Origin of the sequence: Pseudomonas sp. TWR1-1-4 (assembly GCF_049897165.1) — a bacterium.
GTDB lineage: Bacteria > Pseudomonadota > Gammaproteobacteria > Pseudomonadales > Pseudomonadaceae > Aquipseudomonas > Aquipseudomonas canadensis.
In genome coordinates, this window is the sequence record NZ_JAFCVS010000003.1 from 113,939 (window position 1) to 170,911 (window position 56,973).

General features: G+C 60.1%; 50 protein-coding genes and 2 pseudogenes (2 of these 52 only partly in view). 22 read left to right on the top strand and 30 right to left on the bottom strand.

What is annotated here, in order from left to right; genetic code table 11:
* Positions 1–152, bottom strand: partial view of a di-heme oxidoredictase family protein gene (locus ACP7C6_RS08845; protein ID WP_426108632.1) — the 5' end (the start) only. Its footprint begins 1,276 nt before the window's first position; 152 of the gene's 1,428 nt are visible here — the first part of the coding sequence; the start codon lies at positions 150–152; the stop codon falls past the left edge of the window.
* A gap of 139 nt (positions 153–291) precedes the next feature.
* Here ACP7C6_RS08845 and ACP7C6_RS08850 point away from each other — a divergent pair, with 139 nt between their 5' ends.
* Complete coding sequence (locus ACP7C6_RS08850; protein WP_028617786.1) at positions 292–855, top strand: NAD(P)H nitroreductase; 564 nt, start codon at positions 292–294, stop codon at positions 853–855.
* Positions 856–902: 47 nt separating this feature from the next.
* Here the strand turns inward: ACP7C6_RS08850 and ACP7C6_RS08855 are convergent, their stop codons facing one another.
* The 8 genes and pseudogenes from ACP7C6_RS08855 to gap form a co-directional block, all read right to left on the bottom strand.
* Entirely contained in the window at positions 903–1,658 is a 756-nt protein-coding gene (locus tag ACP7C6_RS08855) for a methyl-accepting chemotaxis protein (RefSeq protein ID WP_372514817.1), read from the bottom strand.
* A 102-nt stretch (positions 1,659–1,760) separates the two neighbouring features.
* A pseudogene (locus ACP7C6_RS08860) lies at positions 1,761–3,095 on the bottom strand (HAMP domain-containing protein); the annotation flags it as partial.
* 85 nt (positions 3,096–3,180) lie between these two features.
* Positions 3,181–3,582 carry a YbaN family protein gene (locus ACP7C6_RS08865; RefSeq protein WP_028617784.1) on the bottom strand — a complete coding sequence of 134 codons (402 nt, stop codon included), beginning with the start codon at positions 3,580–3,582 and terminating at the stop codon, positions 3,181–3,183.
* A 191-nt stretch (positions 3,583–3,773) separates the two neighbouring features.
* Positions 3,774–4,382, bottom strand: a complete 609-nt coding sequence (locus ACP7C6_RS08870; protein WP_028617783.1) for a biliverdin-producing heme oxygenase — start codon at positions 4,380–4,382, stop codon at positions 3,774–3,776.
* A 133-nt stretch (positions 4,383–4,515) separates the two neighbouring features.
* Positions 4,516–7,080, bottom strand: coding sequence for a TonB-dependent receptor (locus ACP7C6_RS08875; protein WP_068935936.1), 2,565 nt, complete (start codon positions 7,078–7,080; stop codon positions 4,516–4,518).
* A gap of 115 nt (positions 7,081–7,195) precedes the next feature.
* Positions 7,196–8,164, bottom strand: coding sequence for a FecR family protein (locus tag ACP7C6_RS08880; protein WP_028617781.1), 969 nt, complete (start codon positions 8,162–8,164; stop codon positions 7,196–7,198).
* Positions 8,165–8,238: 74 nt separating this feature from the next.
* A complete protein-coding gene (locus tag ACP7C6_RS08885) occupies positions 8,239–8,757 on the bottom strand; it encodes an RNA polymerase sigma factor (RefSeq protein WP_028617780.1) in 519 nt (172 codons plus the stop codon).
* A gap of 196 nt (positions 8,758–8,953) precedes the next feature.
* The gene (gene gap, locus ACP7C6_RS08890) at positions 8,954–9,955 is read right to left on the bottom strand and encodes a type I glyceraldehyde-3-phosphate dehydrogenase (protein ID WP_016975496.1); all 1,002 of its coding nucleotides are present in this window, start codon (positions 9,953–9,955) and stop codon (positions 8,954–8,956) included.
* Positions 9,956–10,176: 221 nt separating this feature from the next.
* On the opposite strand from gap, the gene edd reads away from it, so the two are divergent.
* From edd to ACP7C6_RS08910, 4 genes are all read left to right on the top strand, one after another.
* Positions 10,177–12,003: a phosphogluconate dehydratase gene (gene edd / locus ACP7C6_RS08895; protein WP_028617778.1), complete on the top strand. Its 1,827-nt coding sequence runs from the start codon at positions 10,177–10,179 to the stop codon at positions 12,001–12,003.
* Positions 12,000–12,959 (top strand): glucokinase, encoded by a 960-nt coding sequence (locus ACP7C6_RS08900; RefSeq protein WP_028617777.1) that lies wholly within the window; start codon positions 12,000–12,002, stop codon positions 12,957–12,959. The genes edd and ACP7C6_RS08900 overlap by 4 nt, the downstream gene beginning before the upstream one ends.
* Before the next feature lie 123 nt (positions 12,960–13,082).
* A complete protein-coding gene (locus ACP7C6_RS08905; RefSeq protein ID WP_025854798.1) occupies positions 13,083–13,817 on the top strand; it encodes a response regulator in 735 nt (244 codons plus the stop codon).
* Between the two features lie 31 nt (positions 13,818–13,848).
* Entirely contained in the window at positions 13,849–15,276 is a 1,428-nt protein-coding gene (locus ACP7C6_RS08910) for an ATP-binding protein (protein WP_201769846.1), read from the top strand.
* 43 nt (positions 15,277–15,319) lie between these two features.
* Here ACP7C6_RS08910 and ACP7C6_RS08915 read toward each other — a convergent pair whose 3' ends face one another.
* Positions 15,320–16,249, bottom strand: coding sequence for an AraC family transcriptional regulator (locus ACP7C6_RS08915; RefSeq protein WP_028617775.1), 930 nt, complete (start codon positions 16,247–16,249; stop codon positions 15,320–15,322).
* A 328-nt stretch (positions 16,250–16,577) separates the two neighbouring features.
* Between ACP7C6_RS08915 and ACP7C6_RS08920 the strand changes: the two genes are divergently transcribed.
* Positions 16,578–16,919: an antibiotic biosynthesis monooxygenase family protein gene (locus tag ACP7C6_RS08920; protein WP_028617774.1), complete on the top strand. Its 342-nt coding sequence runs from the start codon at positions 16,578–16,580 to the stop codon at positions 16,917–16,919.
* Positions 16,920–16,928: 9 nt separating this feature from the next.
* Positions 16,929–17,207 (top strand): hypothetical protein, encoded by a 279-nt coding sequence (locus ACP7C6_RS08925; protein ID WP_311893457.1) that lies wholly within the window; start codon positions 16,929–16,931, stop codon positions 17,205–17,207.
* A 99-nt stretch (positions 17,208–17,306) separates the two neighbouring features.
* Here ACP7C6_RS08925 and ACP7C6_RS08930 read toward each other — a convergent pair whose 3' ends face one another.
* From ACP7C6_RS08930 to ACP7C6_RS08950, 5 genes are all read right to left on the bottom strand, one after another.
* Positions 17,307–17,927 (bottom strand): flavin reductase family protein, encoded by a 621-nt coding sequence (locus tag ACP7C6_RS08930; RefSeq protein ID WP_028617772.1) that lies wholly within the window; start codon positions 17,925–17,927, stop codon positions 17,307–17,309.
* Positions 17,928–18,079: 152 nt separating this feature from the next.
* Positions 18,080–19,399, bottom strand: coding sequence for an MFS transporter (locus tag ACP7C6_RS08935; protein WP_028617771.1), 1,320 nt, complete (start codon positions 19,397–19,399; stop codon positions 18,080–18,082).
* Positions 19,400–19,615: 216 nt separating this feature from the next.
* A complete protein-coding gene (locus ACP7C6_RS08940; protein ID WP_426108633.1) occupies positions 19,616–20,941 on the bottom strand; it encodes a sigma-54-dependent transcriptional regulator in 1,326 nt (441 codons plus the stop codon).
* Positions 20,935–22,701: an ATP-binding protein gene (locus ACP7C6_RS08945; protein ID WP_305385595.1), complete on the bottom strand. Its 1,767-nt coding sequence runs from the start codon at positions 22,699–22,701 to the stop codon at positions 20,935–20,937. Before ACP7C6_RS08945 ends, ACP7C6_RS08940 begins: the two co-directional genes overlap by 7 nt.
* Before the next feature lie 334 nt (positions 22,702–23,035).
* Complete coding sequence (locus tag ACP7C6_RS08950; protein ID WP_016971118.1) at positions 23,036–24,559, bottom strand: fumarate hydratase; 1,524 nt, start codon at positions 24,557–24,559, stop codon at positions 23,036–23,038.
* Positions 24,560–24,857: 298 nt separating this feature from the next.
* Here ACP7C6_RS08950 and ACP7C6_RS08955 point away from each other — a divergent pair, with 298 nt between their 5' ends.
* Entirely contained in the window at positions 24,858–25,790 is a 933-nt protein-coding gene (locus tag ACP7C6_RS08955) for an iron-sulfur-binding ferredoxin reductase (protein WP_426108634.1), read from the top strand.
* A 30-nt stretch (positions 25,791–25,820) separates the two neighbouring features.
* On the top strand, positions 25,821–26,570 hold the full coding sequence (locus ACP7C6_RS08960; protein ID WP_353632212.1) for an enoyl-CoA hydratase-related protein: 750 nt from the start codon (positions 25,821–25,823) through the stop codon (positions 26,568–26,570).
* 56 nt (positions 26,571–26,626) lie between these two features.
* Here ACP7C6_RS08960 and pyk read toward each other — a convergent pair whose 3' ends face one another.
* Entirely contained in the window at positions 26,627–28,078 is a 1,452-nt protein-coding gene (gene pyk, locus ACP7C6_RS08965; protein ID WP_016975479.1) for a pyruvate kinase, read from the bottom strand.
* 173 nt (positions 28,079–28,251) lie between these two features.
* On the opposite strand from pyk, the gene ACP7C6_RS08970 reads away from it, so the two are divergent.
* Both ACP7C6_RS08970 and ACP7C6_RS08975 read left to right on the top strand, forming a co-directional pair.
* Positions 28,252–28,626, top strand: coding sequence for a hypothetical protein (locus ACP7C6_RS08970; RefSeq protein WP_025854787.1), 375 nt, complete (start codon positions 28,252–28,254; stop codon positions 28,624–28,626).
* A 223-nt stretch (positions 28,627–28,849) separates the two neighbouring features.
* Positions 28,850–29,209 carry a PilZ domain-containing protein gene (locus tag ACP7C6_RS08975; protein WP_028617764.1) on the top strand — a complete coding sequence of 120 codons (360 nt, stop codon included), beginning with the start codon at positions 28,850–28,852 and terminating at the stop codon, positions 29,207–29,209.
* A gap of 22 nt (positions 29,210–29,231) precedes the next feature.
* Here ACP7C6_RS08975 and ACP7C6_RS08980 read toward each other — a convergent pair whose 3' ends face one another.
* Genes ACP7C6_RS08980 through ACP7C6_RS09005 form a run of 6 tightly spaced genes read right to left on the bottom strand, consistent with a single transcriptional unit; the run spans position 29,232 to position 35,914 of the window.
* Positions 29,232–30,563 carry a DUF58 domain-containing protein gene (locus ACP7C6_RS08980; RefSeq protein ID WP_236317776.1) on the bottom strand — a complete coding sequence of 444 codons (1,332 nt, stop codon included), beginning with the start codon at positions 30,561–30,563 and terminating at the stop codon, positions 29,232–29,234.
* Between the two features lie 7 nt (positions 30,564–30,570).
* Entirely contained in the window at positions 30,571–31,566 is a 996-nt protein-coding gene (locus ACP7C6_RS08985; RefSeq protein WP_122685529.1) for an AAA family ATPase, read from the bottom strand.
* Positions 31,563–32,732 carry a DUF4350 domain-containing protein gene (locus tag ACP7C6_RS08990; RefSeq protein WP_305382604.1) on the bottom strand — a complete coding sequence of 390 codons (1,170 nt, stop codon included), beginning with the start codon at positions 32,730–32,732 and terminating at the stop codon, positions 31,563–31,565. Before ACP7C6_RS08990 ends, ACP7C6_RS08985 begins: the two co-directional genes overlap by 4 nt.
* Positions 32,729–34,258: a DUF4129 domain-containing protein gene (locus ACP7C6_RS08995; RefSeq protein ID WP_308907962.1), complete on the bottom strand. Its 1,530-nt coding sequence runs from the start codon at positions 34,256–34,258 to the stop codon at positions 32,729–32,731. The genes ACP7C6_RS08990 and ACP7C6_RS08995 overlap by 4 nt, the downstream gene beginning before the upstream one ends.
* Positions 34,245–35,225, bottom strand: a complete 981-nt coding sequence (locus tag ACP7C6_RS09000; protein WP_426108635.1) for a stage II sporulation protein M — start codon at positions 35,223–35,225, stop codon at positions 34,245–34,247. Before ACP7C6_RS09000 ends, ACP7C6_RS08995 begins: the two co-directional genes overlap by 14 nt.
* The gene (locus tag ACP7C6_RS09005; RefSeq protein ID WP_122685525.1) at positions 35,222–35,914 is read right to left on the bottom strand and encodes an RDD family protein; all 693 of its coding nucleotides are present in this window, start codon (positions 35,912–35,914) and stop codon (positions 35,222–35,224) included. Before ACP7C6_RS09005 ends, ACP7C6_RS09000 begins: the two co-directional genes overlap by 4 nt.
* 167 nt (positions 35,915–36,081) lie before the next feature.
* On the opposite strand from ACP7C6_RS09005, the gene sbcB reads away from it, so the two are divergent.
* A complete protein-coding gene (sbcB, locus tag ACP7C6_RS09010; RefSeq protein ID WP_426108636.1) occupies positions 36,082–37,509 on the top strand; it encodes an exodeoxyribonuclease I in 1,428 nt (475 codons plus the stop codon).
* An 89-nt stretch (positions 37,510–37,598) separates the two neighbouring features.
* On the opposite strand, the gene mvaT is transcribed toward sbcB, so the two are convergent.
* Positions 37,599–37,973 carry a histone-like nucleoid-structuring protein MvaT gene (gene mvaT / locus ACP7C6_RS09015; RefSeq protein ID WP_016970296.1) on the bottom strand — a complete coding sequence of 125 codons (375 nt, stop codon included), beginning with the start codon at positions 37,971–37,973 and terminating at the stop codon, positions 37,599–37,601.
* 350 nt (positions 37,974–38,323) lie between these two features.
* Between mvaT and purU the strand changes: the two genes are divergently transcribed.
* Positions 38,324–39,172, top strand: a complete 849-nt coding sequence (purU, locus tag ACP7C6_RS09020; protein ID WP_010208067.1) for a formyltetrahydrofolate deformylase — start codon at positions 38,324–38,326, stop codon at positions 39,170–39,172.
* 84 nt (positions 39,173–39,256) lie between these two features.
* Positions 39,257–39,427: a hypothetical protein gene (locus ACP7C6_RS09025; protein WP_162834925.1), complete on the top strand. Its 171-nt coding sequence runs from the start codon at positions 39,257–39,259 to the stop codon at positions 39,425–39,427.
* Here the strand turns inward: ACP7C6_RS09025 and ACP7C6_RS09030 are convergent, their stop codons facing one another.
* Both ACP7C6_RS09030 and ACP7C6_RS09035 read right to left on the bottom strand, forming a co-directional pair.
* Positions 39,428–40,192 carry a methyl-accepting chemotaxis protein gene (locus tag ACP7C6_RS09030; protein WP_370468594.1) on the bottom strand — a complete coding sequence of 255 codons (765 nt, stop codon included), beginning with the start codon at positions 40,190–40,192 and terminating at the stop codon, positions 39,428–39,430.
* Between the two features lie 93 nt (positions 40,193–40,285).
* Positions 40,286–41,317 (bottom strand): annotated as a pseudogene (locus tag ACP7C6_RS09035) (HAMP domain-containing protein); the annotation flags it as partial.
* Positions 41,318–41,521: 204 nt separating this feature from the next.
* Between ACP7C6_RS09035 and ACP7C6_RS09040 the strand changes: the two are divergent.
* On the top strand, positions 41,522–43,000 hold the full coding sequence (locus tag ACP7C6_RS09040; protein ID WP_426108637.1) for a helicase HerA-like domain-containing protein: 1,479 nt from the start codon (positions 41,522–41,524) through the stop codon (positions 42,998–43,000).
* 4 nt (positions 43,001–43,004) lie between these two features.
* Here ACP7C6_RS09040 and ACP7C6_RS09045 read toward each other — a convergent pair whose 3' ends face one another.
* Positions 43,005–43,460 (bottom strand): DUF721 domain-containing protein, encoded by a 456-nt coding sequence (locus ACP7C6_RS09045; protein ID WP_426108638.1) that lies wholly within the window; start codon positions 43,458–43,460, stop codon positions 43,005–43,007.
* A gap of 305 nt (positions 43,461–43,765) precedes the next feature.
* On the opposite strand from ACP7C6_RS09045, the gene secA reads away from it, so the two are divergent.
* The 3 genes from secA to ACP7C6_RS09060 all read left to right on the top strand — a co-directional run bounded on the left by secA (position 43,766) and on the right by ACP7C6_RS09060 (position 48,801).
* Entirely contained in the window at positions 43,766–46,501 is a 2,736-nt protein-coding gene (secA, locus tag ACP7C6_RS09050) for a preprotein translocase subunit SecA (RefSeq protein WP_028617754.1), read from the top strand.
* A gap of 124 nt (positions 46,502–46,625) precedes the next feature.
* The gene (argJ, locus tag ACP7C6_RS09055) at positions 46,626–47,843 is read left to right on the top strand and encodes a bifunctional glutamate N-acetyltransferase/amino-acid acetyltransferase ArgJ (RefSeq protein WP_122685517.1); all 1,218 of its coding nucleotides are present in this window, start codon (positions 46,626–46,628) and stop codon (positions 47,841–47,843) included.
* Positions 47,844–47,856: 13 nt separating this feature from the next.
* Positions 47,857–48,801, top strand: coding sequence for a Nudix family hydrolase (locus ACP7C6_RS09060; RefSeq protein ID WP_028617752.1), 945 nt, complete (start codon positions 47,857–47,859; stop codon positions 48,799–48,801).
* 161 nt (positions 48,802–48,962) lie between these two features.
* On the opposite strand, the gene ACP7C6_RS09065 is transcribed toward ACP7C6_RS09060, so the two are convergent.
* The 3 genes from ACP7C6_RS09065 to ACP7C6_RS09075 are packed head-to-tail and all read right to left on the bottom strand — an operon-like array spanning position 48,963 to position 52,544.
* On the bottom strand, positions 48,963–49,541 hold the full coding sequence (locus ACP7C6_RS09065; protein WP_426108639.1) for a cob(I)yrinic acid a,c-diamide adenosyltransferase: 579 nt from the start codon (positions 49,539–49,541) through the stop codon (positions 48,963–48,965).
* A gap of 2 nt (positions 49,542–49,543) precedes the next feature.
* Positions 49,544–51,580: a sensor histidine kinase gene (locus tag ACP7C6_RS09070; RefSeq protein WP_308907957.1), complete on the bottom strand. Its 2,037-nt coding sequence runs from the start codon at positions 51,578–51,580 to the stop codon at positions 49,544–49,546.
* A gap of 46 nt (positions 51,581–51,626) precedes the next feature.
* Positions 51,627–52,544, bottom strand: a complete 918-nt coding sequence (locus ACP7C6_RS09075) for a putative 2-dehydropantoate 2-reductase (protein WP_426108640.1) — start codon at positions 52,542–52,544, stop codon at positions 51,627–51,629.
* 123 nt (positions 52,545–52,667) lie between these two features.
* Between ACP7C6_RS09075 and ACP7C6_RS09080 the strand changes: the two genes are divergently transcribed.
* Together ACP7C6_RS09080 and ACP7C6_RS09085 are read left to right on the top strand one after the other, a co-directional pair.
* Complete coding sequence (locus tag ACP7C6_RS09080) at positions 52,668–53,153, top strand: YajQ family cyclic di-GMP-binding protein (RefSeq protein WP_003175814.1); 486 nt, start codon at positions 52,668–52,670, stop codon at positions 53,151–53,153.
* A 135-nt stretch (positions 53,154–53,288) separates the two neighbouring features.
* On the top strand, positions 53,289–54,131 hold the full coding sequence (locus ACP7C6_RS09085; protein ID WP_010208089.1) for a mechanosensitive ion channel family protein: 843 nt from the start codon (positions 53,289–53,291) through the stop codon (positions 54,129–54,131).
* Between the two features lie 191 nt (positions 54,132–54,322).
* On the opposite strand, the gene ACP7C6_RS09090 is transcribed toward ACP7C6_RS09085, so the two are convergent.
* Positions 54,323–55,621, bottom strand: coding sequence for an OprD family porin (locus ACP7C6_RS09090; protein ID WP_068937976.1), 1,299 nt, complete (start codon positions 55,619–55,621; stop codon positions 54,323–54,325).
* Positions 55,622–56,496: 875 nt separating this feature from the next.
* Here ACP7C6_RS09090 and ACP7C6_RS09095 point away from each other — a divergent pair.
* Both ACP7C6_RS09095 and ACP7C6_RS09100 read left to right on the top strand, forming a co-directional pair.
* Positions 56,497–56,922, top strand: coding sequence for an HIT domain-containing protein (locus tag ACP7C6_RS09095; RefSeq protein ID WP_426108641.1), 426 nt, complete (start codon positions 56,497–56,499; stop codon positions 56,920–56,922).
* 3 nt (positions 56,923–56,925) lie between these two features.
* Positions 56,926–56,973, top strand: the beginning of a protein-coding gene (locus tag ACP7C6_RS09100) for a SlyX family protein (protein ID WP_010208093.1). Its footprint extends 159 nt past the window's final position; the window shows 48 of its 207 coding nt (coding positions 1–48); it begins with the start codon at positions 56,926–56,928; its stop codon lies beyond the right edge, outside the window.

Consider the following 56,973-nt stretch of genomic DNA (forward strand, 5'->3'; position numbering starts at 1 on the left):
GAAAATGCATTCTGGTCGCGCTTGTTCACCGTCGCAGCGCCGCCCGCCCGTGATTCACCCGGCTCGGCCTTGGTAAACCTGGGCGCGTCATCGCAGGCGCTCAGGCTCAAGGCCAGCACGGCTGCGGACAGGCGAAAAAGCGAACGGAACATCGAGTTTCCCGGACGAAGACGAAAAATAAGGTCGCAAAGTCTAACAGGGCGGGGCGCAATGAATAAGAGCAATTATCGTTTGGTCGAATCCGATTCATTCCCGCTAGAATGGCCGCACATTTTTCTCTGGAGGTGGCCAATGCAGGCTCTCGACGCTTTGCTCAACCGTGTTTCCGTGCCGCGTCTGCTGGAACCGGCGCCGACCCAGGAGCAGCGCGACGTGCTGTTCGCCGCCGCCATGCGCGCGCCTGACCACGGCCAACTGCGCCCGTGGCGTTTCCTCACGGTTGAAGGGGCTGCCCGTGAGCAGATGGGCACGCTGCTGGCCGAAGCCGCACGCCTGCAGGACGCCGATGCGCCGCAAGCCGCCATCGACAAGGCCCAGAACGGCCCGTTGCGTGCGCCGTTGGTGGTGGTGGTGATTGCCCGTTTGCAGGAACATTTCAAGGTGCCGAAATCCGAACAATTGCTGGCAGCCGCCTGTGCGGCTCACGGCATCCTGCTGGCGGCGTATGCCCAGGGGATTGGCGCCGTGTGGCGCACGGGTGAACTGTCCTACTCGGCCCACGTTGCCAAAGGCCTGGGCCTTGCGGCCGACGAGGAAGTGATTGGCTTCCTCTACCTGGGCACGCCGCAAAACCCGCCGCGTACAGCGGCTAAAGAGGATGTGGCGGCGTTTGTCCAGGCTTGGACTGGTCTCTAATGGTAGGAGCCGGCAAGCCGGCTCCTACAGGGTTTTGTGCAAGCTGTTCAGACCCTGAACTGATCCATCAGCTTCATCTGCTGGCTGGCCAACGCATTGAGTTGGCTGCTGATGGCCGCCGACTCGGTGGCCTGGCCGGTGAGGGTTTCGGTCACTGTACGGATCGCCGAGACGTTGCGGTTGACCTCTTCCGCCACGGCGCTCTGTTGTTCGGCGGCGCTGGCGATTTGCAGGTTCATGTCGCTGATCACGGTCACCGCATCGCTGATCTTGCCCAAGGCCTGCACCGCCTGATGGATCTGTCCGGCATTGCTCTGGGCTTGGCTCTGGCTTGAATGCATAGTGGCCACCACGCCACGGGTGCCGCTCTGGATGCGTTCGATCACCAGGCGGATTTCCTCCACGGAGTCCTGGGTGCGCTTGGCCAGGTTGCGCACTTCGTCGGCCACCACCGCAAAGCCACGGCCGCTTTCCCCGGCGCGTGCCGCTTCGATGGCGGCGTTCAGCGCCAGCAGGTTGGTCTGCTCGGCGATGCTGCGGATCACTTCCAGCACCGAACCGATCTGCTCGCTGTTGACCGCCAAGGCTTCGACTTCGCCCACGGCCTTGCTGACTTCTTCGGCCAGGGTGGTGATGTCGCGAGTGCTCTGCTCGATGATCGACATGCCTTCGCGTGCCGACTGATCAGCCCCGCGTGCCGCGTTGGCGGCGTTGGAGGCGCTGTTGGCGACGTCGTGGGCAGTGGCACTCATCTCGTTGGACGCGGTAGCCACCTGGTCGATTTCGCGGAACTGCACTTGCATGCCTTCGCTGGTCTGGCGCGCGATGGCCGATGACTGATCGGCGGTGCCACGGGCTTCAGTGATACTTTGCTTGATCTGGGCGATGGTCGGTTGCAGCTTGTCGAGGAAGCGGTTGAACCAGTTGACCAGTTCGCCCAACTCGTCCTTCTTGGCGTAAGCCAGGCGCTGGGTGAGGTCGCCGTCGCCACTGGCGATCTCCTTGAGCATGGCGGCCACGCTGTTGATTGGACGGGTTACCCCGGTGGCGGTCAGCCAGATCAGCAGCAGACCCAGCAGCGCGGCGGCAGCGCCGACCAGCAAGGCTTTGAGCGTACCGGTGGCCTGGGCCTTGTCGAGGACGTCCTGCAGTTTCAAGGTGTCGGCCAGCATCACGTTCTTGGGCAGCTTGATCACCACGCCCCAGGATTTTGCGTCGGCAATCGGCTTGACCGGGTAGACGGCGCGGATGGTGTCGTCCTGCTCGCGGATCATGGGTGACTCGCTGGCCAGCAGTTGCACGATCTCCTTGCCTTCGGCGGCGAGCATGTCGATCAGGTTTTTGCCGACCTTGTCCGGCTGACCGCTATACGCCGCGATCAGGCCGGTACTGGACAGGATCTCCAGATGCGCCGCGCCGTCGAAGAGTTCTTTTTGCGCCGCGTCCGTCACTGCTTGCAGGGTGTTGAGGGCGATGTCGATACCGACCACGCCGATGACTTTGCCGTCCACGATCAGCGGCAAGGCAATGGTGGTCATCAGCATCTGCTTGCCGGCCACTTCATCGGCGTAGGGGTCGAGCAGGCACACTCTGCGCGTATCACGTGGGCAGGTGTACCAGATGTTGTAGGGCGTGCCGCTGAGGTTGGGGGTGGTCTTGGTCAGGTCTTCTTCAACCATGATGGTGTTCAGCCCTTCACCGCCGGCGCGGCTCCAGTAGCTGGAAAAACGGCCTTTTTCGTTGGACACGCGGGCCTTGTCGCCGACGAATTCGCTGTCCTTGCCATCCAGTCCATTGGGCTCGAACGACAGCCAGATACCCAGCACTTTGCTGTTGCGCTCGAAGGTGGTCTTGAGGCTCTGGTTGAGTTCTTCCCGCAAGGCAGCGGGTTCCAGGGACCGTTTGGCTGCCAGGGCGCGCAGGTCCTTGACTTGGTCGGCGAGGGCCGTCACCACCAACAGGTTTTCGCCAAAGGTTTTCTGCAATTGCACGGCCTGTTCGGCGGCTTTGGATTGCAGCAGGTTTTGCACACTGTTAGTGAGCATTCGCGAGCTTGAATCGCTGATCAGCTGATCGTTCTGATTGGTTTCGTAGAGGTTGATGCTGATGATCAGTGCGATGACCCCCAAGAGGCAAAGGCCTGATAGCAGCACGATTTTCAAGCGAATGGAGAGGGTGTCGAACATAGGTTCACTCACGAATGGACTTGTTGGAAGGCACGCAGTGCAGGCCAAGTCCATTCAGCGCTATGTCTGAAACATCGGCGTCATGATTCAATTCATGAGAGAGAGGCGATGAGCGGTAGGAAATACCCTACAGGCTACGTTATACGGGCGCTACAAGCCGCTCCGGACGCGACCAGATCCACAGATTGCCCAGGCTCATCCCGGCAATCGCCAGGTAGATCGGCCAGCCGTGGTCGAGCATCACCAGCATCAGGAGGGCGCACAGCAGCATGCTCACTGTGGCGCTGACTTTGGCACGACGGGCGATGATCTTGCCGTTGCGCCAATTGAACAGGATCGGCCCGAACAGCCGGTGGTTTTCCAGCCAGGCGCTGAGGCGCGGTGAGCTTTTGGTGGCGGCCCAGGCGGCGAGCAGGATGAATTCGGTGGTGGGCAAACCCGGTACGACAATCGCTATCAACCCTATGCCCAGGCTGACGTACGCCAGCAGGCCGAAGAGGATCCGGGCGATTTTCGAGGTGGATTGGGTTTTGCCGGTCATAGGTAGAGATATCACAGAGAATCAATATGAAATGAGATCTAAATGTGGGAGCGGGCTTGCTGTGGTGAGTGGGGCTTGTCCCCCGACGGGCTCACCGCCGACCCAAGGGGCTGCTTCGCAGCCCAGCGCAGGGCAAGCCTGCTCACCACAGCAAGCCCCCTCCCACATTTTTATCGCATTCCAGCCAAGAGTCAGGCCAGTTCAGGGGCGCTAGCGTACGCTTGTTCCAGCAAGACGGTGAAGCGTACAAACGCGTCGATTGCGCCTTTTTCCACCGCTGCCTCTTCTTCAGCGTTGAATTCCAGGGCATCGAGCGTACGGGTGAAGCTCTTCCAGCCTTCAGCACGGCCACCGGCCGGCTCACCCAGGTGACGGGCACCGAAGGTTTCGCTCAGGCCCAGGCCCACGGCGCGCTTGATCAGGAACGCAGCGCCCAGTTTGGAGCCTTCGGACACGAACAGCCAGCCCAAGGCTTCGGCCTTGCTCGGGTTCTTCACGGCGCCGGCGACCGGTGCAGGCACTTCGGTGTCGAGGTCGCCCAGGTCCAGCTTGGCGGCTTCGGCGCGGCAACGTGCGGCCAGGTCCGGCACGATCTTGATCAGCTCGGCATCGTTGTACAGCGCCACCAGCTCCGACTGGAACAGGTACTGCGCGACCACGAAACGCGCGAAATTGGCCTGGGTTTCGAACGGCGCGTGGGCTTTGACCAGGGCGTCGAGCTTGGTGTGTGGCTCGTTGGTGATCTGGTTCAGGCGCTGGGAGCGTAGGCTTGGGCGTTCTGCGGTAGGAGAAGCGGTCATGAAAAAGTCCTTGAGAAGGGGAGCGCCTGGGTGCCCTAAAGAGAGCTGTTATCAACTAGACGAACAAGAAGACGCGGCACAGTAAAAAATCCTCACCTCGTCGGTGAAATTTCGACGAGGTGAGAGGGGCGGTTTAAATGTCCCAGATCACGTTGATCGCAAAGTTGCGACCCGGCTGGGTCAGGCGGTCGAGGTTGGCCGGGGAGGTCACGCCGGCTTCGCCGACGCCGTCGTAGCTGCGTACGTCGTCCCAGTTCCAGTATTTCTTGTCGGTGAGGTTGTAGAGGCCGCCATTGATGGTCACGTCGTTGGTGACTTTGTAGAAACCGGTCAGGTCGACGATGCCAAAGCCTGGGGTCTTGAAGGGGCCAGTGGTGCTGCCGTCAGGCGCGTGAAAAGTGGTGCTGTCGACGCGGTTCTGCTTTTTCACCAGGGTCCAGCTCAGCAGGCCACCGTAGTTGTCCTGGTCGTAGCCCAGGCCGAATACGCCCTTGAGCGGGTTGACGCTGTTGAGCGCCTCGCCATTGTCGTCGTTGCGGCCATAGGTGTAGCCGACCGAACCCTGGGTGTACAGGCCTTGCGGTGCGCCGAAGGCATCGAGGTTCAGGCGCCCTTTGGCTTCTATCCCTTTGATGGTGGCGTGCTTGATGTTGTTGGCTTCGAATTGCTGTGAGGTGCCGCCGGCGACGGAGGCGTCCTCGTCGATGAAGTCGCGGTATTTGTTGTAGAACACAGCGATATCAAACGAACCGGAATCGAAGTTGCCGCGAATTCCGGTTTCCACGCCCTTGCTGCTTTCCGGCTTTAGGTCTGGGTTGGGCTCGACGGTGTAGCCCTGCTGCAGGTTTTCAAAGCGGCCGTACAAGGCCTTGGCCGACGGTGTGCGGAAGCCTTCAGCGTATTGGCCGAACCAGGTGTAGTGATCGGTCAGTGCGTAGGTCAGGCCGAATTTGGGCGTCACACGGTGCCAGGTTTTTTCCTTGTCACTGTGGGCGTAGATCCGCGTCGGGTCGACAGTGTTGAGGAACTCTTCAGTCAACTTGGGTTTGAGTTGGGTGTAGTCGTAACGCACGGCGGGCAGGAAGGTCCATTTGTCCCAAGTGATCTGGTCCTGTGCGAACAACGAGTAGGTGTTGATGGTCGGGTCCGGGAAGTCACTGGCCTTCTTTACGCTATCGCTGGCAATCGGACTGGGCGCGCCGATGGCCGTGCAACCGCCGCCAACAGCCAGGCAGCTGGCTGCGCCTTCTCGGGAGCCGGTGACTTTCTGTTGCTTGAGGGTGGTGCCATAGGTCAGTTGGTGATCGGTTTCACCCAGGCTGAAGGCCTTGTCCAACTGGGCGTCGAACACCCACTGTTTTTCTTCGTAAAGGGTTTCGCGGGTGCGCAAGACACGGCGCGACGGCTGGTAGATCTCGGCGGTGGTCTGGTCGGTCTTGGCGATCTGGTAGTTGAGGCTGGTCTTGATCTGATCGGCAATCGGCGAGTCCAGGGCAAAGCGGTTTTCGATACCGAAACGCTCGCGGGTGATGGTGTCGTTGCCCGACCGCGCACGGTAGAAGTTGAAGCCACGCCCGCCGGTGAACGGACCACCCACGGCATTCTTGAGATTGACGTCGCGATCATCCTTGAACTTCTCGTAGGTCAGGCCCAGTCGATTGTCGTCACCGTAGTTCCAGCCCAGCTTGGCCAGCACGTTGGTGGTGCGCGCGTCCTCGGGGTTGGCGCCAGTGCGCGCCAGCCCCGTGGCGTTGTTGCCATCGTAGGATTCCATCTCATGGCCGTTGCGCTGGCTCAGGTGCAGCAAACCGTCGAAGTCCTGCACGCGGCCGGCGACGGTGCCGGAGGTCAGCCAGCTTTCATCGGCGGAGCTGTAGCCGGTCTTGAGGCGGGCGCCGACGTCCTTGCCGGGTTTGATGATGTCGTCCGGGTCGAGGGTGAAATAACTCACCGCACCACCAATGGCGCTGCTGCCGTACAGGGCCGAGGCCGGGCCGCGCAGAATCTCGACGCGCTTGACGATTTCCGGGTCGACGTAGTTGCGACGGGTCTTGGCGTAAGGGCCGTTGAAGAAGTTGTCCGGCACCTCCACACCATCCACTTGGGTGAGGATGCGGTCGCCGTCGATGCCACGAATGTTGTAGCCCGAATTGCTCGAGCGGCCACCGGCACCGCCTACCGAGACGTTGGGCTCATAACGCACCAGTTCACGGATGGTATTCACGTTCTGGCGGTCCAGCTCTTCGCGATCATGCACGCTGACGGTGCTCGGTACGCTGCTCACGCCCTGCTCACTGCGGGTGGCGCTGATGGTCACCTGTTGCAGGTTGAGGGTGCTCCCCGCTGCGCGCTTTTCCAGGATGATGTTGTTGCTGCCCAGTTTGCGATAGCTCAGGTTGGTCCCCACCAACAGCCGGTCCAGGGCTTTTTCCGGCGACAACGGGCCGCGTACGCCTGGGGACGACACACCCTGGCCCAACTCAGCGGGCAGGCCGACTTGCCAACCGGTCACAGCGGTAAAGGCGTTGAGGGCCGAGACCAGCGATTGCTGCTCGATGCTGAAGTTGTAGTTGCCGTGGCTGCGTGCAGTAGGTTCGGCGGCGGTGGCCGTCATCACCGGCGCACCGGCCAGCAGGATGGCCGCGGTCAGCAAGGACAGGACGGGCGAAGAGGACCGGCGGTTGAAACGAGAGGACATCGAGAGCGCTCCGGGGTACGAATCTTATAGTTGCGAACTGAAACAAATAGGAATCAGTTGCATTGGCTAAGACGAGACGTACGATCCTTAGCTATCGAGTAAAAATAATTCTCATTTAGTTCAAGATCACCAGCGCCGGGTATTCCGACAGCTTGGCCGAGGTGATGTGGGCCAGGGAGCGCACCACGTCCAGGGGCTGGTCGAGGCGGTAATTGCCGGTGACGGCGACGCTGGCCAGTTGATCATTGGTGTTGACGATCCAGCCGGGATAATAACGGCGCAGCTCGGCGAGCACTTCGCTCATCGGGCAGTTTTCGAAGATCAGCCGGCCTTGCACCCAGGCCAGATCCTTGTTGGCGTCCAGCTTGGCCGGCTGGCCAAAACCCTTGGGCCCGATGCGGATACTTTCACCGGCGCGCAAGCGCACGCGGGCATCATCGAAGGTGTTGCTCAGGTCGACATCGCCGCGTTGCACTTGCACCTGCGCTTCGCCATTCAGGTAGCGCACGGCGAACGCGGTATCACGCACGCTGGCGCGCACGGGGCCGGCGTCGATTTCCAGGGGCAGGCCATGGTTGGGCACGACTTCGAAAAACGCCTCGCCCTGGTACAGTCGGGCGAGGCGCTGATGGTCCTTGATACTGCTGGAAAATGCCGAGTTGGTGTTCAGCAACACTTTGGAGCCGTCATCCAGTTGCAGGCGCTGGCGTTCGCCCACCACGGTGAGGTGGTCGGCTTGCAGACGCACCGGCAGGTTGCTGAAGCTGAACAGGCCGATCAGCAGCACAGCGGCGGTGGCCAGCGGTTTCCAATGCGGTTTGATGCGGCGCCAAGCGCTGGACTTGCGCGGTACGGCCAGTGCGACGGCGGCACTGTGAACCGGCGCGCGCTCCCATGCGGCTTGGGCCTTGGCGAAGGCGTGGACGTGGGCGGGATCGCTGGCCAGCCAGGCTTCGAATTCGGTCTGTTGCCCGGGTTGCGGGCACTGCAAGGCGATCAGCCAGTCAAGGGCTTGGTCCATGGCCGTGTCTTGCAACACCTCATGAGCCAGCTCGAGAGGGCGCAGTTTATTCGGGTCCGTCACGGTGTTCCTCGGGTCTTCGCCACGTTCTATTCAACTTTCTTGCAGCTGGGATCGACGCTTCTGTTGGGTGAAGCTTAAGGCCGATCCAGCCGTTCGGCCACACCTACGCAGATAGCCATAATCAATTTGAGTTCCTTTTGCACGGTGCTCAAGGACACTTCCAACTGATCGGCGATCTCCTGGTAACTGCAACCATGCAGGCGGCTGAGGATGAAGATCTGTTGTTGGCGGGCGCTCAACTGGCCGAGGCTGACGCTCAGGGCTTCGAGCATTTGCTCGGCCTGGGTGGCATCTTCGGGGGTACTGATGGGGGCGGCGACGCTTTGCAGGACATCCAGCGGAACATCTTCTTGCAGCGTGCGGGCCTGGATCCTGCGCGCACGCAGATGGTCCAGCGCCAGGTTGCGCGCCGTCTGAAACACGAAGGGTTCAAGGTGATCGATCGGCCGCTCGCTCAGGGCCCGAGTGACGCGCAGGTAGGTTTCCTGCAACAGGTCCTCGGCGGTGCTGTGGTTATTCACCATCCGCTGCAAGGTGCGAAGCAGAATCACCCGTTGGGTGAGAAAGACATGGTTGAAGCGAGATTGGCTCACAGTGATACCAGACCGGTTTGCAGTTAATGATAATGCTTATCATCAACGCAAATGGCAAGTGGCACGTTGCCCGGTGTTGCACAGGACAAATGTGGGAGCGGGCTTGCTCGCGAATGCATCACCTCGGTATTCAGATGAACCGAGGCGTCTGTATTCGCGAGCAAGCCCGCTCCCACACAAGCCCACTCCCACTGGATTACTCGGCGTTACACAATGCCAGGCAGTTATCCAACATACGGTTGGAGAAGCCCCACTCGTTGTCATACCAAGCCAGCACTTTCAGCAACTTGCCGCTGACTTTGGTGTGATTGGCATCGAAGATCGACGACAACGGGTTGTGGTTGAAGTCGCTGGAAACCAGCGGCAGGGTGTTGTAACCCAGAATCTTCGAATGCTGGCTGGCATCCTTGAGCAGCGCGTTGACCTGTTCGGCGGTGGCTTCTTTCTTCAACTGCACGGTGAGGTCCACCAGCGACACGTTGATCACCGGTACACGCACCGCCATGCCGGTCAGCTTGCCCGCCAGTTCCGGCAGCACCAGGCCGACGGCTTCAGCGGCGCCGGTTTTGCTCGGGATCATGTTCTGGGTGGCCGAACGCGCACGATACGGGTCGGTGTGGTAGACATCGGTTAGGTTCTGGTCGTTGGTGTAGGCGTGAATCGTGGTCATCAGGCCGCTTTCGATGCCCAGCTCGCGGTGCAGCACTTGAGCCACAGGCGCCAGGCAGTTGGTGGTGCACGAAGCGTTGGAGATGATCTGGTGGGATTGACGCAGAATGTCGTGGTTGACGCCATAGACCACGGTCGCGTCCGCGCCCTTGGCCGGTGCGGAAATGATCACCTTGCGCGCGCCGGCGGTAATATGGGCGGCAGCCTTGTCACGGTCGGTGAACAGGCCGGTGCATTCGAACACCACGTCGATCTTGTGTGCAGCCCACGGCAGGTCGGCTGGGTTGCGAATGGCACTGACGGCAATCCGGTCGCCATTGACGGTCAGGCTTTCCTGATCGTGAGCGACCTCTGCTTCGAAAGTGCCATGCACGGTGTCGTATTTGAGCAGGTGGGCGTTGATCGAACTGTCGCCCAGATCGTTGATGGCGACGATCTGCAAATCCTGGCGGTAGCCTTGGGTATACAGTGCGCGCAGGACATTACGGCCGATACGGCCAAAACCATTGATTGCGATACGAAGAGTCATTGGAGAGTGCCTGTCGTCGATTTGTTGTAAGAATTACAAGATTATTCGCATAAAAATAGAAAACAAGCCTTTTTAGTGGCAATATTTTGTTCAATCTACAACGAGTGACCTGAATCAACTGGTCCGATGATCCAAACGACTCCCTGCCATCCCATGCGCTGCGGGCGTTTGATCAGCATAGACACTCAGGTCGCCACATCCGTTAGCCTGGAGTTCTACACATGCATCCCCGCGTTCTTGAGGTCACCGAACGGCTTATCGCCCGCAGCCGCGCCACCCGCGAGGCCTACCTTGCGCTCATTCGCGGTGCAGCCACCGACGGTCCGATGCGCGGCAAGCTGCAATGCGCCAACTTCGCCCACGGCGTGGCCGGTTGCGGCACTGAAGATAAAAATAGTCTGCGCATGATGAATGCCGCCAACGTGGCAATTGTTTCGTCATATAACGACATGCTCTCGGCGCACCAGCCGTACGAACATTTTCCTGAACAGATCAAGAAAGCCCTGCGCGAAGTCGGCTCGGTCGGCCAGTTCGCCGGCGGCACCCCTGCCATGTGTGACGGCGTGACCCAGGGCGAGCCTGGCATGGAGCTGAGCCTGCTCAGCCGTGAAGTCATTGCCATGTCCACGGCGGTAGCGCTGTCCCACAACATGTTCGATGCCGCGCTGATGTTGGGCATTTGCGACAAGATCGTCCCCGGCCTGATGATGGGCGCGCTGCGCTACGGCCACTTGCCGATGATATTCGTACCGGGCGGCCCGATGCCGTCGGGCATCTCCAACAAGCAGAAAGCCGACGTGCGCCAGCGCTACGCCGAAGGCAAGGCCACCCGCGAAGAGCTGCTGGAATCGGAGATGAAGTCCTACCACAGCCCTGGCACCTGCACCTTCTACGGCACCGCCAACACCAACCAGTTGCTGATGGAAGTGATGGGCTTGCACCTGCCGGGCGCCTCGTTCGTCAACCCGTACACGCCGCTGCGCGATGCGCTGACCCGCGAAGCCGCGCACCAGGTCACCCGCCTGACCAAGGCCAACGGCAGCTTCATGCCGATCGGCGAGATCGTCGATGAGAAATCCATCGTCAACTCCATCATCGCCCTCAACGCCACTGGTGGTTCGACCAACCACACCCTGCACATGCCGGCGATCGCAATGTCGGCGGGCATTATTCTTACCTGGGACGACATGGCTGACCTCTCCGAGGTGGTGCCGACCCTGTCCCACGTGTATCCAAACGGCAAGGCCGACATCAACCACTTCCAGGCGGCGGGCGGCATGTCGTTCCTGATCCGCGAGCTGCTCGAAGCCGGCCTGCTTCACGAGGACGTCAACACCGTGGCTGGCAAAGGCCTGAGCCGCTACACCCAGGAACCATTCCTGGTCGACGGCGAGCTAATCTGGCGCGACGGCCCGATCGAAAGCCTCGACGAAAGCATCCTGCGTCCCGTGGCCCGTGCGTTCTCGCCGGAAGGTGGCTTGCGTGTGATGGAAGGCAACCTCGGTCGTGGCGTGATGAAAGTGTCTGCCGTAGCGCCGGAACATCAAATTGTTGAAGCGCCGGCGGTGGTGTTCCAGGACCAGCAAGACCTGGCCGACGCGTTCAAGGCCGGTCAGCTGGAAAAAGACTTCGTGGCCGTCATGCGCTTCCAGGGCCCGCGCTCCAATGGCATGCCCGAATTGCACAAGATGACGCCGTTCCTTGGCGTGTTGCAGGACCGTGGCTTCAAAGTCGCACTGGTAACAGACGGGCGTATGTCCGGCGCGTCGGGTAAGATCCCCGCCGCGATCCACGTCAACCCCGAAGCCCAGAGCGGCGGGCCACTGGCGCGGGTGCGCGATGGCGATATCATTCGCGTGGATGGCGTGAAGGGCACCTTGGAGCTTAAGGTGGACGCCGACGAATTCGCAGCGCGCGCGCCTGCCACGGGCCTGTTGGGCAATAACGTGGGGGCCGGTCGCGAGCTGTTTGCATTTATGCGCTTGGCCGCAAGCTCCGCAGAGCAGGGCGCCAGCGCCTTTACCTCTGCCTTGGAGACGCTTAAGTGAAGCTTGCGCTGGTCGGTGATATCGGGGGCACCAACGCCCGTTTTGCGTTGTGGCGCGATCAGGAACTGCATTCGATCCGCGTGCATGCCACGGCGGATCACTCCAGCCCTGAAGATGCGATCAAGGTTTACCTCAAGGAGGAAGGCCTGGAAATCGGCGACATCGGTGCGGTGTGCCTGTCGGTGGCCGGGCCGGTAAGCGGCGATGAATTTAAATTCACCAACAATCACTGGCGCCTGAGCAAGACTGCGTTTTGCAAGACGTTGCAGGTCGATGAACTGCTGCTGGTCAATGACTTCTCGGCCATGGCCTTGGGCATGACCCGCCTCAAGCCCGACGAATTTCGCGTGGTCTGCGAGGGTACGCCGGAGCCATTGCGCCCGGCGGTAGTGATTGGCCCTGGCACTGGCCTGGGGGTCGGGACCCTGCTGGACCTCGGCGCTGGCCGTTTTGCGGCGTTGCCGGGCGAGGGCGGGCATGTCGACCTGCCCCTCAGCAGCCCGCGTGAAACCCAGCTGTGGCAGCACATCTACACTGAGATCGGCCACGTGAGCGCCGAAACCGCCTTGAGCGGTGGCGGCTTGCCGCGTCTGTACCGTGCCATTTGCGCGGTCGACGGCCACACGCCGGTACTGGAAACCCCCGAGGCCATCACGGCCGCAGGCCTGGCCGGCGACCCGGTGGCGATGGAAGTATTGGACCAGTTCAGCATCTGGCTGGGCCGCGTTGCCGGCAACAATGTACTGACCACCGGTGGACGCGGTGGCGTGTACATCGTGGGCGGGGTGATACCGAGGTTTGCCGACTTCTTTATCAACAGCGGCTTTGCCAAGAGTTTCGCCGACAAAGGCTGTATGAGCGACTACTTCAAAGGCATTCCGGTGTGGTTGGTGACCGCGCCGTATTCCGGATTGACCGGGGCTGGGGTGGCGCTTGAGCAGGCTTTTGCCATGTAGGAGCGAGCTTGCTCGCGAAGAGCGTCAACGGTAACGCAGCGCATCAGGTGATACGCAGCAGCTTCAGGATTTTCGCGAGCAAGCTCGCTCCTACAGATTGGCCATAACAACAAGGAGGACCCCGTGAGCGTAATCAGTAAATCGATTCTCCTCGTCGACGACGACCAGGAAATCCGCGAATTGCTGCAGACCTACCTCAGTCGCGCCGGTTTCCAGGTGCGTGGCGTGCCGGATGGCGCGGGGTTCCGCCAAGCGATGAACGAGGCGCCGTGCGACCTGGTCATCCTCGATGTGATGTTGCCGGACGAAGACGGTTTCAGCCTTTGCCGCTGGATCCGCCAGCACCCGCGCCAGGCGCAGGTGCCGATCATCATGCTCACCGCCAGTTCCGACGAGGCCGACCGCGTGATTGGCTTGGAACTGGGCGCCGACGACTACATCGGCAAGCCGTTCAGCCCCCGCGAGTTGCAGGCGCGGATCAAGGCCCTGTTGCGCCGTTGCCAGTTCGGCCAGGAGCGCAGCGTAGGTGGGGACGTGCTGGTGTTTGATGAATGGCGCCTGGATATGATCAGCCACCGCCTGTTTCATGTAGACGGCGAAGAAGTGATCCTCTCCGGGGCCGATTTCGCCCTGCTCAAATTGTTTCTCGACCACCCGCAACAGATCCTCGACCGTGACACCATCGGCAACGCTACCCGTGGCCGCGACCTGATGCCGCTGGACCGTATCGTCGACATGGCCGTCAGCCGCCTGCGCCAACGCTTGCGCGATACCGAAAAACCCCCGAGGCTGATCCGCACGGTGCGCGGCAGCGGTTATCAACTGGCAGCCAGCGTGGTTGCCGGCAATGCCCACTGAACATCTGACTGAACGCCGTCGCCGCTTCCCGGTGCCACGTTCGTTGCTGGGGCGCATGCTGCTGCTAACGTTGCTGGCGGTGTTGTTTGCCCAGGCGCTGTCCAGCGTGATCTGGGTCTCGCAGTTGCGTGCCACACAGCTCGAAGGCCTGGTCACCAGCGCCCGCAGCCTGGCGCATTCGATGACCGCCAGCGTGAGTTATTTCCGTTCATTGCCGGTGGCCTATCGCCCATTGGTCCTCGACCAATTGCGCAGCATGGGCGGCACGCGTTTCGTCGTGACCCTCAATGATCGCCCGTTGGACATGGCCATCCTGCCGCAAACCCCGCGTAAGCAGGCCGTGCTTGAAGCGGTCGATGAAGTGCTGAAACAAACCCTCGGTGCCGATGTGCATATCTCGGTGGAGTTTGTCAGCGCCGAAGACCTGCGCATCTTCAATGCCGGCCTCAAACTTGATGAACTGCCGCGTTCCTGGGCCCACTACGCACTGACCCTGGAGCCGGTAAACCCGCCGGTGCTGGTCACTCAGATTCAGCTCGCGCCTGGCGAATGGCTGTACATCGCCTCGCTATTGCCCGAGCCCTACACCAGTCTTGAAGAGCAAGGCCTGCCGTCCCAGCAGGTGTGGTTTATCGTGCTGACCAGCGGTTTTCTGCTGCTGTTCATCGGTTTGCTGGTGCATTGGCAGAGCCGACCGCTCAAGCGTCTGGCACGGGCGGCGCGGGACATGTCCCTGGGCGCCGATGTAGAGCCAGTCGCCGAAGGTGGCGGCAGCGAAGTGGTCGAAGTGGGCCGTGCGTTCAATGCCATGCGCGAGCGCATCAGCCGTTACCTGACCGAGCGCAGCCAGTTGTTCAGCGCGATTTCCCACGACTTGCGCACACCGATCACCCGCCTGCGCCTACGCGTGGAATTGCTCGAAGACGAGAACCTGCAAACCAAGTTCGGCCGCGACCTGGATGAGCTGGAGTTGTTGGTGAAGGGCGCGCTGCAATGCGTGAAAGATACGGATATCCACGAAAACATCGAGCCGGTCGACCTGAACCATGTGCTCGATTGCCTAGTGGAGCCGTACCTGGCGCCGAACGGGAATGGCCGCGTGACCCAGCATGGCCGGGCGTTGACGGCATATCCGGGCAAGCCGCTGGCGCTCAAGCGTTGCATCGGCAACCTGATCGACAACGCGTTGAAGTACGGTCAGAACGCCCACCTGTACATCGAGGACGATGGCGTGGAGTTCATCCTGCATGTGGATGACGAAGGGCCAGGCGTACCCGAGCAACGCCTGGAGCAAGTTTTCGAACCTCACTTCCGCCTGGCTGGGCAGCAGCAGGGCTATGGCTTGGGGTTGGGAATTGCGCGCAACATTGCCCATAGCCATGGTGGGGAAGTGAGTTTGCAGAATCTGCGCGAGGGAGGGTTGCGGGTGACCTTGCAGCTACCCCGCGGTCTGGACTGAATAAACACAAAACCGCCACTCCCACATTTTGATCTCCGTTGAGTCAGATGCTCTGGCGCAATCGGGCCAGGTCACGCAATGGCGGCGCACCGAAGAGCCGGCTGTACTCGCGGCTAAACTGCGACGGGCTTTCATACCCCACGCGATACCCTGCCGCCGACGCTTCCAGCCCTTCGGCAATCATCAACCGCCGCGCTTCCTGCAAGCGCAATTGCTTCTGGTATTGCAGCGGGCTCATCGCAGTGATCGCCTTGAAACGGTGGTGCAAGGTCGAGACGCTGAGGTTCACTTCCTTGGCCAGGTCATCGATGCGCAGTGGTTGCTCGTAATTGCCGTTCAACCACTTGATCGCCTGGCTGACCCGATGGCTCTGACTGTTGGCCACGGCGATTTCATACAGGCGATAACCCTGTGGACCCCGCAACAGGCGATAAAGAATTTCCCGGTTGATCAGCGGCGCAAGCATGGCGATGTCTTTGGGCGAGTCCAGCAGGCGCGCCAGGCGCAGCACGGCGTCGAGCAGTTGGCCGTCGATGCGGTCGACATACATGCCACGGGAGGTCGGACGCGACGGCACGCCCATCGGCCCTGCTTCCGCGATCAAGGCCGTCAACTGCGCCGGGTCGATATTGATGCGCACCGACAGGTTCGGGTCTTCCGGGGTGGCATCAATGATCCGCCCGGCCACCGGCATCGCCACCGAGAACACTAGGTAATTGAGTGGGTCGTAGGCAAAGATCTCGTCGGCCAGGCGCACTTCCTTGCTGCCGCTGGCCAGAATGCACAGGGCAGGCTCCACCAGTACCGGCATGAAGTCGCGCGGCGTGTTGTGGCGGTTCAGGAACAAGGTGGTGATGGCGGTGCCGTAGGAGCCGTCCTCCCAGGTATGCCGGTGCACGATGCTGGCCAGTTCGGCGCGCTGTTTTTCCATCTCGGCATCGAGGGGCATGGCTTTATGTTCGGGCGACGACATGGAGCGTCCTCTACTGGCTACTTCGATGGGCTCAGCTTAGCGGCGGCTTTTCAAAAAGTGTTACGTCGATTCTGCACAATCCTTGCCTGATCCTGCGACGCATCGTGAATCAGGCAATCGCGGGGCCTGTCATCTCCCTGAAACAAGGCGTTGCCCCATGGAATAAAACGTCTGCGGCAGACGTCCTCTCTACGCTTCTCGCAGGATTGTGCAATAAGCCGACAGGAATTGACTAACCGCGCCCGCCCCCGCGCCGTTATCTTTGATCCTGTGGCAACACGCCCTCACAGTGCTTGCCGAGCATCACTTCTCAACGGGAGAGTCGAACATGTCCACCCCCATTCCCGCGAGCCATATGGCCTTTATCCGCGCCCGCACCGGGTGCAGCACCGAACTCGGTGCACGCTTGAGCAGTTTGATCGAACCGGGCCGTCAGGCTCAGGGTTGCCTGCAGTTCTCGTTGCAGCATTCCCAGGTCGATCCCGATGTCTGGTTGATCTCCGGTTTCTGGAGCAGTGAGGAGGCGATGAGCGCCTACTTCAACTCACCAGCCCTGATGATCCTGACCGAGCTGTTGAATGACATGGTGGTCCGCAGCATGGACTTCCAGACCTTTACTGACGCATCCGCTGCACACGCCTACGGCGAGTACCTGCAACTCGCCGGCTGAAGGTCTAGAATGGCCGACTTTCCATTGGCCAGGACCTGCAACATGGCACGTAAACAATTTGCCCACCACGAAGCCGTTTCCGCCGTAGTACCGGGGGAGGGTGGCTACAGCGCCGCCGTCGCCGTCAAGGCACTGGATGGCATGGGCGCACCGCAGTTTCACAAGATCCTTGATGGACAAAAGTTCACCACGGCCTCCGACGCCGACGATGCGGCCACCCAGCAGCTTGAGTGCTTGGTCGATGTCGATGAAGAAGGCGTGCTGAACTGGGCACCCGCCGTCCTGTAGGAGCGAGCTTGCTCGCGAAAAATCCAAGGGCGCCGCAGCGTATCAAGATGCCCGCGTTATTAATGACGCCCTTCGCGAGCAAGCTCGCTCCTACAGGATTTATTTCGGTCGATACATCTTGAACAGGGCCTCAGGGCCCAACTGGAAGTAATCCGCCGGGCCGCCACCGCGCAGAATCGGCTCGGCGGCGGCGGTGTCGTAGATACCGTCCTTGAGCAACCACTTGGCTATGTGCACCGCGACCACCTCGCCCAACACCAGCCAGCTAGGCACCAATGCCTTGTCGGCGCGCTGAAGCTGGATGATTTGCGTCACCTTGCACTCGAACGACACCGGGCTCTCGCCCACCCGTGGCACGCCCACGATTTTCGAAGCCACCGGTGTCAGGCCGGACAATTCGAACTCATTCACCTCGGGTGAAACCGGGGCGCAACTCTGGTTCATCTGCTCGGCCAGCGGGCGGGTTGCCAGGTTCCACACAAACTCGCCGGTCTGTTCGATGTTGTTCAGGCTGTCTTTACGCCCGACACTGGAAAACCCGATGATCGGCGGAATGTAGTTGAACGCGTTGAAGAAGCTGTAGGGAGCCAGGTTCAGGCGGCCTTCGCTGTCGTGGGACGAAATCCAGCCGATCGGCCGTGGGCCGACGATGGCATTGAAAGGGTCATGGGGCAGGCCGTGGCCGTTGGCGGGTTCGTAGAAATGGATATCGTCGGACATGGCCTGTTCTGTTCTCGATTTCGGGACCAGCATCATACCCAATGTGGGAGCGGGCTTGCCCGCGAATACGGTGGTTCAGTCTCTACAATCGTTGACTGACACACCGCTTTCGCGGGCAAGCCCGCTCCCACATTTCGAACTGCGTTCAACGGTTAGTCGGTGGTTATGCGCGAGTGCTTACGCGTGTCCTTCATGGTCACATAGACCACCAGCGACACCGCGATACACGCGGTCACATACCAGTAGTAGCCGGTTTCCATGCCGATGCTCTTGAACCACAGCGCGATGTATTCAGCAGTACCGCCAAAGATCGATACGGTCAGCGCATACGGCAGGCCCACGCCCAGGGCGCGGATTTCGGTAGGGAACAGCTCGGCCTTCACCACGGCGTTGATCGAGGTGTAGCCGCTGACGATGATCAGCGCCGCCATGATCAGGAAGAACGCGCCCCACCAGCTCTGGATGGTGTGCAGGGTGGTGAGGATCGGCACGGTGAACAGCGTGCCGAGGATGCCGAAGGCGATCAGGATCGGGCGACGGCCGACTTTGTCCGACAGCCCACCGACGATGGGTTGCAGGCACATGAACAGGAACAGCGTCGCCGCCGAGATGGTGGTGGAGTCGGAAATGCTCATGCCGACGGTGTTCACCAGGTATTTCTGCATGTAGGTGGTGTAGGTGTAGAAGGCCAAGGTGCCGCCCATGGTCAGGCCGACCACGGTCAGCAGTTCCTTGGGGTGGCGCATCAAGGTGCGCATCGCGCTTTCCTTGGCTTTTTCCTTCTTGGTGAATGACTCGGTTTCTTCCATGCCACGACGCAGGTACAGCGCGACGACTGCGCACAGCGCGCCGATGGCGAACGGGATACGCCAGCCCCAGGCATACAACTGCTCGGTGGTCAGGACTTGTTGCAGCACGATCAGCACGGCCAGTGCGATGAGCTGTCCGGAGATCAAGGTCACGTACTGGAAGCTGGAGTAGAAACCACGGCGTTCCTTGGTCGCCATCTCGCTGAGGTAGGTGGCGGACGTGCCGTATTCGCCGCCGACCGACAACCCCTGCAGCAAACGGGCAAACACCAGCAGGATCGGTGCACCGATACCAATCATTTCATAGCCTGGGCTCAGGGCGATCAGCAGCGAACCAAAGCACATCAGGTAGACCGAGGCCATCAAGGCTTTTTTACGTCCGACTTTGTCGGCGTACAGGCCCATCAGCCAGCCACCGATCGGGCGCATCAGGAAGCCAACGGCGAAGATCGCGGCGGTGTTGAGCAGTTGGGCGGTGGTGTCGCCTTTCGGGAAGAAGGTCTTGGCGAAGTACAACGAGAAGGCGGCGTAGACGTACCAGTCGTACCACTCGACCATGTTGCCGACGGAACCACTGAAAATCGATTTGATGCGGCTGGAGGTAGTGCGCTCTTTCGTCGGCGCGGCCGCCGACCCCAGAGGCAGGGCGTTGGAGTTATCCATTGAAGGATCCTTCATCTAGTTGTTTTTATGGAGCGGCGCGTGCGCAGCCTGGCTCGAGCTATAGCAGGAGCTGTGCCAGGTGGATGAAGGCCCGCACTAGAGGGGTTCGAGGATTTTTTTGAGCGGAAAGCCGCTGATGATTTTCAATGGGTGAGCGGAAATCCGCTTATTGGCGCGGGCGCGCACTGCCCATTGTAGGCGCTGGCAAGCCAGCGCCTACAGGAAGGTGTCCCGCACCAACCCATGGCGCTGCATCTTTTCATTGAAGGTCCGGCGTGGCAGTTGCAGCTCGGCCAATACGGCCTTGATATCGCCCTTGTGCCGGGTCAACGCGGCTTTCAGGCAGTGGGCTTCGAAGGCTTCCTGCTGCGCAGCCAGGGATTGCCCAGCCTCGATGCCTTCCGGTTCCGGTTCGCCAAGGCCCAATACCTGGCGTTCGGCGACGTTGGCCAGTTCACGCACATTACCTGGCCAATCATGGCTGAGCAGGCGCCCCAGTTGAGCGCCGCTCAGGGGTTCGACGCTGCGGCCCAGGCGCTCGGCGGCACTCTGTGCAAAGTGGTCGAACAGCAGCGGGATATCTTCGCGGCGCTCACGCAAAGGCGGCAGGCGCAGTTGCGCGACGTTCAAGCGATAGGCCAGGTCTTCGCGAAAGCGCCCGGCGCGGGCCTCTTCCAGCAGGTCGGGCTTGGTGGCGGCGATGATGCGCAGGTCCACGTGGATACTCTGGTTGGAGCCCAGTCGCTCCAGTTTCTGTTCTTGCAACACTCGCAGCAGTTTCACCTGTTGGGCCAGCGGCATGCTTTCGATTTCGTCGAGGAACAGCGTGCCACCGTGGGCATATTCCAGTTTGCCGATGCGCTTGCCCTGCGCGCCAGTAAACGCGCCGCTTTCGTGGCCGAATAGTTCGGCTTCAAACAACTGCTCGGGGATGGCGGCGCAGTTGAGCGCGACAAAGGGTTTCTTCGACCGAGGGCCAAAATCATGCAGGCAACGGGCGACCATTTCCTTGCCGCTGCCGGTCTCGCCACGGATCAGTACGTTGACCGGCAGGATCGCCAGGTCCAGCACCTGGCGGCGCAAGGTCTGCAAACCACGGGACACGCCGAGCAGGGTCGACTCCAACTGCGCGCGATGATCGGCCTGTTGATGCAGGCGCCGGTTCTCCAGGATCAGCCCGCGCTTGTCCAGGGCACGGCGCAGGCTGTTGAGCAGGGCGTCGGGGCTGAAGGGTTTTTCCAGGAAGTCGTAGGCCCCGTCGCGCATGGCCTCAACCGCCATCGGTACATCGCCGTGGCCGGTGAGCAGGATGACCGGTAAATCGGCATCGCGGCGCTGTACCTCGGCCAGCAGTTCGAGCCCGCTGAGTCCGGGCATGCGCACATCGCTGAGGATCACGCCGGGGAAATCCTTGGGCAATTGCGCCAGGCATTCCTCGGCGCGGCTGAACAACTGCACCTCGAACCCCGAGAGGCTCAGCCACTGCTCGACGGCCGTGCGGATGCTGGCTTCGTCATCGACCACAATCACCGCGTTCAACATAGGTCGGGCGTCTCCAGCGCGATAGGCAGGGTCAGGGTAAATACCGCGCCGTCGCCGCGATTGCTGGCGATCAGGCGCCCACCCAATTCGTGCACGATAGCGTAGGACACCGCCAGCCCCAAGCCGAGGCCATCACCCACAGGTTTGGTGGTGAAGAACGGGTCGAACACGCTGTTCAGGTGCTCGTCGGCAATCCCGCCGCCGCTGTCGCTGACGGTCAGTCGCCACAGTTGTTGGTCGGCATGCAGGCGGATCTCCAGGCGTTTGCGCGGTTTGTCGGCCATGGCGTCGAGGGCGTTGCGCAGCAGGTTGATCAGAACCTGTTCCAGGCGGATTGCATCGCCGCGCACCCAGGCGGGGCGGGTCAGGTCCAGCACCACGCCGATGGATTCATCGCGCAGGCGCGCATCGAGCAGGTGCAGCGACTGGTCGACCACGGTGGCCAGGTCCAGGCGTTCACGCAAACCACTGGGGCTTTTGCGCGCGAAGGTCTTGAGGTGGCCGGTGAGGGCAGCCATGCGCGTGAGCATGTCGTCCAGTGGCGTGAGCGCCTGGTAGGCGTCGTCGACACGACCGTGATCCAGCAGCAGGCGCAACGTGGCCAGCTGCATGCGCTGGGCAGTGAGTGGCTGATTGATTTCGTGGGCGAGGGCGGCGGACATCTGTCCCAACGCCGCCAGTTTGGCCGATTGCACCAAGCCGTCCTGGGCGGTGCGCAGCGCCTGGGTGCGTTCTTCCACCAGTTGTTCAAGCTCTTCGCGACTGCGCTGGCGCAAGCGGGCCAGGCGCCAGCGTTGGGTCAGGAACAGCACCAGGAACACCAGCGCCAGCCAGGAGCCGGCGGCAGCCAGGCCAGCGTTACGTTGATCTTCAAAGGCGAACTGCGGTTTGCGCAGCAGGTGCAAGGTCCAGCCTTCGGCCTTCAGCGGCAGGGATTCCCAGATGTAATTGGCACTGCCATCCGGGCCGTCGACGCGCATCAGGTGGCTGTTTTCGTCGAAGCGTTGCAGGGTGCTGGTTTCCAGCGCTTGCAGCTGTTTTTTGTCGTATTGGCGGGTGGCTTTCAGCTCGGCAAGGTCGCTGGCCGTCAACGGCCGCAGGTTGCGATAACGCCAGCCGGGTTGATTGGCGATGAACACAATGCCACGCGCATCACTGACCAGCAGCAGGTCATTGCCTTGGGCCCACTCACGTTCAAGTTCGGGGAACTCAAGCTTGACCACCATCGCGCCGAGGAACTGTTCGTGTTCATCGACCACCGCGCTGGAGAGGAAGTAACCGGGTATGCCGGTGGTCACGCCCACCGCGTAAAAGCGCCCAGTGCCGTGGCTCAAGGTTTGGCTGAAATAGGGGCGAAACGCGTAGTTGTGCCCCACATAACTGCTGGGCAGGTTCCAGTTGCTGGCGGCCACGGCCAAGCCGGTGCGGTCCATCAATTCCAGGGTGGATGACTGCGCCGCGCCGTTGATGCGCTCCAGCTTGCGGTTGAGCAGATCCTGGGTGGCGGCGTCCAGCGGGCCCTTCAAGGCGTTGATCATCTCCGAGTCCAACGCCAGCACGGCGGGCAGGGCGCGGTAGCGTTCGATCAGGGTGTGCAGCGAGTTGGCGTACAGCGCGAGCTGCTGATTGGCACGGGCGGCGTCGTCCACCAAGGCCTGGCGTTCGGCGTGGCGCGTGGCCAAGGCCGCGGCCAGTAGCGCGCCAGCGATGATCAGCAGGGAATAGAAGGTCAGGCGCAGGGGGCGAGGGATGACGATCATACGGTGATGGGCAGGCACGGTAAGGGAGTGCACCATACCATGTGCCATCGGGTTTTGTGGTGAGCGGGACTTTTGTGGCGGGCGGGTTTTCTGTGGCGAGCGGGGCTGTTGTGGCGAGCGGGCTTGCCCCGCGTTGAGCTGCGTAGCGGCCCTAAAACCAGCCAGTGAGGCTCCCCCTGGCGGAACGCAGTGATCTTGATGGGGCCGCTACGCGGCCCAACGCGGGGCAAGCCCGCTCGCCACAACAAGCCCGGTTGCCACAGGAGAATTACCAGGCATAAAAAAGGCGACTGGGCCATGGCCACAGTCGCCTTTATGTTTGCAGGGGAAGCGCTTACTGCACTTCTACCGCCAGGCTTTCACTGATCTTTTTCTGCCAGATGGCAGGACCGGTGATGTGCACGGATTCGCCTTTGCTGTCGACAGCAACGGTGACCGGCATGTCCTTCACGTCGAACTCGTAGATCGCTTCCATGCCCAGTTCGGCGAAGGCAACAACACGCGACTTCTTGATGGCTTGCGCCACCAGGTAAGCGGCGCCGCCCACGGCCATCAGGTACACGGCCTTGTGGTCCTTGATCGCTTCGATCGCAGTCGGGCCGCGCTCGGATTTGCCGATCATGCCCAGCAGGCCGGTTTGCTCGAGGATCTGACGGGTGAACTTGTCCATCCGCGTCGCGGTGGTCGGGCCGGCTGGGCCAACCACTTCTTCGCGCACTGGATCAACCGGGCCGACGTAGTAGATGAAGCGACCCTTGAGGTCCACCGGCAGGGTTTCGCCCTTGTTCAGCATCTCGACCATGCGCTTGTGCGCGGCGTCGCGACCGGTGAGCATCTTGCCGTTGAGCAATACGGTTTCGCCCGGCTGCCAGCTCTGCACTTCTTCCGGAGTCAGGGTATCGAGGTTGACGCGACGGGCCGATGGGCCAGCTTCCCAGACGATTTCCGGGTAGGCGTCCAGCGGTGGCGCTTCCAGCGAGGCCGGGCCCGAACCGTCGAGCACGAAGTGCGCGTGACGGGTGGCGGCGCAGTTGGGGATCATGCACACCGGCAAGGACGCTGCGTGGGTCGGGTAGTCCATGATCTTCACGTCGAGCACGGTGGTCAGGCCACCCAGGCCCTGGGCGCCGATGCCCAGTTGGTTGACCTTCTCGAACAGCTCCAGGCGCATCTCTTCGATACGGTTCTGCGGGCCACGCTTTTTCAGCTCGTGGATGTCGATGGATTCCATCAACACTTCCTTGGCCATGACGGCGGCTTTCTCGGCGGTGCCGCCGATGCCGATGCCGAGCATGCCCGGTGGGCACCAGCCGGCACCCATGGTCGGAACGGTCTTCAATACCCAGTCAACGATCGAGTCGGACGGGTTGAGCATGGCCATTTTCGACTTGTTCTCGGAACCGCCGCCCTTGGCTGCCACGTCCACTTCCACGGTGTTACCCGGGACGATGGAGTAGTGGATCACCGCCGGGGTGTTGTCCTTGGTGTTCTTACGCGCGCCTGCCGGGTCGGCCAGGATCGAGGCACGCAGGACGTTTTCCGGCAGGTTGTAGGCGCGACGCACGCCTTCGTTGATCATGTCGTCCAGGCCCATGGTGGCGCCATCCCAACGCACGTCCATGCCCACGCGCACGAACACGGTAACGATACCGGTGTCCTGGCAGATCGGGCGATGGCCGGTGGCGCACATGCGCGAGTTGATCAGGATCTGGGCGATGGAGTCACGGGCCGCTGGCGATTCTTCGCGCAGGTAGGCTTCGTGCATGGCCTGGATGAAATCCACGGGGTGGTAGTAGGAAATGAATTGCAGGGCGTCGGCAACGCTCTGAATCAGGTCGTCTTGCTTGATCACGGTCATGAGTCGCGCTCCTCTATAAGGGAACATTCAATAAAGGTGGGCTCAGTGTTGCATCGGTCGGCTGAGCTCACCTTTCCAAGGCACGCCAAAGTGGTGCAGGCGCGACGCTAAAAAGGCGCGGCAGTATAACCCGGCTCGGTGGCCGATACACCCGACTATGGTCATGAATGCCTGGCTCGATTGGGTTGTAGGAGCGAGCTTGCTCGCGAAAAACTTGAATTTGATGGGTTTCGTCAGGCACCCCGCGTTATCGTTAGCGATCTTCGCGAGCAAGCTCGCTCCTACAGGTGAGAGTTATATGCCTGAACTGTATGTCGGCGAACGCCATTGGTCGGTAACGACCGGCAGCAACCTGCTGGATTCCTTGAACGAGGCAGGTGTGGCCGTGCCTTACAGTTGTCGCGCCGGCAGTTGCCATGCGTGTCTGGTGCGATGCCAGGGAGAGATCGAGGACAAGCAGCCCGAGGCCTTGAGCCCGGCGCAACGTCAGGACGGCTGGCGCTTGGCGTGCCAGTGCCAGGTGAGCGGGGACCTGCGCGTCGAAACCTTTGATCCTACGCGTGATGGGTTGCCGGCCCAGGTGGTGGGTATCGATTGGTTGAGCCCGAGTGTGCTGCGCCTGCGCCTGCAACCCGAGCGTGGCCTGCGCTACCGGGCTGGGCAGCATCTGGTGTTGTGGGCGGGACAAGTGGCGCGGCCCTATTCCCTGGCGAGCTTGCCCCAGGATGACCCATTCCTGGAGTTTCACCTCGATTGCCGTCTGCCTGGCGAATTCAGTGATCTTGCCCGCCAGTTGCAGCTGGGCGACCGTTTGCGGCTGGGCGAACTGCGCGGCGGCGCGCTGCAATACGATCCCGACTGGCAAAGCCGACCGCTGTGGCTGCTGGCGTCCGGCACCGGCCTTGGCCCTCTTTGGGGCGTGTTGCGAGAGGCCTTGCGCCAGGATCATCAGGGCGACATCCGCGTGATTCACCTGGCCCATGATACTGAGGGGCATTACCTGGCCGAACCCTTGGCGCAGCTGGCCGCACAGCATCCCAACGTGACGGTGGAGCTGTGGACGGCGGCGCAGGCGACCCAGGCATTGGCGCAACTGCGGCTTGTTTCGCGGCAAACTCTGGCTTTACTCTGCGGGCACCCGGCCAGTGTCGAGGCGTTTTCCAAGCGTCTGTTCCTGGCGGGACTGCCGCGTAATCAACTGCTGGCCGATGTGTTCCTGCCCCGTGGTTGAGCGCTGAACTCTACAGCCGCGAGATTCGCCATGACCGATGCCATCCTGCAACACCGCGAACGCGGGTTGCTGACCTTGCAGCTCAATCGCCCCGACAAGAAAAACGCCCTGACCCGCGCCATGTACACGCAATTGGCCGAGGCACTGGAGCAGGCCGATGCGGATGAGGACATCCGCTGCGTACTGATCCAGGGCAGCAGTGAATGCTTCACTGCCGGCAACGACATCGGCGATTTTCTCGAACAGCCGCCCAGCGATCTCGACAGCCCACCGTTTTATTTCATGAAAAGCCTGCTCAACTGCCGCAAACCGGTGATTGCCGCCGTGGCGGGCGTTGCGGTGGGTATCGGGACAACCCTGTTGCTGCATTGCGATCTGGTATACATCAGCCGCGATGCGCGGTTGCGCATGCCGTTTGTCAACCTGGGGCTGTGCCCGGAGTTTGGGTCGAGCCTGATTCTGCCGAGGTTGTTGGGGCACGCAAAGGCTGCGGAATTATTGTTGCTGGGCGAGGGCTTTACCGGCGAACAGGCGGCAGCCTGGGGCATTGCCACCGAGGCGTTGGGCAGCGGCGAGGCGGCGTTGGCCAAGGCGCGGGAAATGGCCGAGCGCTTCGAAACCTTGGCACCGGGGGCGGTGCAGGTGACCAAGCAATTGATGAAAAGTGTTGATCGTGAGCAGTTGCGGCAGGTGATCGAGGAGGAGGGGGCGCTGTTTGTCCAGCGGTTGAAGTCGCCGGAAGCGATTGCGGCGTTGTCGGGGTTTATCAACCGGTCCTGAGAAAGCAAAAAGCCCCGCCATTCACATGGCGGGGCTTTTGTTTTTCAGCGTGTCACTCAGACCTGCGGGTCGCCCACGTGCAGGATCTTCATGCCATTGGTGCCACCGGTGGTGTGGTAGCTGTCGCCCTTGGTCAGGATGACCCAGTCGCCTTTCTCTACGACGCCACGCTTGACCAGCTCGTCGATCGCCTTCTGGCTGACTTCGTTCGGTGCCAGCGAAGCCGGATCGAACGGAACGGTGTACACGCCACGGAACAGCGCGGTGCGCGCCTGGGCTTCACGGTGCGGGGTGAACGCGTAGATCGGCACCGAGGAACGGATGCGCGACATGATCAACGGCGTGTAGCCACTTTCGGTCAGCGCGATGATCGCCTTCACACCGGGGAAGTGGTTCGCGGTGTACATGGCAGCGAGGGCGATGCTCTGGTCGCAGCTTTCGAACTCTTTGCCGATGCGGTGGCTGGAGGTCTTGCTGGTCGGGTGCTTTTCAGCGCCGAGGCAGATACGCGCCATGGCTTGCACGGCTTCCAGCGGGTACGGGCCGGCGGCGCTTTCGGCCGAGAGCATCACGGCGTCGGTGTAGTCGAGCACGGCGTTGGCCACGTCGGACACTTCGGCGCGGGTCGGCATCGGGTTCTGGATCATCGACTCCATCATCTGGGTCGCCACGATCACTGCCTTGTTGTGGCGGCGAGCGTGCAGGATGATCTTCTTCTGGATACCGATCAGCTCGGCGTCACCGATTTCCACGCCCAGGTCGCCACGGGCAACCATCACCGCGTCGGAAGCCTTGATCAGGCCGTCGAGGGTTTCGTCATCGGCCACGGCTTCGGCGCGTTCGATCTTCGCCACCAGCCAAGCAGTACCACCGGCTTCGTCGCGCAGCTTACGGGCGTATTCCATGTCGGCGGCGTCGCGCGGGAAGGACACGGCGAGGTAGTCCACTTCCATTTCGGCGGCGAGCTTGATGTCGGCCTTGTCTTTTTCCGTCAGGGCCGGTGCGGTCAAGCCCCCCCCACGGCGGTTGATGCCTTTGTGGTCGGACAGCGGACCACCGATCAGCACGACGCAGTGCAGTTCGGTCGGGGTCGCGGTTTCGACGCGCATTACTACGCGGCCATCATCCAGCAGAAGCTCGTCGCCGACGCCGCAGTCCTTGACCAGATCCGGATAGTCGATACCCACGACCTGCTGGTTGCCTTCGGTCAGCGGGTGGCTGGTGGAGAAGGTGAATTGATCACCGATCTTCAGCTCGATCCGCTTGTTGGTGAATTTGGCGATACGGATTTTCGGGCCTTGCAGGTCACCCAGCAGAGCGACGAAGCGGCCGTGCTTGGCGGCCAGGTCACGCACCAGCTTGGCGCGAGCCTTGTGCTCGTCCGGGGTGCCGTGGGAGAAGTTCAGACGGGCAACGTCCAAACCAGCCAGAATCAGCTGTTCGAGGACTTCCGGCGAGTTGCTGGCCGGGCCAAGGGTGGCGACGATTTTGGTACGACGGACGGACATGCACAGACTCCTGAGTTCAAGCGCTGGAGAAGGCTACTATGCTCTTTCGTTGTAGTCATTGTTCGTTTGCACTACTTATCGATGATTGACTTGTTTTCGCTGCGGCTGAATACGAACATCCTTGAAGATTTTCGACGAGGGGTCGATACACTGCACAAGACAGGAGAACCCTCATGCGAATTTTGCTCATTGCTGCCCTGGCCGTCAGTGTTGTCGGCTGCACCCGTTGGTCGATGGATCACCATCTGAACAATGCCTACCGCGCCTACAAGGTCGGTGACTGCGAGCGCGTTACCCTGGAATTGTCCCAGGTCGACCGTGAAAGTCGCACCCGACGTTATGTGCAGCCGGAAGTCTCGATGTTGCGCGGTCAGTGCCTGGAACGGCAAAAGCTGTTCGTCGACGCGGTACAGACCTATCAATTCATTATCAATCAATACCCATCGAGCGAGTACGCCTACCGCGCCCGCGCGAGGCTCGACACCCTGCAACAACTGGGGCATTACCCTGGTGCAAGCGTCGCGCAACCGCGACCAGCTTCTTTGTGATGATATTCGTCATTCCATAACTGGCCCGTTGCCAGTCTTGGGCTATTCTTTGAATGTTCATTTGTATAAGTTCTATGCAAATGGATGTGGGGCCCGGACTGGGTGGCTGTCTAGCGGCAGGCAATTGCCTGTTGTCGCACCGAGATCCAAGGAGAGCGGGCGTATTACCCGTTCCGAATCACTGGCACGGCCGCAGTCATGGCCATTGGATGGCGATCTCACCATGTTTACCGACCGACGGATCGAGCGGCATCAGCTTCCTTGTTTTTTGCAAGTGTTTAATCGTCTTACCGACAAGCCCATCGGCTTTTTGGGAAACGTCTCTGAAGATGGACTGATGTTAATCAGCCAACTGCCCATGATGGTCGACGTGGATTTTGAGCTGCGTTTGAAGATTCCGGCGGCTGATGGCACCTTCCATCCCATTGATCTCACGGCGAGCTGCCTATGGAGTCATGAGGATGTAAACCCCCAGCACTATGATTCCGGGTTCAGGGTGCTGCAGGCACCTGAGGAATATGAGCAGTTGATCAACGTCTTATTGCATTACTTCAGCTTTGATCCTTTGCAGGCTTCGGCTTAGATAAAGAGTTGGCGGGCACTTTTCAGAGCACGCCAGCTTTCTTCCACCCCAGGTAGCGCGTGACCAACGCCGGTCCCAGTTCAGACGGCAAACTGTCCAATAGGGACAGGCCTTGGGCGCTGAGTCGGTCGTGCAGTTCGTTGCGGGTATTCAGGTAGTCGATGGTGCCGCTGTAGGCCAAGGCTTCGGGCAAGGTTTGTACGGGGGCTTGGCGCAGTCGATCGAGCGCTTCCTCGCGCAGGCTGACCACCAGCACCCTGTGTTGACGACTGATACGCTTGACGGCAGCCAGCAGTGTTTCATCATCCTCATCCCGCAGGTTGGTTATCACGATCACCAATGCGCGCCGTTTCTGCCGAGCCAGCAACTCGCTTGCTGCAGCCTGATAGTCAGCAGTCCGTCGAGTGGTATCCAGGTCGTATACCGCGTTGAGCAACAGGTTCAATTGGCTACTGCCTTTGACCGGCGCCAGGTAGCGTGGCTGGTCACCGGCAAAGGTGCACAGTCCTACCGCATCCCCCTGGCGCAACGCGACGTAGCTGAGCAGCAGGCAGGCATTCAGGGCATGGTCAAAGTGAGACAGTTCGTCATCCTGGCTACGCATGCGGCGGCCGCAATCGAGCATGAACACGATCTGTTGGTCGCGCTCATCCTGGTATTCACGAGCAATGGGTGTGCGTTGCCGGGCGGTGGCCTTCCAGTCGATCTGCCGTAGGCTGTCCCCTTCGCGAAACTCGCGCAACTGGTGAAATTCCAGTCCCAAGCCGCGCCGCTGGCGTTGGCGTACACCCAGTTGGCTCAGCCAGTTGTCCACGCCCTGGAGTTGGGCGCCGTACAGGCGGGCGAAGTCCGGGTAGACGCGGGTGGTATCGCTCACTTCGATCAGTCGTCGTGCTGACCACAGGCCCATGGGGCTGGGCAGGTGAATTTCACAGCGGCCGAAATTGAAATGCCCGCGTCGCAAGGGGCGAAGGCGATAACCCAGTTCACTGCGTTCACCGGGGCGCAGGTCTATGGATTGGGGCATGTGCTCGACGGACAACCCGTCAGGGACATGATCGAACACCTGCACGCTCAGTGCCTGCGCAAAGTCATGCTCTAGAACCAGGCGGATTTCTCCCCAGCGGCCCAGTGCCAGGCTTCCGGGCATTTGCCGTTGCACGCGGGGCGAAGGGCGGTTACGCAGACGCATCGCATCCAGCAGCGCGAGCAGTAACAGTGCCAGTAGCAGCCCCCATGCGATGGAGGACAAGGTGTCGGGCAACTTGAACTGCAACGCTGCCGCAGTGCCCAGCACGATGCCCAAGCCCAGCAATACGCCCAGCCAGTTCAACAGCAGACGGGTCGGTTTCATGGGCGAGTCATTGCCGAGGCGCCGGGATCTGATCGAGCAGTTGCTTGAGCACCTGGTCGACTTCCAACCCATCGATATCCAGCTCTGGCGCGATACGCACCCGATGGCGCAGTACTGCCAGGGCACAATCCTTGATGTCGTCCGGCGTGACGAATTCGCCGCCGCGCAACAAGGCACGGGCGCGCGCGCCGCGCACCAGATCGATGGACGCCCGCGGGCCGGCACCGATGGCCAGCCCCGGCCAACTGCGGGTGGCGCGCGCCAGCCGTACGGCATAGTCGAGCACTTGTTCGTCGAGTGCCAGCTCACTGGCTATCTGCTGAAGCTGCAGCACATCTTCGGCCAGCAGTACCGTGCGCAAGGGTTGTACATCCAGCATGTCGGCCCGAGACGAGCGCGTGACTTCACGCACCATGTCCAGTTCTTGCTGCGCATCGGGGTAATCCATGCGCACCTTGAGCATGAAGCGATCCAGCTCCGCTTCCGGCAGGGGGTAAGTACCTTCCTGTTCAATAGGGTTCTGGGTCGCCAGCACCATGAACGGTTGGCCGATGGGCAACGCCTCGCCTTCGAGGGTGACTTGCCGTTCCTGCATCGCTTCGAGCAACGCGGCCTGGGTCTTGGCCGGGGCACGGTTGATTTCGTCGGCCAGCAACAAATGGGTGAACACCGGCCCTTTGCGCAGCTTGAACTGTTCGGTGTGCAGGTCATACACGGCGTGGCCTGTGACATCGCTGGGCATCAGGTCCGGGGTGAACTGGATGCGCGCGAAATCGCCCTCAAAGCAGCGTGCCAGGGCACGCACCAGCAGGGTTTTACCCAGACCCGGTACACCTTCGAGCAGCACATGCCCGCCGGCGATCAGCGCGGTCAGGACATCGTCGATCACCGGGTCCTGGCCAATCACCGCTTTGCGCAACTCATTGCGCAGGGCTTGGGCTTGCCCGCTGGCGCGTTGCACGGTTTCGCGGGTCAAGGCAGTGGCGCTTGGAAATTCACTCATAGGGCATTCCTGAGGGTTTGCAGGCACGCCACCTGACGGCTGAAATCGGCGCTGGAAAGCCGTTTCTCCGGGAGTGGGCCAATGGCCTGGCTGATGATGTGAAAGGGTTGGCGCGTCAGGTGTTCAAGCGCCCGGCACTGTTCTGCATTGTCGAGGTGTTCAAAGCCGGGGTGACGGTGCCGGGCCGCGCGCAGGATATCGCGCTGCAAGGCATGCAGTAGTGTGCCCTGGCCGCTGCGGCGCAACAGGAAGTCAGCGCTGGCTTTGAGGTGTTCCTGCAATTGACGACGTGCATGGTCTGCGGGTTTACGTACCGGGCCTTGACGTTGGCCCGCCCGCCAAAGAGCCAGGATGATCAAGGTAGCGAGTGCTACCAGAGCCTGGGGGAAGTACCGCATCAGCAAGGTGAACAGGTCGTCGAAGTCGGTGTTGAACAGCAAGGTCACGGCTTTGCCCTGGTTCAGGTACCACAGCAACCAGGCATTGTCGTACTTGGCGATGCTCGGGGTTTTCCACAGGTCGCTGTCGGTGATTACCGTGACGCTGCCTTCCCCGAGGTCGAGTTGCATCAGGTGGCTCGATCTTGCGCTGTTGGCAGAGAATTGGGCCAGGTGCCTGGGGTCGGTGAGATTGAAGTCTGTGTCGAAACTGAAGTAAGCCGATGGGTTTTCATTGTCGATATAGAGTTTGGTGAGGTCCGGGGCTTTCTTTTTAAGTGCTTTGTTGCTGGACGGTGCAGGTTCCTCAGGCTCGTCACTCAAGGTCTGGTGGATATGCAAACCATCGAGCAACAGGTCGCCGCTTTTGCCAGTCTCTTCATCCCACAACGCCTCGGCCACCAGCAACAAATGGCCGCCGGATTTGGCCCAACCCAGCAGTTGCTCTACCTGGCGGGGTGACATGTTGCTGCGCTCGCCGAGCAGCAACAGGCTGTTGCCCTTGGCGGGCAGGGTAGCCAGCCGCTCCAGGCTATTGGCGCGCTCAACGGTCAGGCCTTGTTGGCGTAGAAAGTGTTCGGCTGCCAGGTAGGGGTTGGCCAGGGCTTCTGGAGAAGGGCCGCGATCCACCACCTCATCGTAGGGAATTGCCTTGCTCCATGCGTAGTAACCACCCGCTCCAAGCAGGCACGCCAGCAAGAGTCCCGCCCACAGTAAAGGCCGGTTCATGGATTGCTCCCCCGGCTGAACAGGGTGCGCCAATCACTGCATAGCTGTTGCTGGACTAAAGGGGGAGGTAGGCGATGGCCGTAGGCGAGGTTTTGCCAATGCCTGGTCAAGTCGTCGCTGAACGCCAGCAGTTGTGGTTGTTGCAACTGGTTGACCCGTTCCAGGATCTGGCCTTCGGTGTCAGCGCTTTTCAGCGGCATGTTGAAGTCATGCAGCAGCCGGCTGAGCAGGCCGCGATATAGCAGGCCAAGGGCTTCCCTTGGCTGGGTGGGCCACAGGTGTTCGGCGGCACTGGCAATATCGTCGGGCAACGTCTCGAGGCCTAGCTCAAGGCCGAACAATTGCGCGGGGGTAACTTTGAGATCTTGTGGCTTGCGTAGCCTGCGTCGGCTGACAAACGTGCGCAACCACTCACGATAGCGCCATACCAGCGTGATCAATGCACCGACAATAAGTCCCCACAGCAGCACCTCCAAACCTTGGGCGATGTGCTTGAAGGTATTGCTGTTGAGGTTGTCCAGCAATGCCTTCAGCCAGTCCGGAAGCTTACCGTCGCGGTGAGCCTTGTTTTTAACAGGCGGCTTGTCTTCGCCAAAGCGATAGCGCGTGACGGTTTCCGGATTTTTGAAGGGGGGCTTTTCCATCAGGGACTTGATGGATTGGCTTGCGTCCTGGGTGGCTAGCGGTTTTTGTGAGGGGGATGACTCTGCCATGGCAGGCGGGCTGAATGGCAGCAGCGACAGGCCCATCATCAGTAATAACAACGGCACCACGTTGCTCAGGCGCTGACGAAGACGGCGGAAGACCAACTCCAGGTCCCAGGCCTCTAATACCGTGCGGCGATTCAGGTAGAGGCTGAAACCGCAGGCTACATAGATAGGTTCCCAAAACACCAGGATTACGGCGTAGAAGGCATTGCTCAGGTGTTCCAGCCACAAGCCTTCCGAGCTTGTCGCCAGTATCAGGCGTTGCCAATCCCAATCCGACTCGAGGTTCTGGGGAATGAACAGATAGAAAAGCGTCATGCAACCGAACCACAGTCCGATCTCCAGATGCACCCCGATGGTGGTCAACCAGCGTGCGGCGCCAGCGTTACGTTGCTGCAGCACGCCCAGGCGTTTTTGGCGAGCGGGGCCATCCAGGCCTTCAAGTTGGCTCACCGGCATCACAAAGCTGCGGCTCAGGCTGAGTCGCCGCCAGGTCAGGCTGGCCAACAGTTGGCCCTTGAGCAGTCGCGGCCACTGGCGAACAGCCTGCTTTATGCTGGGCGTTTCGCCAAACAATGCCTTGGAGAGGATATACAGTGGCAAGCGGTCAAAGGCTGGCTTGAGCCACCAGAACAGGAAAATCGCGGTGGACGGGTACTTCCACAGCAGTGCCGTGAGCGCGGCGAACACTGGCAGAGTCACCAACGCCCAACTGCTCATCAGGAGCAGGCGGTGCTCGCGGGCCATCAACACGCCAAGATCCATCGCCTCCCAGGCAGTACGCGGGCGGATGACCACGCTGGCATCACTCAGGCGCATGGAGAGTCCTTCCGGCAAGGCTCAGGTAAGCGGCTACCAGAAGCCATAGTGCCGCGCCAACCAGGTACTTGATCCAGGGGGCTATCAGGGTGGCGGATGACCAATACGCTTCGATGAAGGCAGCGATCAACAGGAAGATCATTACTCCGCACAACATCTGCACGCTCTTGCGCGCCGCCAGCCGTAATGACTCGCCGCGGGTCAACTGCCCGGGAGCGATCAGCGCCCAGCCCAGTTGCAAACCAGCGGCACCGGCGAGGGCGATGGCCGTCAGCTCGAACGCGCCATGCCCGATGACGAATGACCAGAAGGTCTGGCCGGAGCCGATTTCGGTCAGGTGCCCGGAGACCGCACCGATGACCAGGCCGTTGAAAATCAGAAAGAACACGCTGCCCAGGCCGAACAGCAAACCGGCGGCAAAGGTCTGGAACGCGATACCGATGTTGTGCATCACGTAGTAGCCGAACATCATCCAGTCTTCGCTTGATGCGCGCTCAGCGGTGCGGCCCAGGCGGCTCGCATCGGGGTCATACATGCCCTGCATCTCTGCAACCTGCTGAGGGCTGACGATGCTGTAGATCAGGTCGGGAAACAGGTAGACCAGCAACGCGATACCTATCAGGCTGCCAAAGAACAGCAGGCTGGCTATCAGTACGAAGCGCCACTGTTCCCGCACCAACCGGGGAAAACCGGCAAGTACGAACCCCAGCACATTTGCGGTCAGTTGGTTGCGATGACGGTAGAGCTGTTGATGGCCGCGCAAGGCCAGTTGTTGCAAGGGGTCTACCAAATAGCTGCTGTAGCCGCGTTCCTGGGCCAGGGCCAGGTGCTGGCACAGACGCCGGTACTGATGGGGGAAGTCGGCCATGTCACTGGCTTTAACCTTGCCTTGCTCCAATTGTTGCAGGTATTGGGCAAAGGCCTGCCATTGAGGCTGGTGACGGCTTTCGAAAAGACTCTGCTTCATGTCGGCCCCAACAGGCCACGGGCCACGCCGTTGAGTTGTTCCACGGCGCGGGCCGGGGATACGTGCAAGGGGGTGGCGAGAATCGAAGCCAACTCGTGAACGCGCTCCGTGGAAAGCTCACCCTGGCGTTCCGCAAAGCCAAGGATGGCCCGTTGTTCACTCAGATCCAGAGCGAAGGGCAAGCGTAGGGCGGCAGCTTGAGGAATCTGGGGACGCAGAAGCGGTTGTTCCCGGTAGATCACCAGTGTGCCGGCGGCCAGGTCGCCCAGGCGCTTGAAGTGAGGATGCTGCAGGCAACTGATCGCGCCGAGAAAGTAACCGAATGGCAGCATGTCGACAAACCGCAGCAAATTGCGGATCAGTGACGCGGACCAGCCGATCGGTGTGCCGTCATCGTGTACCACCCGCAACCCCATGACCTGTTTCCCAGGTGAGCATCCCTGGTTGAGTACTTCGAACAGCACCATGTACCACCAACTGATCAGGAACAGCAGCAGCGAACCCAGGCCGATGCCGACGTTGCCAAGCATGGCCAATGGCACCAGCAGAACGCCCATGACCACTGCGCGCACACCCAGGTCGAAGGCAAAGGCCAACACACGTGACGTCAGGCCGGCCGGGCGTAGGGGCAGCTCGATGCCCTCCGGGGTCTCGATCTGGTAGCGGGTATCCAATGGAGCTGACGGCATCGCGATCCTTGGCAGTGCAGAATGGCTGGGAGACACGGATGCTAGCAGTGTCGGCGGTGGAAGCAACCATTCAAGGTTTTGCTGGATGTTTGTACAGTTGATTTGGTGCTGGCCGTGGACGTCGTCCAGCGCCTAGACTTTGTCGATCTTCAGTACAGGAAAAGCCCGTGACCTCCATTTTCTGGTACGACTATGAAACCACCGGCATCAATCCGCGCAATGACCGCCCGCTTCAAGTAGCCGGCATTCGGACAGACCACGAACTCAATGAGATCGGCGAGCCGGTCAATCTTTATTGCCTGCCCAGCGACGATATCCTGCCCCATCCCATCGCCTGCGCGATTACCGGCATTACTCCCGCAATCCTCGCGGAAAAAGGCCTGGCCGAGGCCGATTTCATGACTCGGGTGCATGCTGAGCTGGCCGCCCCGGGTACGTGTGGCGCTGGGTACAACACCTTGCGATTTGACGATGAAATGACGCGCTACAGCCTGTACCGCAATTTCTTCGATCCTTACGCACGTGAGTGGCAGGGCGGTAACAGCCGCTGGGATCTGATCGACGTGATTCGCACGGCCTACGCCCTACGCCCGGAAGGCATTGAATGGCCGCAACAGGATGGGCGCGTCACGCTCAAACTGGAGCGCCTGACCGAAGCCAACGGTATCGACCATGGTCAGGCGCACGATGCTCTGTCCGACGTGCGAGCCACTATTGCCCTGGCCCGATTGGTTCGTGAGAAACAGCCCAAGCTGTTCAAGTGGCTGTTTCAACTGCGCAGCAAGCAGGCGGTGATGGACCAGGTGCGCTTACTGCAACCCATGGTGCACATCTCCGGGCGTTTTTCCGCCGAGCGTCATTATCTGGGCGTCGTAGTGCCACTGGCGTGGCACCCACGCAACCGAAATGCACTGATCGTCTGCGACCTCGGACTCGATCCTCAAGGGGTGCTGGACCTGGATGCAGATACCTTGCGCCAGCGCCTCTACACCCGTCGTGACGATCTTGCCGAGGGCGAGTTACCGGTCCCGCTCAAGTTGGTGCACATCAATCGCTGCCCCGTGGTTGCGCCCTTGAATGTGCTTCGGGCAGAAGATCGTGAGCGTCTGCACTTGGATATGAATCTTTATCAGGAGCGTGCCCTGCGGCTAACTGACGCACAGGAGTGTTGGCGCGATAAGTTGGCGGCTATTTATGCCGAGGAAGATTTCACCCCGAGTTCAGACCCGGAGCAACAGCTATACGATGGCTTTATCGGAGATCGTGATCGACGTTTATGTGAACAAGTCAGGATGGCCGAGCCTGCACAATTAGCTCGCCAGCAATGGCCTTTCGATGATCATCGGTTGCCTGAATTACTCTTCCGCTACCGAGCGCGTAACTTCCCCGATACCTTGAACAGTGAGGAGCAACAACGTTGGCAGCTTTTCTGTCAGCAACGTTTGACGGACCCGGAGTGGGGCGCGCCGAATACCCTTGCGGCATTTAAGCAGGCTAAACAAGAGTTTGCAGTTAGTACGACACCTTTTCAGGCGGAGGTGCTTGAGCGGTGGCAGGAATATGCCGACTTGCTGGCACATAAGGTGAATCTGTAGTCGATCGTCACACAATACACCGGCAATAAAAAACGCCAGCAGGCTGGCGTTTTTAATGTGTCGCGTATCAGGCGTAAGCCTGGCGAGGCTTAGCCCAGCAGGGTAGCCCAGCCTTCAACCACGTCACCGCCCCACTTGGCTTTCCACTCTTTCAAGGTTTTGTGGTTGCCACCTTTGGTTTCAATCACTTCGCCGTTGTGCGGGTTTTTGTACTGTTTGACTTTGCGAGCACGTTTGGTGCCGGTAGTTTTCACGGCGCCACGCGGTGCTTTAACTTTCGACTCTGGATCCAGCAGCGCGATGATGTCACGCAGGGATTTGGAGTATTCACCCATCAGGGCGCGCAGTTTGCCTTCGAATTCCAGCTCGGTTTGCAGTTTGTCGTCTTGGGACAGGTTCTTCAAACGGGCTTGCAGCTCTTTGATAGCTTCTTCGGTGGCACGGTATTCGTTGATCAGGGACATGTGGACTACCTTATGTAGAGCGCTGATTGAGAGGGACAGTGGCCCAATAATAGTCAGGCAGTTTACCCAAGTAAACATTTAAGCTCGCATTTATGTGAATTACATTGAATGTTTGTAGCATTGCTATGCATTCGAGTTAATTACTAGGGCGTAGGCCTTAAGATAATTCCCCTAAAATACGTGAACCTGCCATAGGGTGACGTACTAAATTCATATAAAGGTGGTAAAACCATAGGCTATTAAGGGACATGCCGTCGGCCGGCGATCAGAATAAGCGTCAACGAATACTGCAGTTTTCCTGCGCAATCGCTAGAATGGCGGCCTTTGCGAAGTTCTGGAGTTTCCCCCTAATGCGCACTTTTCGGCTGGTGATTGCTTGCCCGGACCGGGTTGGTATCGTTGCCAAAGTCAGTAACTTTCTGGCCTCCCACAACGGTTGGATCACCGAGGCGAGTCATCACTCGGACAATCTCAGCGGTTGGTTCTTCATGCGTCACGAGATTCGTGCCGATTCGCTGCCTTTTGGTCTTGATGCCTTCCGCGACGCATTTGCGCCGATCGCCGAAGAGTTTTCGATGACCTGGCATATCACCGACACCGAGCAGAAAAAGCGCGTGGTGTTGATGGCCAGCCGTGAATCCCACTGCCTTGCCGACTTGCTGCATCGCTGGCACAGCGATGAGTTGGACTGCGAGATCGCGTGTGTGATCTCCAACCATGACGACCTGCGCAGCATGGTCGAGTGGCATGGCATCCCGTATTACCACGTGCCGGTCAACCCGCAGGACAAGGAGCCGGCGTTCGCTGAGGTCTCACGCCTGGTCAAGCAGCACGAAGCCGACGTAGTGGTGCTGGCGCGCTACATGCAAATCCTGCCGCCGGAACTGTGCCGCGAATATGCTGGCAAGGTGATCAACATTCATCACAGCTTCCTACCGTCTTTCGTCGGCGCCAAGCCTTACCACCAGGCGTCCCTGCGTGGCGTGAAGTTGATCGGTGCTACTTGCCACTACGTCACCGAAGAGCTGGACGCCGGCCCGATCATCGAGCAAGACGTGGTGCGTGTCAGCCACAGCGACAGCATTGAAGACATGGTGCGTTTCGGCCGTGACGTCGAGAAGATGGTGCTGGCCCGTGGCCTGCGTTACCACTTGGAAGACCGCGTGCTGGTGCACGGCAACAAGACCGTCGTGTTCTGATCGAACTGTTGTGATTGAAGAATGAAGGGCCTGGGCGTTAAATCGTCCCAGGCCCTTTTTCTTTATGCTGCCGAGGATTGAGTCATGAGTGATCCGCTGGACAAAGCCACCTCAAAAGCCCCCGCCACATTAGGGGAGGGGTGTTTGAGTCGATACGACCCGGATGACCTGAGCAGCGAGGACGGCACCGAATTTCCCGGTGCCGCCGAACTGTGGGAGCAGGAGCAGGCCAAGTCCGAGCCCAAGGACGCCTGATCAGATCCGGAAACTGCCAACCAATTGTTTCAACCGTGCCGCCTGTTGTTCCAGGTCGGCACAAGCACGCAGCGTCGATTGCAGGTTTTCCACACCTTCCTGATTGAGGGTGTTGATCTCGGTAATGTCCATGTTGATCGACTCCACCACCGAAGTCTGTTCTTCAGTGGCGGTGGCGACTGACTGGTTCATGCCATCAATTTCGCCGATGCGCTGGGTCACGCTATTCAGGCGTTCGCCGGCCAGGTTGGCGATGTCGACGCTTTCAAGACTATGGCGCTGGCTATCACCCATGGTGCTGACCGAGTCCCGCGCGCCGACTTGCAGCTCTTCAATCATCTTCTGCACTTGTTGCGCCGATTCCTGAGTGCGATGTGCCAGGTTGCGTACCTCATCTGCGACCACCGCAAACCCACGCCCGGCTTCCCCGGCACGGGCTGCTTCGATGGCAGCGTTCAATGCCAGCAGGTTGGTTTGCTGGGAAATGCTGGTGATCACTTCGAGGATCTGCCCGATGTTCACCGTTTTGCTATTGAGCGCTTCGATGTTGCTGCTGGAAGCGCTGATCATCGAAGACAACTGGTTCATCGCCTTGATGTTGCGTTCCACCACCTGTTGGCCATCCTCAGCCAGGTGACGTGCATCGCTGGCCTGATGGGAGGCTTGCGCCGCATTGCGCGCGATTTCCTGGGCCGCAGCGCCCAGCTCATTGATGGCCGCCGCGACGCTGTTGGTGCGATTGGCCTGCTCATCGGAATTGACCATCGACGAGTTGGAGGCACTGACGACCCGCAGTGCCACCTCGTTGACCTGTTCGGTGGCCGAAGACACTTCACGAATCGACGTATGAATACGCTCCACGAAGCGGTTGAAGGCATTACCCAGCGTGCCGAACTCATCGTGATTCTGGATGGTCAGGCGACGGGTCAGGTCGCCCTCGCCATCGGCGATGTCCTGCATGGCGCGGGTCATTACATGCAGCGGTTGCAACAAGATACGGATCAGCATGCCGAGCAGGGCAATGATGATCACCACTGCAATGAGCGTGGCGATGACCGCTGAGGTGCGGAACTCGCTGAGCATGGCGTAGGACTTATCTTTATCGACTGAAATACCGAGGTACCAGTTCACCGAGGGCAGTCCCTTGATCGGTGTAAAAGTCACGATGTTGTCTTTGCCGTTGGCCTCGACTTCGCTGAAGTCGGCGCTGATCTTCGGTGTATTTTTCGGATACACGTCAGCCAGGGTCTTCATCACCAGATTTTTGTCCGGGTGTACCAGTACTTTGCCGTCGGCGCTGACCAGGAACGCGTAACCCATGCCGCCGAAGTTCAGCGCGCCGATGTTATCCACCAGGGTTTGCAGGCTCAGGTCCCCACCGACCACACCAATGCTCTGGGTGCCTTGGGTGCTGGGAGTGGCAACGGAAATGATCAACTTGCCGGTGGCCGCATCAATATACGGCTCGGTCAGGGTTGAACCGTTGCTGCTCTGGGCGCCCTTGTACCAAGGGCGGACACGCGGGTCGAAACCGTCTGGCATCTTGGTGTCTGGGCGGATGGTAAAGGCGCCTTTGCTGTCGCCGACGTAGGTCGCCATGAAGGAAGACGTCAGGGTTTTCTGTTCCAGCAGGCCAGCAACCGCGGACGGTTCGGGGTTGATGGCGATGTTTTGTGCGGCGTTTTCCACCAGGGCAATGCGCCCGGTTAGCCAGGTTTGAATGTTGCTGGCGGTCACATCGCCCATTTCATGCAGGTAGTTGTTGAGATCGTCGCGAATCGCGTTGCGTTGCAGGTAGTCGTTGTAGAGGGTAAACAGCGCAAATGCGGCAATGACGATAAGGGAGGCTGCAAGCAGGATTTTGTGGCTGAAGCGCAGATTTTTATTCATGGCTTGTAGGGTCCGCTAAGGTCTTAATATCCGAAGCGCGTCCTTATGGGAGGCGCAAAATGGCAGCGTCAAAAAAGGTGTGATACTTCTTGTGATGGTTCCGGTGGTCCCTGTGGGAACTATCTGACCTATTTTTGGACTTTGTGGGTCTCACACTTCTCTGTATCGACCTGGCCGCACTAAAGATTAACCATGGGTGACGAAATGCCTGACTCCTCGCAACTCCTAATCGGCGCCGGCCTCGACGGCCAGCCCATCGCCCAGGCCATGCGCCTGGCCAATCGTCACGGGTTGATCGCCGGCGCCACCGGCACCGGCAAGACCGTCACGCTGCAACGCCTGGCCGAAGCTTTCAGTGACGCCGGCGTAGCGGTGTTTGCGGCGGATATCAAGGGCGACTTGTGCGGCCTGGGCGCTGCGGCGAACCCGCAGGGTAAGGTGGCCGAGCGCATCGCCGGCATGCCGTTCCTCAATTACACGGCCAAGGCTTACCCAGTCATGCTGTGGGATATCCACGGGCAGTCCGGCCATCCATTGCGCACTACCATCAGTGAAATGGGCCCGTTGTTGCTCGGCAGCCTGTTGGAACTCACCGATAGCCAGCAGTCGGCGCTTTACGCGGCGTTCAAGGTGGCCGATCGCGAAGGCTTGTTGTTGCTGGACCTCAAGGACCTCAAGGCATTGCTCAACCATCTGCGCTATCACCCGGAGTTGCTGGGTGAAGACGCGGCGCTGATGACCACCGGTTCCAGCCAGGCACTGTTGCGACGCCTGGCAGTGCTGGAGCAGCAGGGCGCTGAAGCCTTGTTTGGTGAGCCGGCCCTGCAGTTGGAAGATATCCTGCAGCCTACCGGTGAGGGGCGTGGTCGCATCCATCTGCTGGACGCCAGCCGCTTGGTGCATGAGGCGCCGAAGGTGTATGCGACGTTCCTGTTGTGGCTGTTGGCGGAGTTGTTCGAGCAACTGCCCGAGCGCGGTGACGCTGACAAACCGCTGCTCGCGCTGTTTTTCGATGAGGCGCATTTGCTGTTCGCTGACACGCCCAAAGCGTTGCAGGAGCGTCTGGAGCAGGTGGTGCGGCTGATCCGCTCCAAGGGTGTTGGCGTGTATTTTGTCACGCAATCCCCAGGCGACCTGCCGGACAGCGTGCTGGCCCAACTCGGCCTGCGTATCCAGCACGGCCTGCGGGCGTTTACCACCAAGGAACAGAAGTCCTTGCGCGCCGTAGCCGACGGTTTTCGGCCGAACCCGGCCTTTGATGCCCTTTCGGTACTGACCGAGCTGGGCACGGGCGAGGCTTTAGTGGGAACACTGCAGGAAAAGGGGACGCCGGAAGTCGTCCAGCGCGTCCTGGTCGCACCGCCGCAATCGCGGATCGGCCCGCTCAGCGCAGCCGAGCGGGCGGCATTGGTGGCCAGTTCGCCGTTGCTGGGCCGGTATGACAAGCCGATTGATCGGGAATCCGCATATGAAGTGCTGATGGCACGCAAAGAGCTTGGGTCAACCGAAGAGGGCAAACCGGCCGCTGAGGAGCCTAGCTTTACGGACAAGGCCGGGGCGTTCCTTGGCACAACCGCAGGCAAGGCGTTGAAGTCCGCGATGCAGCAAGCCGCCAATCAGATGGGGCGGCAACTGGTGCGTGGCTTGTTGGGGTCGTTATTGGGCGGCAGCAAGCGCAAATAGCGAGTCAGGGCTTGGGCTTGGCGTGGGCCGCCAGGCGTTCAAGCGCCGCACGCAAGCCTGGGTTGCTGATGCCGTCGGCCGTTGCCTGAATGGTTTCGGCGGCACTGGGCGACAGGTCATGAATATGTTCCGCCACCCCGGGTTTGGTGGTGGGCGGTTGCACTTTGAACTGGATGCGCGTCAGACCGGCGAATTCATCAAAGGCCATCAATTGACGCTGCAGGCGTTTTTGCTGATAGCGCAAACGTGTCGCCCAGTGGCCATCTGTGACAATAAGCAGCAGGTTGCCTTCACGCCAGGACGCCACGCGGCAATGTTCGCGTGCAGCCGGTTGCAGTTGGGTTTCAAGCAGTCGTTGCAGGCGGTCCAGGCGTTGGGCATGGCCAAAGATGGCTTTCAGCGGCTTGGCATCACGAAGCAACACGGCGGGAGCGCGGGCTGATAAGGGGCGAAATGCCATTATTGGACACCTTAAGTAACAGAGCCGCCATCTTAGCAGAACCCGCCTGTACGGCCCCAGGCAATGCATTCCGTGGGTTTTATTCATCAAATCAATTGGTAACTTCTGCGTTCCATGGGTTGAAGTTCCGGCAAAAGCCCTTATTTTAAACAAGCCCTCTCACAGCACCATGCCAGCATCGGGGAACAACGCCACTTTCCTCACCCACGAATCCGGGTAGAATGCGCGTTCGCATGCGGCCGTGAGGGCTGCTCGGGCCACTCACGGTGCGCCCTCCATCCCTATGTGTGGAAGAACCTGCCGATATGTTTGCGCCTTTGTTAAAGAAACTTTTTGGAAGCAAGAATGAGCGCGAAGTCAAACGCATGCTCAAGACGGTGCAGCTGGTCAATGCCTTCGAAGAGCAGATGGTTGCCCTTTCGGACGAGCAATTGCGCGCCAAGACCCAAGAGTTCAAGGCCCGCATAGCCAAAGGTGAAACCCTCGACAAGCTGCTGCCCGAAGCCTTTGCGGTCGCCCGTGAAGCCGGTAAGCGTGTCATGGGCATGCGCCACTTCGATGTCCAGTTGATCGGCGGCATGACCTTGCATGAAGGCATGATTGCCGAAATGCGTACCGGTGAAGGCAAGACCCTGGTGGCAACCCTGGGCGTTTACCTCAACGCACTGTCCGGCAAGGGCGTGCACGTTGTGACGGTGAACGACTACCTGGCCCGCCGGGACGCCAACTGGATGCGCCCGCTGTATGAATTCCTCGGCCTGACCGTCGGCGTGGTAACGCCGTTCCAGCCGCCGGAAGAGAAGCGCGCAGCCTATGCTTGCGATATTACCTACGGCACCAACAACGAATTCGGCTTCGACTACCTGCGCGACAACATGGCGTTCAGCATGGATGAAAAATTCCAGCGCGAACTCAACTTTGCCGTGATCGACGAAGTCGACTCCATCCTCATCGACGAAGCCCGTACCCCACTGATCATCTCCGGCCAGGCCGAAGACAGCTCGCGCCTGTACACCGAAATCAACAAGTTGATTCCGCGCCTGGAGCAGCACATTGAGGAAGTGGAAGGCGTGGTGACCAAAGAAGGTCACTTCAGCATCGACGAGAAGACCCGCCAGGTCGAACTCAACGAAGCCGGTCACCAGTTCGTCGAAGAGATGCTGACCCAGATCGGCGAGCTGGCCGAAGGTGAAAGCCTGTACTCGGCACACAACCTGGGCCTGTTGACCCACGTGTATGCCGGCCTGCGCGCCCACAAGCTGTTCCATCGCAACGTCGAATACATCGTGCAGGATGGCCAGGTCGTTCTGGTTGACGAACATACCGGCCGTACCATGCCGGGTCGTCGTCTGTCCGAAGGTCTGCACCAGGCCATCGAAGCCAAGGAACACCTCAACATCCAGGCTGAAAGCCAGACGTTGGCGTCCACCACCTTCCAGAACTACTTCCGTCTGTACAACAAGCTGTCCGGCATGACCGGTACGGCCGACACCGAAGCGTTCGAATTCCATCAGATCTACAACCTGGCCGTGATGGTCATTCCGCCGAACAAGCCGTTGGCGCGTAAAGACTTCAACGACCTGGTGTTCCTGACGGCCGAAGAGAAGTACGCGGCAATCATCAACGACATCAAGGACGGCATGGCCCAGGGTCGCCCGATCCTGGTGGGTACTGCCACCATCGAGACTTCCGAGCACGTGTCCAACCTGCTTAACAAGGAAGGCATCGAGCACAAGGTCCTGAACGCCAAGTTCCACGAAAAAGAAGCCGAGATCATTGCCCAGGCCGGTCGCCCAGGCGCACTGACCATCGCGACCAACATGGCCGGTCGTGGTACCGACATCCTGTTGGGCGGTAACTGGGAAGTGGAAGTCGCGGCACTGGAAAACCCGAGCCCTGAGCAGATCGCCCAGATCAAGGCTGACTGGCAGAAGCGCCACCAGGCCGTGCTGGAATCCGGTGGCCTGCAGGTGATCGCGTCCGAGCGTCACGAATCGCGTCGTATCGACAACCAGCTGCGTGGTCGTGCCGGTCGCCAGGGTGACGCCGGTTCCAGCCGCTTCTACCTGTCCTTGGAAGACAGCCTGATGCGCATCTTCGCCTCGGACCGCGTGAAGAACTTCATGAAGGCCCTGGGCATGCAGTCCGGCGAAGCGATCGAGCACCGCATGGTGACCAACGCCATCGAGAAGGCTCAGCGTAAGGTTGAAGGCCGCAACTTCGATATTCGTAAGCAACTGCTCGAGTTCGATGACGTCAACAACGAACAGCGTAAAGTGATCTATCACATGCGTAACACGTTGCTGGCTGCCGACAACATTGGCGAGACCATCGCTGATTTCCGTCAGGATGTACTCAACGCCACCGTCAGCGCACATATTCCGCCACAGTCTCTGCCAGAGCAGTGGGATGTTGCTGGTCTGGAAGCGGCGTTGAAGAGCGATTTTGGTGTCGACCTTCCGGTTCAGCAGTGGCTGGACGAAGACGATCACCTGTACGAAGAAACCCTGCGTGAAAAACTGATGGCCGAATTGCTGGCCGCGTACAACGAGAAAGAAGAACAGGCGAGTGCCGAAGCGCTGCGCACCTTCGAGAAACAAATCGTACTGCGCGTGCTGGACGATCTGTGGAAAGACCACCTGTCGACCATGGACCACCTGCGTCACGGCATCCACCTGCGTGGCTATGCGCAGAAGAACCCGAAGCAGGAGTACAAGCGCGAGTCGTTCACGCTGTTCTCCGAACTGCTGGATTCGATCAAGCGCGATTCGATTCGCGTGCTGTCCCACGTTCAGGTGCGTCGCGAAGACCCGATCGAGGAAGAAGCCCGCCTGCGTCAGGAAGCCGAAGCTCTGGCTGCGCGCATGCAGTTCCAGCATGACGAAGCACCGGGGCTGGAAGCGCCTGAGGTATTGGGCGAAGAGGTCGACGTGGCCCTGGCTCAAACCCCGGTTCGCAATGACCAGAAGCTGGGCCGCAACGAGCTGTGCTACTGCGGTTCGGGCAAGAAGTTCAAACACTGCCACGGCCAGATCGAATAAGATTTTTGCCTGACGCTGCTACACCCTGCGCCGCGACCGGCCTCTGCCGTCGCGGCGTTTTGCCATTAATTTCGCCGTTGCTCACGACGGCACAGACATCATCTGATTTTTAAGGAGCGCATTCATGGCTGTTGGTCTTGGTCCTTTGCCCACATTGCACCCGGTTGCAGGTTTTGAACTCGGTATCGCTTCGGCCGGCATCAAGCGCCCGGGGCGCAAGGATGTGGTAGTGATGCGCTGTGCCGAAGGCTCGACCGTCGCCGGTGTGTTCACCCTCAACGCGTTCTGCGCCGCGCCAGTGATCCTGGCCAAGCAGCGCGTTGCCGGCACGATCCGTTACCTGCTGACCAACACCGGCAATGCCAACGCCGGCACCGGCGAGCCAGGCCTGGTGGCGGCCGCGCGCACCTGCGCCAAGCTGGCCCAGTTGACCGGCGTCGACGCCAGCCAAGTGCTGCCGTACTCCACCGGCGTGATCGGTGAACCGCTGCCCGTCGAGAAAATCGAAGGCGCATTGCAAGCCGCGCTGGACGACCTGTCTGTGGATAACTGGGCCGCGGCAGCAACCGGCATCATGACCACCGATACCCTGCCCAAGGGCGCCAGCCGCCAGTTCGTGCACGATGGCGTGACCGTCACCGTGACCGGTATCAGCAAGGGCGCGGGCATGATCCGTCCGAACATGGCCACGATGCTCGGCTACATCGCCACCGACGCCAAAGTCTCCCGCGACGTGCTGCACAGCCTGATCCTCGACGGCGCCAACAAGTCGTTCAACCGCATCACCATCGATGGCGACACCTCGACCAACGACTGCTGCATGCTGATCGCCACCGGCCAGGCCAACCTGCCGGAAATCACCGAGGCCAGCGGCCCGCTGTTCGCGGCGTTGAAGCAGGCCGTATTCGAAGTGTGCATGGAAGTCGCCCAGGCCATCGTGCGTGACGGCGAGGGCGCCACCAAGTTCGTTACCGTTGAAGTGAATGGCGGCGGCAATCACCAGGAATGCCTGGACGTTGGCTACACCGTGGCGCATTCGCCGCTGATCAAGACGGCGCTGTTTGCCTCTGACCCGAACTGGGGCCGTATCCTGGCCGCTGTGGGCCGTGCCGGCGTGCCGGACCTGGACGTGAGCAAGATCGACGTGTTCCTCGGTGACGTGTGCATCGCCAGCCGTGGCGCCCGCGCCGAGACCTACACCGAAGCCCAGGGCTCGGCGGTGATGCAGCAGGAAGAAATCACCATCCGCATCGAGCTGGGTCGCGGCGCGTGCAGCGAAACCATCTGGACTACCGACCTGTCCCACGAGTACGTAAAGATCAACGCGGAATACCGTACCTAAGAGGATAAGCACGGTGAAACGAGTGCATGTAGCAGCCGCGGTTATCCGCGGTGTCGACGGCAGGATCCTGCTGGCCCGCCGCGCCGATACCCAGCATCAGGGCGGCCTCTGGGAGTTTCCCGGCGGCAAGGTGGAGGCCGATGAGTCGGTTGAAACCGCACTGTCCCGCGAATTGCAGGAAGAGCTGGGCATCCAGGTCACCACGGCGCGGCCGCTGATCAAGGTGCAGCATGATTACCCGGACAAACAGGTGTTGCTGGATGTCTGGGAAGTCTCGGCGTTTACCGGCGAGCCGCACGGAGTCGAGGGGCAACCGTTGGAATGGGTGGCACCTCGGGACCTGCTCAACTATGAATTCCCGGCGGCTAATGCGCCGATCGTTGCGGCGGCGCGCTTGCCTGCCGAGTACCTGATCACCCCTGGCGAACTGGAAACCCCGACGTTACTGCGGGGTATCCAGAAAGCTATAGCCGGCGGCATCAAGCTGGTGCAACTGCGTGCGCCCAATGGCTACGACCCTAAATACCGCGACCTGGCGGTGGACGCAGTAGGCCTGTGCGCCGGCAAGGCTCAGTTGATGCTCAAGGGACCGTTCGAGTGGCTGGGGGATTTTCCTTCGGCCGGTTGGCACATGACCTCGGCACAACTGCGTAAATACGCGAGCAAAGGTCGACCGCTTCCTAAAGACCGTTGGTTGGCGGCGTCTTGCCACAACGCAGAAGAGCTGGCACTGGCGGAAATGATGGACGTGGATTTCGTCACGCTGTCGCCGGTGCAGCCGACCCAGACTCACCCCGATGCACAGCCATTGGGATGGGAGCAGGCGGCAGAGTTGATCAGTGGGTTCAGCAAGCCCGTATTTCTGCTAGGCGGGGTTGGGCCCGCCGAGCGGGAACAGGCTTGGGAGGCTGGGGCTCAGGGTGTGGCGGGGATTCGCGCTTTCTGGCCGCAGGTTTGACGCGGACACTGTGGTGAGCGGGCTTGCCCGCGCTGGGCTGCGGAGCAGCCCCAAAACAGACAGCGTGTTGTGTCTGAGTCTATGCGGCGGCCTTATTTGGGCTGCTTCGCAGCCCAGCGCGGGGCAAGCCCGCTCACTACAGGTTTGGCGTTTTCATAAGGCTAGTGTGGCTTAGCGGCCGCCTGCCACAAAACTTCCGCCACGCCCTGGCGCTTGGCAATCACCCGCGCCGCCACAAACAGCAGATCCGACAGCCGATTGATGTACGCCAGCCCCACGCCTTCCAACGACTCAACCGCATTCAACTGCTGACACCGCCGCTCCGCACTGCGCGCCAGGCTTCGGCATACATGGGCTTGTGCGATCAACGCCGAGCCACCGGGCAGGATGAAGTTCTCCAGCGGTCCCACTTCCTCATTCCAACGATCGATCGCCGCTTCCAGTCGATCCACTTCCGCAGCGTTCAACGCTTTGTACACCGGCATTGCCAGCTCCCCCCCCAGATCGAACAAACGATGCTGGCAAGGCGTAAGCACCTCGATCACATCCCTTAACGCCGGATGCTTGCCACTCTGTTCTTCGAGGCTGGCCAGCAACAAGCCCAACTGGCTGTTCAGTGTATCCACCTCACCAATTGCCTCCACCCGTGGGTGGTCCTTAGGCACGCGGCGGCCATCGCCCAGGCCCGTTTCACCCTTGTCGCCAGTGCGGGTGTAGATTTTCGACAGGCGAAAGCCCATGGTCAGTGCTCCAGTTGATTCAATTCGTAAGGAGGAATTTGGCTGCCGGCCAATGGCAGGCGCAGGGTGAAACAGGTGCCCTGGCCCAGGGTGGAATGCACTTCCATCTGGCCCTTGTGGTTGTTGGTGATGATGAAATACGACACCGACAGCCCAAGCCCGGTGCCCTGGCCGATTTCCTTGGTGGTGAAGAATGGCTCGAAGGTGCGCTTGCGCACGTTCTCGCTCATGCCGATGCCGTTGTCTTCCACCTGGATCTCCGCCCAGGGCGGGTTGAGGCGCGTGCGCAGGATGATGCGCCCCGGTTCGCTGTCGTCTGCACGCAGGTGAATGGCTTGGGCGGCGTTTTTCAGCAGGTTGAGCAGTACTTGTTCGAGTTCGTTGGCGGTGCCGGGCACCGGGCCGAGCTGAGGGTCGAACTGGCGGATGATTGCCTGGCCTTTGAAGTCGAAGCCGATGGCCAGGTCGAAATCATTGCCGGCGATTTCCACGGCCTGGTCGATCAGCGCAGGCAGGTCGCATGGAGCCATCTGCCGGTTGCTGCGACGGCTGAAACTGAGCATGTGGGTGACGATCTTCGCCGCCCGCGCCCCGGCCTGCTGGATGCCATCCAGCAACTGCGGCACTTCGCGGCTTTGCAGGTAGTGGTTGACCGTTTCCAGCTCGATGCCAGCCTGTTCCGCATGCTCCAGGTTCTTGGGCAAATCGGGGGACAGGCGGCGGCGGATGTTCTGCACGTTATGCAGTATCGCCCCTAGCGGGTTGTTGATCTCATGGGCCATGCCGGCAGCCAGGCCACCCACGGAAAGCATTTTCTCCGACTGCACCATCATTTCTTCCAGGGACAGGCGCTGGGTGATGTCATCGATACGGATCACCACGCCACGCCCGGCCCCGCCCATCAGCGGGTAGAAGGTCAGGGCGTAATGCTTGGCTTCGTCGTCCTTGAACCAGGTGACACGCTCGATGCGCTCCACGGTGTGTTGCTCAACCGCCGCCCGGATCTGCGGCAGGTAAGGCTTGAGCGGCTGGAACGCCAGGTAGATCGGCTGGTTGAGGGCTTCGTCCAGGCGTGTGCCGGAGAGGGCGCTGGCCTCCTGGTTCCATTGGGTGACGTAGAGCTGTTCATCCAGGGCGATCAGCGCCGAGGGCATCGAGTCGATGATGCTGTTCAGGTAATTCTGGAAGCCGGTGAGTTTCTTCTCGATCTTGCTGCGAACCTGCACTTCCAGTTCCAGTTTGCGGTTGGTGTGGCGAGTTTCCTCCGCCAGACCCTGAGCCTGGTCATACGCCGCCTGGGAGTCGTCCCGCGCGCGCTTGAGTTGTTGCTCACGGGCTTCGATGCGCGACAGCATGGTGTTGAAGGCTTCGGCCAGGCTGCCGATTTCATCGTGGTTGCCGCGACCGGCGCGCAGGGCGTAGTTCTCTTCGCGGGTGACTTGGCGTGAAAGCTCTTCCAGCTCGTGGATCGGCCGGGTGATCAGCCGTTTGATCTGGCGGGCGATGATCAGCCACAACAGCACGCTGAAAATCAGGATGCCCAGGCTCGCCGTCAACGTGCCGGTATAGAACGCTACGGGCAACTCGCTGCTGGCCACCAACAACAAATGCCCGGACGGCTGGCCTGCGCGGGGGAGTGTAATGACTTGGTTACTGCGAAACTCGGTCACGCGCCAGGCTTCGATGTGCCGATAGTTGTCCGGCAGGTGCAGGCGGTCGCCGTGTTGCATCTGCGCCAGGCGGTTGCCTTCGCCGTCGTACAGGGCGGCGGCGCGCAAGGGCGAATAGCTGGTCAGTTCGTTGAGCAGCGCGTCAGCCTTGGCCGGCGATTCGAGGGCTTCGGCGGCGAGCGCGGGGTTGGACACCAGGCGGCCGATGGCCTGTAAGGCCTGGGGCGCCATGCTTTCCTGGGAGATCCAGTAGGCGGCGCTGATAAAGGTCAGGTTGGCCACCAGTAACACGGTGGTCAACAGCACCAGCAGGGCGGCCAGCAGTTTCTGCCCGACCGGTAGGTTTTCAAGACGCTGGCGCAGCGGCATCAGGGTTTTCCCAGGTGATAGACAGGCGGGCAGGGTAGCGCGTGGCTCAGTCGCGGGGCAATCCGCGTGCAAGCAAGTGCTCCACCAAGCGTACTTGCAGTTGTTGCAGGTGCGGCAGGTTCAGTTGGTGACGAGAGGCCGCCTGGCAAGCATAGCCCAATAGATAGTTGATTTCGGTGCGACGGCCGGCGGTTACGTCCTGATACATGGACGAGTAGTTGGCGGCGGTGGCCTGGATCACCCGTTCCACTTCGTGTTGCAGGTCCTGGGCGGCAGCCGGTTGGCCGCAACACTCCAGCAGTTCGCCGAGTTCGGCGCACAGGGTTGCGACTTCGCAGTGATGGGCTTGCAGTTCCCCGTTACGGCACTGGTACAGCACGGTCAGCGGGTTGATGGCGCAATTGAGCGCCAGCTTGCGCCACAGCCGTGTGAGGATGTCGGTGCTCCAATCGTGGGGGATACCGGCCGCTTGCAAGTCATCCAGCCAAAGCGGCGGGGTGGGGTGGCTTGCGTCTCCCAGCCAGGTGTAGCCATGGCCGGCAAACACCACACGCCAGTCGCCATCGCGAAACGCGCCTTCGGTACTGGAGGCAAAGATGCAGCGTGCCTGGGGCAGTTGCGCGGCCACAGCATCCTGGCTGCCGAGGCCGTTCTGCAACAGGATCAGTTCGACGTCGGGTGCCAGCCGGTGCTGCAGCTGAGCGACGGCGCCTTGGGCGTCGTAGGCTTTGCACGCCACAAGTAGACGATGAATCGGCTCTGGGCTGTCAGGCGTTTCACCAATCACCGGGTAAGTGTGTTCTATGCCCTGTTCCACCAGGGTCAGCCCCTTGGCTGACTGATAATCGGCCAGGCGCGCAGCATCGCGCAGGATCAACCGCACGGGCACGCCTGCACGCGCCAGACGTGTGGCCCACAGTGTACCCAGGCTGCCGGCGCCGAGAATATGCCAAGTGGTCGACATCAGTTTGTACTCCGAAGGGGCGCCCGCAGCGAACGGGACAAAAGAACCGCTATAATGCCCCGGCATTTTAGCTTGGGCGCGCTCCATCTCTACTGAGCCCGCCCCTTATATTGGAGAAATGACATGCCTTCGTTCGACGTGGTATCCGAACTGGACAAACACGAAGTCACCAACGCCGTCGAGAACGCCGTCAAGGAACTGGACCGTCGCTATGACTTGAAAGGCAAGGGCAGCTTCGAATTCAAGGAAAAAGAGCTGACCGTCAACCTGACCGCTGAAGCCGATTTCCAGCTGGAAGCGATGATCGAGATCCTCAAGCTGTCGCTGGTCAAGCGCAAGATCGACGCGCAATGCCTTGAAATCAAGGACGCCTACGCCTCCGGCAAGCTGATGAAGCAAGAAGCCGTCCTCAAGGAAGGTATCGACAAGGAGCTGGCGAAGAAGATCGTTGCTCACATCAAGGACGCCAAGCTGAAAGTCCAGGCCGCGATCCAGGGTGAGCAGGTTCGCGTCACCGGCAAGAAGCGTGACGACCTGCAAGAGGCCATCGCGGCCCTGCGCGCCAAGACCTTCGACATGCCGCTGCAGTTCAATAACTTCCGCGACTGATGGCACTTTGGGGAACCTGTGGGCGTTTTTGACGTCCCACGCCCCAGAACTTGCGCCGACTATTGAGCCCTACGGGGCTCAATTGCATTTATGGCCACTCAATACGCCGAACATCCGGTAAACAGGAGAATGTAGATGGATTTGAATGCTGAAGTGGATCACCTGATCAAGACCTCAGAGTCTTGGTTACCGATGATCATGGAATACGGCAGCCGGTTTTTGCTGGCGGTGGTCACCCTGGCCATCGGTTGGTGGCTGATCAACGTGTTGACGCACCGAGTGGGGCGTTTGCTGGCATTGCGTAATGCTGACCTGGCGCTGCAACACTTCATCACCAGCCTGGCGAACATTGCGCTCAAGGTCATGCTGGTGGTCAACGTGGCCTCGATGATCGGCGTCGCCACCACCTCGTTCGTTGCCGCGATCGGTGCTGCCACCCTGGCCATTGGCCTGGCGTTGCAAGGCAGCCTGGCAAACTTTGCCGGCGGCGTGCTGATTCTGTTGTTCCGCCCGTTCCGCATTGGTGACTGGATCGAAGCCCAAGGCACTTCCGGCACCGTCGACAGCATCCAGATCTTCCACACCGTGCTGCGTACCGGTGACAACAAGACCGTGATCATCCCCAACGGCAGCCTGTCCAACGGTCTCATCACCAACACCAACCGTCAGCCGACCCGCAAAGTGGTGTTTGATGTGGGCGTCGACTATGAAGCCGATCTGCAGAAAGCCCGTGAAGTTTTGCTGGAGCTGGCGAAAGATCCGCGCGTATTGGCAGACCCGGCTGCGGTGGCGGTGGTGTCGACCTTGGGTGACAGTTCGATCACCGTTTCCTTGCGTTGCTGGACCAAGACGGCCGATTACTGGGACGTGGTGTTCATGTTGAACGAACTTGCACGGGACCGCTTGAAAGCGGCGGGGATTGATATTCCGTTTCCACAGCGGGTTATTCGTGTGATGCAGGAAACAGTTGCCAAGTAATCTGGGATCATTCTCGAACTTGGCCGTTAGGTCAGGTTCAAGGTGCAAGCGCTAATCTCGTTAGTTAGCTTGCTAGTTATTCTGGTGCTGAAACATTACAGCCATAAAAAAAGCCGCTCCCTTGCTAAATAAGGGAGCGGCTTTTTGTTTAAGGCCTAGGCCTTAAGTCATCGTTGTAATTAAAGTGTCAATTACAAGATGTTCAGCGGGTATTGGGCGATCAGACGCAGTTCGTCGATGGACGAAGAACCGTAGTACACGCCATCAGACGAACGATAGGTCGCTTGACGTACACGCAGGCTCAGGTCTTTGGCCGGGCCGCTCTGGATCACGTATTTGGCTTCGATGTCGCGTTCCCACTCTTTGCCGTTCGAGGTCGTGGCGGTTTGAGCGCCGCTACCGGTTACGTAGCGAGTCATGAAGCTCAGGCCAGGAATGCCAAAGGTCGCCATGTTGATGTCGTAACGAGCCTGGTAGGACTTCTCGCCTTCGCCGTTGAAGTCGGAGCGGGCAATGGAGTTGGCCAGGAACACTGAGCCGCCGCCGTCTACGCCGTAACCGTAATCGCCGTCACCGGTGACTTTCTGGGCAGCCAGTGTGAAGGTGTGAGCACCAATGGTGTACGCACCTTGCAGGCTGAACGCACGGTTATCAAGCTTGGTGGTTTTGTCGTAGTAGGCGCGTTGCTTGCCTTCACCGTCACTTTTCGTGTCGTAGATGTTGAAGTCCAGGGCGAAGGACTGGTCGTCGCTCAGCGCGTGGGTCCAGTTAAGGTTGCTGTACCACTTGCGGAAGTAATCTTCGGTTTTTGCATAGTACAGGCTGCCGGTAACCTCTGGGGTGAAGGAGTAGACGGCACCGGCAAAGTCGGTCTTCGTCAGGCCCAGGCTGTCACGGAAGGTCTGGTTCTGTGCGACGCTGGAAGTGAAGTGACCACCTTCCAGTTTAAGGCCCTTGATCTCGTTGCTGGTGAGCGAGATACCTTGTGGCAGCTCTGGCAGCAAACGGCTGTCATCGGAAGCAAACACAGGAGCGGTGGTGTATTGGTCGCCGACTTTCAAGACCGTATCGGAGATGCGGAATTTAACGGCACCGCCGCCTTTGGAATAATCGTCCTGCGAGCGACCGTCGGAACCGGACGGGAACAGACCAGTGCCAGCACGGCCCTTACCGCTGTCGAGCTTGACGCCCAGCAGGCCGATCACGTCTACACCAACGCCGATGGTGCCTTGGGTGAAGCCCGATTGGTACAGGGCGTTGAAGCCCAGGCCAGTCTCTTCAGCACGGCTTTTATTCTTGCCGTTGACTTTGTCGTAGCCATCCAGTGGCTCATTGCGGAAATCGCGGCTGAAGTACAGGGCGCGAGTGTTGATGCTGAAAGTGCTGTCTTCAACAAAGCCTTTGGAATCGCTTTGGGCGGACGCCATTGCGAACTGCGTAGTGCCTGCTGAAACAGCCAGGGCGATCATGCTCCACTTCATCACGCGCATCGTGATTTGCTCCTTTGGTTTTAGGAAGAGTACTGCCGTCCCACCTATATTTTTGTCTGGGCGGCTCTTTCTTTTTGTGTCGGCGCAAAGTTATATCACGCTGACAATATTGGCGATACTTGCCCAACTTTCCTTTCAGCTTCTTTACGAGCTTGTCGTAGATTGCTATATCCATGTCGCAAATTCACAGCCTCACTGTAACGAGGCTGACAACTTCAATGCTGTTTTCCGACCGTTAAAAGAACGCAAAAAAACGTTACTTTGTTAAGTTTGAAATCTTCCTTGGCGCGCATTGAACCGCTGCTGTTTTTCATCGCGAAACACCTGCTTCCCTTCCGGTGCCGTTGCCGACGATAGAGGGATGAATGCAGCAAGCGTGCCCAAACCGTAAATCGAATGTCATTTTTTCGTGAAAAACGTTACCGCTTCGTGAAAACCGCATAAGCACGGGGTTTTTACGCCGATTGGTTTGGCCTTGACGCTCGGGCTCTGTGCCTGTGTTGTGGTGCATAAATCCTGTATCTGGGAAAAACGTTACCCGTTCACCCCATTCAGTGGGTAATCGGCGGATCTCTTTGAGGCGCAATTGGGTCATTTTGGTGCATGGCCTCTGATGCCTCAGTGTTTGGGTGATGGCTCAATGCCTTGTTTTGTGAGGCCTCTGCATCGCGGTTTTCCTCGCAATGTTTTGATCTGTGCTTGGTCAATCGCCGAAGGTTTGGTGGTTGAGCGTAGTCGAAAAAATCGTTTGGATCGAAATGGTGCACTTTTTTTCGCCACGCCTTGCTTGGGCGCGTATTGGTTGGCGTGAAGCAATAGCGATTCGCGGGTATGCTGGTGGCCTTGAACCTGACCTGCCGAACGGAGTGCCTGCGGTGTTCGCTTTAGATCAACGCCTTCAACAAGACACACTGGTCATCGGGGATTTCCCCCTGTGCCGCCTGCTGTTGTCCAATGACTCGAACTACCCTTGGTTCATCCTGGTGCCGCGCATCAATGCTATCAGCGAAGTGTTTCAACTGGATGTCTTCGACCAGCAACGCCTGTGGCAGGAAACGACTGCCCTGGCCCAGTTGCTCAATGAAGGTTTGGCCGCCGACAAGATGAACATCGGCGCTCTGGGCAACGTGGTCAGCCAGTTGCACGTGCATGTGATTGTGCGCAAACGTGATGATGCCGCCTGGCCTGCGCCGGTGTGGGGCAAGCATCCTGCGAAGCCTTATATCGATCAGCAAGTGTCAGCCATTCGTGCTCGTCTGCGCGAGCTGCTGCCCGCCGACTTCGTCTTTACCCAGGGTTGAATCATGGATCTGCAAGACCGCGTCAACGATCTGGAAAGTCGCCTGGCCTTC

Excerpts from the sequence above, each read along its gene's own strand:
- ACP7C6_RS08985 (WP_122685529.1), bottom strand. The coding sequence starts at position 31,566 with ATGAGTGAATTTCCAAGCGCCACTGCCTTGACCCGCGAAACCGTGCAA.
- ACP7C6_RS09080 (WP_003175814.1), top strand. The coding sequence starts at position 52,668 with ATGCCTTCGTTCGACGTGGTATCCGAACTGGACAAACACGAAGTCACC.
- ACP7C6_RS09045 (WP_426108638.1), bottom strand. The coding sequence starts at position 43,460 with ATGGCATTTCGCCCCTTATCAGCCCGCGCTCCCGCCGTGTTGCTTCGT.
- ACP7C6_RS09040 (WP_426108637.1), top strand. The coding sequence starts at position 41,522 with ATGCCTGACTCCTCGCAACTCCTAATCGGCGCCGGCCTCGACGGCCAG.
- ACP7C6_RS08940 (WP_426108633.1), bottom strand. The coding sequence starts at position 20,941 with ATGTTGAACGCGGTGATTGTGGTCGATGACGAAGCCAGCATCCGCACG.
- ACP7C6_RS08930 (WP_028617772.1), bottom strand. The coding sequence starts at position 17,927 with ATGTCCGACGATATCCATTTCTACGAACCCGCCAACGGCCACGGCCTG.
- purU (WP_010208067.1), top strand. The coding sequence starts at position 38,324 with ATGCGCACTTTTCGGCTGGTGATTGCTTGCCCGGACCGGGTTGGTATC.
- argJ (WP_122685517.1), top strand. The coding sequence starts at position 46,626 with ATGGCTGTTGGTCTTGGTCCTTTGCCCACATTGCACCCGGTTGCAGGT.
- ACP7C6_RS09065 (WP_426108639.1), bottom strand. The coding sequence starts at position 49,541 with ATGGGCTTTCGCCTGTCGAAAATCTACACCCGCACTGGCGACAAGGGT.
- ACP7C6_RS08855 (WP_372514817.1), bottom strand. The coding sequence starts at position 1,658 with ATGCAAGTGCAGTTCCGCGAAATCGACCAGGTGGCTACCGCGTCCAAC.
- ACP7C6_RS08935 (WP_028617771.1), bottom strand. The coding sequence starts at position 19,399 with ATGGATAACTCCAACGCCCTGCCTCTGGGGTCGGCGGCCGCGCCGACG.
- ACP7C6_RS08945 (WP_305385595.1), bottom strand. The coding sequence starts at position 22,701 with ATGATCGTCATCCCTCGCCCCCTGCGCCTGACCTTCTATTCCCTGCTG.
- ACP7C6_RS08970 (WP_025854787.1), top strand. The coding sequence starts at position 28,252 with ATGCGAATTTTGCTCATTGCTGCCCTGGCCGTCAGTGTTGTCGGCTGC.
- ACP7C6_RS08995 (WP_308907962.1), bottom strand. The coding sequence starts at position 34,258 with ATGCGCCTGAGTGATGCCAGCGTGGTCATCCGCCCGCGTACTGCCTGG.
- ACP7C6_RS08870 (WP_028617783.1), bottom strand. The coding sequence starts at position 4,382 with ATGACCGCTTCTCCTACCGCAGAACGCCCAAGCCTACGCTCCCAGCGC.
- ACP7C6_RS09000 (WP_426108635.1), bottom strand. The coding sequence starts at position 35,225 with ATGAAGCAGAGTCTTTTCGAAAGCCGTCACCAGCCTCAATGGCAGGCC.
- ACP7C6_RS09025 (WP_162834925.1), top strand. The coding sequence starts at position 39,257 with ATGAGTGATCCGCTGGACAAAGCCACCTCAAAAGCCCCCGCCACATTA.
- ACP7C6_RS08990 (WP_305382604.1), bottom strand. The coding sequence starts at position 32,732 with ATGAACCGGCCTTTACTGTGGGCGGGACTCTTGCTGGCGTGCCTGCTT.
- ACP7C6_RS08875 (WP_068935936.1), bottom strand. The coding sequence starts at position 7,080 with ATGTCCTCTCGTTTCAACCGCCGGTCCTCTTCGCCCGTCCTGTCCTTG.
- mvaT (WP_016970296.1), bottom strand. The coding sequence starts at position 37,973 with ATGTCCCTGATCAACGAATACCGTGCCACCGAAGAAGCTATCAAAGAG.
- ACP7C6_RS08950 (WP_016971118.1), bottom strand. The coding sequence starts at position 24,559 with ATGACCGTGATCAAGCAAGACGACCTGATTCAGAGCGTTGCCGACGCC.
- ACP7C6_RS08925 (WP_311893457.1), top strand. The coding sequence starts at position 16,929 with ATGGCCGACTTTCCATTGGCCAGGACCTGCAACATGGCACGTAAACAA.
- ACP7C6_RS09070 (WP_308907957.1), bottom strand. The coding sequence starts at position 51,580 with ATGCCGCTGCGCCAGCGTCTTGAAAACCTACCGGTCGGGCAGAAACTG.
- ACP7C6_RS09085 (WP_010208089.1), top strand. The coding sequence starts at position 53,289 with ATGGATTTGAATGCTGAAGTGGATCACCTGATCAAGACCTCAGAGTCT.
- ACP7C6_RS09075 (WP_426108640.1), bottom strand. The coding sequence starts at position 52,544 with ATGTCGACCACTTGGCATATTCTCGGCGCCGGCAGCCTGGGTACACTG.
- ACP7C6_RS08960 (WP_353632212.1), top strand. The coding sequence starts at position 25,821 with ATGACCGATGCCATCCTGCAACACCGCGAACGCGGGTTGCTGACCTTG.
- ACP7C6_RS09005 (WP_122685525.1), bottom strand. The coding sequence starts at position 35,914 with ATGCCGTCAGCTCCATTGGATACCCGCTACCAGATCGAGACCCCGGAG.
- edd (WP_028617778.1), top strand. The coding sequence starts at position 10,177 with ATGCATCCCCGCGTTCTTGAGGTCACCGAACGGCTTATCGCCCGCAGC.
- ACP7C6_RS08850 (WP_028617786.1), top strand. The coding sequence starts at position 292 with ATGCAGGCTCTCGACGCTTTGCTCAACCGTGTTTCCGTGCCGCGTCTG.
- gap (WP_016975496.1), bottom strand. The coding sequence starts at position 9,955 with ATGACTCTTCGTATCGCAATCAATGGTTTTGGCCGTATCGGCCGTAAT.
- ACP7C6_RS08920 (WP_028617774.1), top strand. The coding sequence starts at position 16,578 with ATGTCCACCCCCATTCCCGCGAGCCATATGGCCTTTATCCGCGCCCGC.
- ACP7C6_RS08975 (WP_028617764.1), top strand. The coding sequence starts at position 28,850 with ATGTTTACCGACCGACGGATCGAGCGGCATCAGCTTCCTTGTTTTTTG.
- ACP7C6_RS08865 (WP_028617784.1), bottom strand. The coding sequence starts at position 3,582 with ATGACCGGCAAAACCCAATCCACCTCGAAAATCGCCCGGATCCTCTTC.
- pyk (WP_016975479.1), bottom strand. The coding sequence starts at position 28,078 with ATGTCCGTCCGTCGTACCAAAATCGTCGCCACCCTTGGCCCGGCCAGC.
- ACP7C6_RS09090 (WP_068937976.1), bottom strand. The coding sequence starts at position 55,621 with ATGCGCGTGATGAAGTGGAGCATGATCGCCCTGGCTGTTTCAGCAGGC.
- ACP7C6_RS09030 (WP_370468594.1), bottom strand. The coding sequence starts at position 40,192 with ATGGTCAATTCCGATGAGCAGGCCAATCGCACCAACAGCGTCGCGGCG.
- ACP7C6_RS08980 (WP_236317776.1), bottom strand. The coding sequence starts at position 30,563 with ATGAAACCGACCCGTCTGCTGTTGAACTGGCTGGGCGTATTGCTGGGC.
- secA (WP_028617754.1), top strand. The coding sequence starts at position 43,766 with ATGTTTGCGCCTTTGTTAAAGAAACTTTTTGGAAGCAAGAATGAGCGC.
- ACP7C6_RS08915 (WP_028617775.1), bottom strand. The coding sequence starts at position 16,249 with ATGTCGTCGCCCGAACATAAAGCCATGCCCCTCGATGCCGAGATGGAA.
- ACP7C6_RS08955 (WP_426108634.1), top strand. The coding sequence starts at position 24,858 with ATGCCTGAACTGTATGTCGGCGAACGCCATTGGTCGGTAACGACCGGC.